This window comes from Sphaerisporangium fuscum (assembly GCF_018531465.1).
Classification (GTDB): Bacteria; Actinomycetota; Actinomycetes; order Streptosporangiales; family Streptosporangiaceae; genus Sphaerisporangium; species Sphaerisporangium fuscum.
In genome coordinates, this window is the sequence record NZ_JAHDTF010000033.1 from 56,137 (window position 1) to 113,286 (window position 57,150).

The window sequence follows — 57,150 nt, forward strand, 5'->3', positions numbered from 1 at the left end:
GCGCAGGTCCGAGCGAAGATCGTGACCGAGCACGGCGACAAGCCCCTCGCCGTCTGGTCCGCGCTCAAGGGCCTGGTCGCCGAGTCCGTGGTACGTCCCAGCCTGGGCGCCGCGCTATACCAGGTGGCCGCCGGGCTGGACGGCATCGTGCTCATCCCGGACGCCTTTGACGTCGCCGGCCGCCCCGGCCTGGCCGTTGCCATGGACGAGGGCGACGGCACCCGGTCCGAGCTCATCTTCGACCGGCGGACCTATCGCTACCTGGGCGAGAGCACGGTGACCACCAGGAACACAAAGGTGAAGCTGACCACCCGCCGCGAGGTCAGCGAAAGGAAGGGCACGGTGACCGGCACCGCCGTGCTGACCGTCGATCTCGTCCCCGGATTGCCCGAGGTGTCGCCGAAGGCATCCCGCATAAAGATCCCCTGCTGAGACTTTCCCGCAATTCGGCCTTTTCGGCCGGAAGTTCTGTTTCGCATGTCCGCATATCAGAAGGAGAACACCTGTGTTCATCGCCAAGGCCGTCGCGGCCGCCCTGCTCGTCGGCTCGTTCAGCGGTCTCGCATCACCCCCGTCGGGAGCCGATGCCGCGTACGAGAAGCAGACCAAGATGGAGGAGAAGCGCGTCGCCTGCATGAAGGAGCAGGGCCTCGCCTATGTGGCCGCGCCGGAGCCCAAGCACACGTGGCAGGCCGGAGAGCGGGAGCGGGTCGCCGGTGACCTCAAGGCGCTGCAGGCGTACCGGGCCAAGTACGGCTTCGGCGTCTGGTCCCGGAACGTCTTCCCGAAGGACGAGGTGGCCAACCCCACCTATCCCGACAACCCGAACAACGCGACGATGATGTCGCTCTCGGCCGACGCGCTGAAGAAGTGGCGCGCCGCCGACGACGCCTGCTTCTCCAAGGCGGTCAAGGAGGTGCTGGGCAAGACCGTCACCTCGCAGGACGACTACTGGAGTCAGCTCCACGCGGCCCTGAGGAAGGAGTTGGGCGCCCTCGACAAGGACGAGCGGCTCGTGCATCTGGGCGATCAGTTCGCCAAGTGCCTGGGGGTCGGCGAGACCAAGCCGACCGCGCTGGCCGGTCTGGGGCGCAGGACGTTCGCGCAGCAGGCCTCGAAGGTCGCCGAGAAGACCTGGAAGGGCGAACTGCCCAAGGCGCCCGAGGGCAAGACCCTCGTCCTGAAGCCGAACCTGAAGCCGGAGGAGGCCAAGCCGTATCTGGACAAGGAGATCAAGGCAGCCCTGAAGGACCTGGAGTGCGGAAAGGCCTTCTACCCGGCCTACTCGCCCAAGGCTCAGGCGATCAACTCGCGGGTCAACCTGGAGTTCGGCAGGGAGGGCGTTGGCAGGGAGGACGTGATCTGAAAGGCGGTCCCGACGGCGCTCCCGATGAAGGCTCGGCCGAGCGGGCAGCGCCCACAGTGAAGACCCAGACATGAAGGGGTGCCGCTCGTCGCGCGCGGGCGGCACCCCCTCTAACGGAGGCAGCGCCGCTCATGGCGTCCCCATCTTCGCCGCCGGGTTCCGCACTCGGCCTCCTCGAAGGCCCACAGGCGCTCCGTGAACTCCTTCGTGACCATTCGGCCGGCTAGAGGCAAGAAAGGCGTGAGGCATGATCAAGGTACTTCTCTCACTGGCACTGTTAGGTGTCACCCCGGTTCCTGGAGCACCTCCCCCGGTTCCCGCGGGATCTCCTTCCCCGGCCGGGGGAACGGTGACGCTGATGACCGGGGACAAGGTCGTGGTGAGCGGCTCCGGTCATCGCGTCGAGCCCGCGCCGGGCAGGCACGTGCGCTTCACGATACGCGAGCGTGACGGTCACCTGATCGTCATCCCGTCCGACGCCGCACCGCTGATCGCCCGCGGCGTCCTCGACGAGCGGCTGTTCGACGTGACCGGGCTGCTCGCCTCCAGATACGGTGACGCCGACCGGCCCGACATCCCGATCATCACCCGGTCGGGACTGCCGGCGGGAGCCAGGCAGGCCCGCGGCTTCGCCGATCTGGGCCTGACCGCGGGCGGCATCCGCAAGGACACCGCCGCGCAGGCGTGGAAGCACCTCATCTCGGCCCGCGCGCTCACTGGCAAGATCTGGCTGGACGCACTGGTTCCGTACACGCTGGACAAGAGCGTCGAGCAGATCGGCGCGCCCCAGGTCTGGCAGAAGGGGCTGACCGGCAAGGGCGTCACCGTGGCCGTACTCGACAGCGGCTACGACGCCACCCACCCCGATCTCAAGGACGTGGTGACCACGTCGAAGAACTTCACCGACGATCCCGACGGCGACGACCTCGGCCACGGCACCCATGTGGCCTCGATCATCGCCGGGGCCGGGCAGCGGTACCGCGGCGTGGCCCCTGACGCCCGCCTCGCCGTCGGGAAGGTCGGCAACCGGTTCGGAGCCTCGTTCTCGGCGATCCTCGCCGGGATGGAGTGGGCCGCGGGGGAGGTCGGGGCCAAGGTGGTCAACATGAGCATCGGTGGTCTGGACACCCCTGGCCTCGACCCCCTCGAACTGGCCGTGAACAGGCTGTCGGCCACCAAGGGCACGCTGTTCGTGGTCGCCGCGGGCAACGACGGCAAGTCCGGCACCGTGAACTCGCCGGGCAGTGCGGACGCGGCACTCACCGTGGGGGCGGTGGACCGCGAGGACCGCCTGGCCGACTTCTCCAGCCGCGGCCCGCGCTCGTTCGACCACGCCGTCAAGCCGGACATCACCGCGCCTGGAACCGACATCGTGGCCGCCGCGCTCGGCGGAGGTTACATCGCACACAGCGGGACCTCGATGGCGGCGCCGCACGTCGCGGGTGCCGCGGCAATCATCGCCCAGCAGCATCCCGACTGGAACGGCGAGCGGATCAAGGCGGCGCTGGTCGAATCGGCCAAACCCACCACGGGCACCGGCATCCTGGACCAGGGCGGCGGGCGCGTCGACCTGGTCACCGCGACCGAGCGTACGCTCGTGGCCGAGCCCGTCAGCGTCTCCTCCGCCTACCTGTGGGGCACGCCCGGTGGCAGGGTGACCACCAAGACGGTCACCTATCACAACGCCGCCGACAGCCCGGTCACGCTGGATCTGAAAGCCGAGGGCGAGGTGCTGAAGCTGCCGGTGAGCAGGCTTGAGGTGCCCGCGCACGGGCAGGCCCAGCTCACACTGACGCTCGACGCCACCGGGAAGGCGCAGGGCGACTACCCGGGCGTCGTCACGGCCACGGCGGGCGGGCAGGCCGTGCGCACGCTCGTGAACGCCTGGGTCGAGCCCGAGTCCTATGACCTCACCGTCAACGCCGTGGGCTCCGACGGAGGACCCAGCACCGGTTTCGGGATGATCTATAACCTGGCGACCGGCGAGGAGCGCTGGCTGGACATCGACGAGAGCGGTGGTCTGACAACGCGCCTGGCCAAGGGCGAGTGGAACGTCTACGCGAACCTGGGCGAGCCTGATCTGTACACCCTCGCGCATCGCCCCGTCAGCGTGGTCGACCATGACGTCAAGCTCACCCTGGACGCCCGCCAAGGCAAGGAAATCCGCTTCACGCTCGACGATCCCGCCGCCGTGCGGGCGAACACCATAGAGCAGCGGCTGTCCAACGGCACCTGGTCGATCGCGTATCTGCCCTTCGAATCGCCCGGCGCGCGCTATCAGGTCCTTCCCATCCGGCAGGCGGGCCTGTCGTACATCAGCAGAAGCGTCTGGTCCAGGCCGGGACACCGCTACGACCTCGTCGACCGCCGCGAAGGCGGCCTGCCCGAGGACCCGGGCTACGCCGGGCGGGTCAAGGAACTGACCCAGACCTCCGCGACCTACAAGGCGACGGGAACGGCGCAGAACGCCGAGGTGCTCGTGGGCCTGCAGGCCTTCGAGGGCGACTCGGCGTGGGCCACCGTACCTGTCGGCGTGCCGCTGCCCGGCACCCTCGTCCACCACCGCACCCCCGGCCTTCGGTGGATGTCCCTCGTCAGGAGCGGAACCTGGCAGATCAGCTCCGAAATCGCGCCCCAGGCTCCCAGAGAGGTGTGGAACGGCGCGGTGGCCGGCCCGTCGTTCGCCACGTCCGGCGGCAACCGTACGGGAGACGAGCTGTACTTCGGTGCGGCGCGGCTCTTCACCGACGGCTGGGCGGGGCACACCGGCATGGACTCGGCCGCCGCCGGCGAACTGGTGCTGGCCCGTGAGGGCACGGTGGTGACGCGGGCTCCGCTCGCCGAGTGCTCCCCCTCTCCGGGCTGTGCGCTCACCGCAACGCTGCCGCCCGAGCCCGCCGCCTACACGCTGACCGCCACCAGCAAGCGGCCCGGCGCGCTGTCCACCGCGGTGGAGTCGGTGTGGTCGTTCCGCTCGCAGCACACCGACCACGAGCAGGGGCTGCCGCTGATGGCGGTCCGCTTCGCGCCCGCCGGGCTCGACGAGGCCAACCGGGCGCGTCCGGGCTCGGTGACCAGGGTGCCGATCCGGGTAGAACGCAATCCGGGCGCAACGGAGTCGGCCATGCGCAAGCTCACGCTGGAGGTCTCCACCGATGACGGCGTGACGTGGCGTGCGGTACCCCTCGTGGGCGCCGGCAAGAGCTGGACCGCGCTGGTGACCAATCCGCATGCCGGCTATGTCTCGCTCCGCGCGACGGCCGACGACCGCTCGGGGGCGGGCGTCGTCCAGACGATCACTCGAGCCTGGGCGGTCGGCTCGTAGAGTGTTCCACCGGGCGTGATCCCTCGGGTCACGCCCGGACCCGATCGGGGCCGACCACCGTCGCGGGGAGGGCGCGGGCGCGGCGGGCGACGACGAACGCCTGGGTGCCGACGGTGACGCCCATGAACACCAGCATGGTCGTGGGCGGCTGCGGGAGGCCGAGCGCCTGGCCGACGGCGTAGATCCCCACGCGGGCGAGCACCGAGGCCAGCCAGCCGAGCATCGTCCAGCCGGTTCCCCTGGACCACAGCACGCCGTCCTCGTCCCGCCACACCCGGACGGTGCGGGCGCGCAGGACGCCGAAGCCGACGGCGACGACCAGTTCCACGGCCAGCAACGCCACACCGAGGAGCAGGTTCTCCTTGACGACCAGCCCGCCCGACGCGAGGCCCGCCACGATCATGGCCAGGGCGAAGTACCGGAGCCCGTAGCCGGTGGCCTGCCTGGTCTTGAACTGCCGGTACACGACGAAGGCGATCACCGCGAGGACGGCCAGCACGGTCTGCGTTCGATCCATGGCCTGAACAGTAAGGACAGGGGGGTCTCGGCCGGATCGGCGTGCGGGTGGAGTTTCCCTTCTCCACCCCAGGGTGGAGCCACCGTTCCTGGGAGGGCTCAGGGAGAGCCGAGGGCCTCCTCCAGCCATTTGCGCAGGACGGGGGCCGGGGCGGCGCCGGCCCGCTGGCTGACGAGCCGGCCCTGGTTCATGATCAGCAGCGTGGGGATGGCCTGGACGCCGAAGCGCGCGGCCGGCTTGGGCGCCCGGTCGACGTTCACCTTCACCAGCTTGAACGTGCCGGCGAGATCTCCCGCGAGCTCTTCGAGGATCGGGCCGACCATCCGGCACGGGCCGCACCACTCCGCCCAGAAGTCCACCAGGACCGGCAGTGCCGCCTGGTCGACGACCTCGCCGAAGTCGTCGTCGCCCGCCTCGGCGATCCACGGCAGCGGCGCGTGGCAGGCCCCGCACCGCGGGACACCGGCGGCGGCCGCCGGCAGGCGGTTCTTGTGCCCGCACCTGCGGCACTTGACGATGGTCGAGGATGTCATGCGCCCCGGCCTCCCTGTCTCACCCTGGTCGAGCGCGGCGGCCGCCTCGACGCGTGCGTCACGCCGCGCTCCGTTCGGCCCCCCTGCCGCCCGGGTTCTCGTACGAGACGGTCAGCTCGCCGTCGGGCAGGTCGACGCGGACGACGGCGCCCTCACGGACGTCCCCGGCGATCAGCGCGCGCCCGACGCGCGTCTCGACCTCGCGGGCGATGAACCGGCGCAGCGGGCGGGCGCCGTAGACCGGGTCGAAGCCCTGCTCGGCGATGAAGCGGATCGCGGCCGGGGTGACGTCCAGGGTCATCCGCCGCTCGGCGAGCCGCTTCCTGATGTCGTTGAACATGAGCGAGACGATCTTCTCGATCTCGGGTTCGGTCAGCGGCTTGAACAGCACGATGTCGTCGACGCGGTTGAGGAACTCCGGGCGGAAGCGCGAGCGCAGGTCCGCCATGACCAGCTCGCGCGCCTGCGGCTCGATCTCACCTTCTGGGGTGACGGCGTCGATCAGGTACTGCGACCCGATGTTCGACGTCATGATGATCACCGTGTTGCGGAAGTCGACCGTGCGGCCCTGGGCGTCGGTCAGGCGGCCGTCGTCGAGCACCTGGAGCAGCATGTTGAAGACGTCCGGGTGCGCCTTCTCGATCTCGTCGAACAGCACCACCGAGTACGGCTTGCGGCGCACCGCCTCGGTGAGCTGGCCGCCCTCCTCGTACCCGACGTATCCGGGGGGCGCGCCGACCAGGCGGCTGACCGTGTGCCGCTCCTGGTACTCGCTCATGTCGACGCGGACCATGTTCTCCTCGGTGTCGAACAGCGCCTCCGCCAAGGCCTTGGCCAGCTCGGTCTTCCCGACACCGGTCGGGCCGAGGAAGATGAACGAGCCGATGGGCCGGCGCGGGTCCTTGATGCCGGAGCGGGCGCGGATGATCGCGTCGGCGACGGTCCGCACCGCCTCGTCCTGGCCGACGACCCGCTCGTGCAGGATCTCGTCCAGCTTGAGCAGCTTCTCCCGTTCGCCCTCCTTCAGGCGGCTGACCGGGATGCCGGTCCAGCGGGCGACGATGCCGGCGATCTCGTCCTCGGTGACGACCTCGCGGAGCAGCCTGTTGCCGCCCTGCTTGGATTCCAGCTGCTCCTCGGCGCCCCTGAGCTTGCGCTCCAGCTCCGGCAGCTTGCCGTGCATCAGCTCGGCGGCGCGGTTCAGGTCGTACACGCGCTCGGCGTGCTCGGCCTCGCGCCGCAGCACCTCGATCTCCTGGCGCAGGTGCTGCACCTTCTTGAGCGCGTGCCGCTCGGCCTCCCACTGGGCGCGCATGGCGTCGGCCTGGGCGCGCAGGTCGGCGAGCTCCTTGCGCAGCGCCTCCAGGCGCTCCTTGCTCGCCGGGTCGCTCTCCTTGGACAGCGCGGCGTCCTCGATCTCCAGCCGCATCACCCGGCGCGTCAGCTCGTCCAGCTCGGCGGGCATGGAGTCGATCTCGGTGCGCAGCATCGCGCAGGCCTCGTCGACCAGGTCGATCGCCTTGTCGGGCAGGAACCGGTCGGAGATGTAGCGGTGGCTCAGCACGACGGCGGCGACGATCGCGCTGTCCTGGATCTTCACGCCGTGGAACACCTCCAGGCGTTCCCGCAGGCCGCGCAGGATGGAGATCGCGTCCTCGACGGACGGCTCGTCCACGAAGACCGGCTGGAACCGGCGCTCCAGGGCGGCGTCCTTCTCGATGTACTTGCGGTACTCGGCGACCGTGGTCGCGCCGATCAGGTGCAGCTCCCCGCGGGCGAGCATGGGTTTGAGCATGTTGCCCGCGTCCATGGCCCCTTCGGTGGCGCCCGCGCCGACGACGTTGTGCACCTCGTCGATGAACAGCAGGATCCGTCCCTCCGATGCCTTCACCTCGGTCAGGACCGCCTTCAGCCGCTCCTCGAACTCGCCCCGGTACTTCGCGCCCGCGATGAGCGAGCCCATGTCCAGGCTGAAGACGGTCTTGTCCTTCAGCCCCTCCGGGACGTCGCCCCGGGCGATGCGCTGGGCGAGGCCCTCCACGATCGCCGTCTTGCCGACGCCGGGATCGCCGATGAGGACCGGGTTGTTCTTGGACTTGCGGGACAGGATCTGCATCACCCGGCGGATCTCGGTGTCGCGCCCGATGACCGGGTCGAGCTTGTCGCTCCGCGCGGCGGCCACCAGGTCGATCCCGTACTTCTCCAGCGCCTCGTAGGCGACCTCCGGGTGGGCGGAGGTGACCCGCTGGTGGCCACGGATCTTGGTGAGCACCTCCAGCAGCCGCTCGCGGTCGAGCCCCTGCCCGCCGAGCAGACGGCCCGCGGCGGTCTCGGCGCCCTCGTCCACGAGCGCGACCAGCAGGTGCTCCACCGAGACGTACTCGTCCTTCAGCCGCCGCGACTCCTGGTCGGCCGCGTCGAGCAGGCGGGACAGACGGCGGGTGACGTAGACGTCGCCGGGCCTGGCTCCCGGGCCGCTCACGCGAGGACGGCGTTCCAGCTCGTCCTGGAGTTCGAGGCGCAGCTTGTCGGGGTCACCGCCGGCGGCGGAGATCAGGCGCGGGACCAGGCCCTCGGACTGCTCCAGCAGCGCCAGCAGCAGGTGCTCGCCGTCGACCTCGGTGTGGCCGTAGCGGATCGCCTTGGTCTGCGCGTCGTGCAACGCCTCCTGGGACTTCTGGGTCAATCGGTTCGGGTCCACGATGACACTCCCGTAGGTGAGATCCGCCGCAGAGCCGCCTCCAGCTCCGCGATGCGGTCGAGCAGGTCGATCACCACGCCCAGCGCGGCGTAGTTGAGGGACAGGCCGGCGTGCAGGCGTTCGATCCGGCCGATCCGGGCCAGCTGCGAGGGGGCGAACCTCATGTCCTCCTGTCCACGCGTCATGGGGTCGATCAGGCCGAGGCAGACCAGCCTCCGCACCTGGTCGGGGTGCAGGCCCGCGGCGCGGGCGAACGACTCCAGGCTGATGCCGGGCACGCGCGCGGACTCCTCCGCCGCCACGTCGAAGTCGGGGAGCCGGACCAGAGCCGTCGTCATGGGGCCGCCCTCCTCGGGTCGGAGCCGAAGGCCGCGATCATGAGCCGCGCCTCCTCGGGTCGAAGCCGGACGTCGATGCGAGCTGTTCGAACAGGCGGCGTTCCTCGTCGCCCAGCCGGGGAGGCACCAGGATCCGCGCCTCGGCGTACAGGTCGCCGGGCGTGCCCTTGGGGTTCGGCAGGCCGCGCCCCCGCAGGCGCAGGCGGCGGCCGCAGGAGGTGCCCGGCGGCACCTTCAGCTTGGCCTCGCCGCCGGGGGTGCCGACCGCGACGGTCGCGCCGAGCGCCGCCTCCCAGGGGGCGAGCGGGAGCTGGATGTGAAGGTCGCGTCCCTCGACGCGATAGTGGGGGTCGGAGATCCGGACGACCAGGTACAGATCGCCGGCCCGGCCGCCGTCCCCGCCGTGACCGCCCTGGCCGGCGAGCCTGATGCGCTGGCCGGCGGTGACACCGGCCGGGATGTTCACCTGGAGGGTGCGCGGGCCCTCCGGACCCTGGACGGTGATCGTCCGCCGCCCGCCGTGGTAGGCGTCGTCGACGGTGAGGACGATCTCGGCCTCCTGGTCGGCTCCGGGGACCGGCCCCCACCGCCGTCCCGGTCCTCTGCGCCCACCCCGGGCGCCCGCGCCGAACATGCCGCCCAGGAGCTCCCCGAGGTCGATGTCCATGCCCTCGCCCCCGGTGAACCGGAATCCGCCCTGGCCGGCGCCGGCGAACGGCCCGCCGCCCCTGGCCCCGGCGTGGGCCCTGGCCCAGACCTCGGGGTCGACGTCCTCGGGCACCGAGCGCCAGTCGGCACCGAACGCGTTGTAGCGCCGCCGCTTGTCCGGGTCGGCCAGCACGTCGTAGGCCTCGGAGACTTCCTTGAACTTCTCCTCCGCGCCCGGGTCCTTGTTGACGTCCGGGTGGTACTTGCGGGCGAGCTTGCGGTAGGCGCGCTGGATCTCCTCCTGGCTCGCCGTCCTCGGCACCCCGAGAGCTTCGTAGTGGTCGCGCGCCGCCATCGTTCAGTCCGGCCTGGTGGAGACGATCACCTGGGCGGGGCGCAGTTGCTGTTCGCCGCGGCCGTAGCCGGGCCGTACGACCGCGACCACCGTCCCTGGCGCGACCTCCGTGTCGGTGACGGTGCCCACGGCCTCGTGGTAGGCGGGATCGAACGGCACCCCCTCCTCGTCGTTGCGCAGGTACCCGAGCCGGGCGAGCGTCGCCACGGCCTGGTCGCGCACGGCCCGCACGCCTTCGATGACGGGGTTGGGGTCCGATTCGGCGTGGCGCAGGGCGAGGTCGAGGTTGTCGACGATCAGCAGCCATTCCCGTGCGACCCGGGCGCGCTCCTCCATCCGGATCCGGTCGGCGTCGCGGGCCATGCGCTTGCGGAGGTTGTCCAGCTCGGCGGCGCTGCGCAGCCAGCGGTCCTCCAGCTCGGCGATCTTGGCGTCCAAGTCCTCCAGCGCGGTGCCGGCGCTCTCCTGGCGCCGCGCCTCGGCGGGCGCCGGGGGCTGCGCCGCCCCCTCCCCGGCCCGCGGGCCCGGGTCGGGGTCCGGGCCGCGGGCGCCGGTGTCCGGGCCCACCCCCGGCGCGCCGGGAGCGGGTCCGGAGGTCGGTGGCCTGGGTTCCTGCGGCGGCCCGATGTCCGGCGGCATGTCTTCGCACCCCCTGCCCTGTCAGTCCGAGGTGGTGAACTCGGCGTCGATGACGTCGTCCTCACCGCCGGTCGTCCGCCCCTGCTGGGCGCCGGCCCCCGCGGGCTCGCCGGCCTGCTCCTGGCGCGGACCGGCGGAGACCGCGCCGAGGCCGTGGAACACCTGCTGCAGCTCCGAGCTCAGGTCGCGCAGCCGCTCGACGGGCGCCTCCTCCTTGACGGCCTGCCGCCCGTCGGCGATCAGCTGCTCGGCGCGTGCCTTCTCGTGCACGGGCACCGCGTCCCCCAGCTCCGACAGGCGGCGTTCCACCTGGTAGGCCACCGAGTCGAGCTCGTTGCGCGCGTCGATCGCCTCGCGGATCCTGGCGTCCTCGCCGCGGTGCCGCTCGGCGTCCTGGACCATCCGATCGATCTCGCTCTTGTCGAGGTTGGAGCTCTCGCTGATGGTGATGCGCTGCTCGGCGCCGGTGTCCTTGTCCTTGGCCCCCACGTGGAGGATGCCGTTGGCGTCGACGTCGAAGGTGACCTCGATCTGGGGCACTCCACGGGGCGCCGGGCGGATGTTCTCGAGCCTGAACCTCCCGAGGGAACGGTTGTCGGCCGCCCGCTCGCGCTCGCCCTGCAGGACGACCACGTCGACGGCGTTCTGGTTGTCCTCGGCGGTGCTGAAGGTCTCGGTGCGCCGGGCCGGGATCGTGGTGTTGCGCTCCAGGACCTTGGTCATCACGCCGCCGAGGGTCTCGATGCCGAGCGACAGCGGGGTGACGTCCAGCAGCAGGACGTCCTGCACCTCTCCCTTCAGGACCCCGGCCTGGATCGCGGCGCCGTCGGCCACGACCTCGTCGGGGTTGACCGTCATGTTGGGTTCCTTGCCGCCGGTGAGACGGCGCACGAGGTTCTGCACGGCAGGGATACGTGTCGATCCGCCGACCAGGATCACCTCGTCGAGGTCGTCGGGCGACAGCTTGGCGTCGTCCATGGCCTGCCTGACGGGACCCATGGTGCGTTCGATCAGGTCGTGGGTGATCTCCTCGAAGGTGGAGCGCATGAGCGTGGTGTTGAGGTGCTTGGGCCCGTTGGCGTCGGCGGTGATGAACGGCAGGCTGACGGTGGTCTGGGTGACCGACGACAGTTCGACCTTGGCCTTCTCGGCGGCCTCGAACAGCCGCTGCAGCGCCTGCGGGTCACGCCGAAGGTCGATGCCCTCGTTGCGCTGGAACTCGTCGGCCAGGTGGTCGACGATCCGGCGGTCGAAGTCGTCGCCGCCGAGGTGGGTGTCGCCGGCGGTCGCGCGGACCTCGATGACGCCCTCGCCGATGTCGAGGACGCTGACGTCGAAGGTGCCGCCGCCGAGGTCGAAGACCAGGACGGTCTCGCTGGCCTTCTTGTCGAGGCCGTACGCCAGGGCGGCCGCGGTCGGCTCGTTGATGATGCGCATGACCTCCAGACCGGCGATCTTGCCGGCGTCCCTGGTGGCGTGGCGCTGCGCGTCGTTGAAGTAGGCGGGCACCGTGATGACCGCCTCGGTGATCTTCTCGCCGAGGAACTTCGACGCGTCCTGCACGAGCTTGCGCAGCACGAGGGCCGAGATCTCCTCGGGGGCGTAGAGCTTGTCCTTGACCTTGAACCGGACGGCGCCGTCCGGGCCGGGTACCACGTCGAACGACACGGCGTTGATCTCGCTCTGCACCTCGTCGTAGCGCCGTCCGATGAAGCGTTTGACCGAGTAGAGGGTGCCCTTGGGGTTGAGGATCGCCTGCCTGCGGGCGAGCTGGCCCACCAGGCGCTCCCCGGTGTCGGTGAAGGCGACCACCGACGGGGTCGTGCGCTGCCCCTCGGCGTTCGGGATGACGACCGGTTGACCGTCCTCGGTCGTCGCGATGACGGAGTTCGTCGTGCCGAGGTCTATGCCGACTGCCTTGGCCATTCCTACCTCCCCTGGCGTGCGCGCTCGGGCGGGGAACCCGCGCCCCGGCCCATGACCCCGGCCGCACACGTGTCTCCCACGTTTCCGACACTCGTCCAGAGGCGGTGACCTCACATCCTCCAACCTGGTAGTCGTTGCGCACGCGGCGCCGTCCGTGGCGCCGGCGGGGTGGAGGGCCCTGGTGCGCGGCGTGCCGCCGGAGGGTGCCGGGGAGGGGCCGCGCCGGCCGGATGGAGGATGCCACCCCGTCCGAAATACGCCTTTTATCCCCTATGTACTGTTGGTGGGAGGCGGGGGGAGACATGCGTGGACGTGAACGCGAGCGGCACACCGTCATCCAGGCGCTGAGGACCGCGGAGGCGGGCCACGGCGCCACGCTGCTGGTCGAAGGCGAACACGGGACGGGCAAGAGCCTGCTCCTCTCCGAGGCCGCGGCCCTCGCGGCGCGGCGGGGATTCCTCACGGCCGCGGGCGCCGCCGAGGAGCTCGGTGAGCTGATCCCGCTGGCTCCTCTCTTCACGGCCCTCGGCCCCTCGTTCACCGGCGCCGGTCTGGCCGAGGAGGCGCTGCGCGACGGGCTGGACGAGCGGATCCGGCTGGTGGAGCGGCTGCGGGCGCGGCTACGCGAGTGCGCCGGCACCCGCCCGGTGCTCGTCATCCTGGACGATCTCCAGTGGGCGGACCACGCCACGCTCGCGGCGCTGCGCACCCTCCACTGGGAGCCCGCCCGCGAGCCGGTCGCATGGCTCCTCGCCCGCCGTACCGCGCGGGTACCGGCCCCGCGCCGGGCGGCCGACGACGAGACCGCCCACCTGTTCGGCCTGCTCGAACGGCACGGGGCGGAGCGCGTCGAACTCGGCCCGCTCCCCGGCGACGCGGTCGCCGAGGTGGCGGCCGACGTCCTCGGCGCCGCGCCCCAGCCGGACGTCCTCGCCCTGGCGGCGGGAGCGGGCGGCAACCCCCTGCTCCTCACCGAACTGCTCACCGGCCTGCGCGAGGAGGGCTCGGTGGAGGCCCGCGAGGGCCGGGCGCACCTGCTGTCCGGCGAGCCGCCACGACGCGTGCATCTGCACGTACGGCACCTGCTCGACCGGCTCGGGCGCGAGACCCGGCAACTGGTGGAGGCCGCGGCCGTGCTCGGCCGGTCCTTCTCCCCCGAGGACGCCGCCGAACTGGTCGGCAAGCCCCCGGCGGCTCTGCTGCCGGCCTTCGACGAGGCCTTCGACTCCGGGATCATCGCCACCGGCGAGCACGCGCTGGAGTTTCGCCACGAGCTGGTCTGGCGGGCCGTCGTGGCGGGCATCCCCCCTCCCGTCCGGCACGCGCTGCACCACCAGATCGGGAAGATCATGCTGGAGCGGGGCGGGTCGGCGGTCCAGGCGGCCGGCCACCTGATCGAGGGCGCCCGGCCGGGCGACACCCGTACGCTGTCCGGGCTCGAGCAGGCCGTCGCCCAGGTCCTCCCCACCTCGCCCCGGGCCGCCGCGGACCTCGCCCTCCAGGTGGTCGAGCTCACCGATCTGACCGACCCCGGCAGGCCCGCGCGCGTGGTCACCGCCGTCACCGCGACCACCGAGGCCGGACGTCTACCTGAGGCGGAGAGCCTCATCCGGTCGACGCTGTCGCGCCCCGTGCCCGCCACCGCCGCCGCGGAGCTGCGCTGCGCGCTGTCGGAGATCCTGTTCATGACCGGCCGGGCCGAACAGGCCGTCCGCGAGGCGGAGGCCGCGCTCACCGCCCCGGACCTGCCGGGACGCCTGCGCGACCGGGCCGTCCTCGCCCTGCTGCACGGGCTGGCCGTCACGCCCGGCAGCGGGCGCGCCGCGCGGGAGGCCGAGGCGGTCCTCGCCGCCCCGGACCGGTACGGGGAGGCCGCAGCCGTGGGCGCCATGACCGTTCTCGCGGCTCTGCGCTGGGAGGCGGGGCGGCTCCACGACGGCCTGCGGCTGGCCCGCGAGGCCGTGCGCCGCGCGCGGGGCGCACCCCCGGCCGTACGCCGCGCCCACCCGCGCCTCACCCTCGCCTCCATGCTCACCGACCTGCGCCGATTGGAGGAGGCCCGCGCCGTCGTCGAGGAGGCCGGCGAGGAGGTGGAGGCGCTCGGCCACGGCGCCTGGCTTCCCGGAGCGGCCGTGCTGCGCTCGCGCGCCGACCTGGTGGCCGGCCGTCTGGACGACGCGGCGGCCAGGGCCGAGGCCGGGCTGCGCCTCGCCGAGGACCTGGGGACGTGCCTGTTCACGCCTCTGGCGGCATCGGTGCTGGCCACCGTCTCCCTGCGCCACGGCGACGTCCGCGCGGCGAGCGAGCACATCGAGCCCGGCCGGGACCGCCGGTTCCCGCACCTCGCCGGTGGCACGCCCGGACGGTACGCGACCGCCGCCGCCCGGGTGCTGGAGGCCCGTGACGGCCCCGCCGACGCGATGAAGCAGGTCGCGCACCTCTACCCTGAGCTGCGGGAACGGCCCGGACCGCTTGTGGAGGACCCCGCCGGGGCGGCCTGGCTGGTCCGCCTCGCCCTCGCCGTGGACGACCGGGCGAGCGCGGAGTCGGTGGTCGCGGCGGCCGAGGGCCTGGCGGACGCCAACCCCGGGTTCGGCACGCTGCGCACCGCCGCCGCCCACGCGCGCGGCCTGCTCGACGGGGACGTCGCCGCCCTCGCGCGGGCGGCCGAGGAGGGAGCGGACGCGTGGGCGCGGGCGTCCGCCGCCGAGGATCTCGGCCTGGCGCTGGCCGCCCGGGGCGAGCCCGACGCGGCCGTCGGGGCGCTGAACCGGGCGCTGGCGGGCTACGAGGAGGCGGGGTCCACCCGGGACGCCGCCCGGCTGCGTCGCAGGCTGCGCAGGATGGGCGTACGGCACCGGCACTGGGCCACCGCCGACCGCCCGGTGTCCGGCTGGGCCAGCCTGACCGACACCGAACGCGCGGTCTCCCTCCTCGTCGCCCAGGGATGGACCAACCGCCAGGTCGCCGACCAGATGTTCATCAGCGTGCACACGGTGGCGTTCCACCTGCGCCAGATCTTCCGCAAGCTGGAGGTGACCTCCCGCGTCGAACTGACGCGCCTGGTCATGGAGCAACGCCACGACCTCGACCGCCGGTGACCTGTCCGGCGGCCGGATTCAGGCGGAGGTGCGCGCCGGGACGAGGCTGTGGGGGGTGGTGAAGGCGGCCCAGACGAGCTTGCCGCGCCCTTCCAGAAGGCGCCAGCCCCAGGAGCAGCTCATGGCCTCGACCAGCCACAGGCCGCGGCCGCTCTCGGCGTAGTGGTCGGCCTCGGTGACGACGGGAGGCTGCTCGGTGGGGTCGAAGACCGCGCAGACGAGGTGGGAGGCGCGGTGGACCAGCCGGACCCGGGTGGGCGCGCCGGCGTGCCGCATGGCGTTGGTGACGAGCTCGGAGATGACCACCCGGGCGTCGGAGCTCAGCTCGCCGAGCCCCCAGTTGTGCAGGGTCGCGACCGTGAAGTCACGGGCGCGCTTGATCGAGACGTTCGACAGGCCCACGCCCGACAGCTCGGCGCCGAGGGGTTCCCACAGGTCGTCCTCCATGGCGGGCAGCAGCCACCAGGGAGCCTCTCCCCGGACCACGGCTTGCCGGCGTGCCAGGTGTGCGGTCATCGAGATCCTCACTAGACGCGGTCGGACATGACGTGGGCCAGTCAATCTTTCTTCAGGTGGGGCACGCATGCAAGAACGGATGCACGTGCAGATGCCGGTTTTTCCTCACGGAATCGTGACATTTGGTCCTCTGACGGCCGCTTCCCCGGATGTCACCTTCAAACAATCCGCGGGCCGGGACCGCTGTGTACGATCTCCAGCGGGGGATGAGAAACTGTCGGCTCATCGCACCAAGGCTCCAGGGAGCTCTCATGTTTTCGGCGCTCGAGCAGGACGAATCCCCCGAAGGGCGCGTTCTCGCGCACTCTCGCGGCGGACCGACGGCCCTGCGCATCCTGCTCGGCACCCAGCTGCGCCGCCTCCGCATCGCCAGGGGCATCAGCCGGGAGGAGGCCGGCGAGGCCATCCGCGCCTCCCACGCCAAGATCAGCCGTCTGGAGCTCGGCCGCGTCGGCTTCAAGAAGCGCGACGTCGCCGACCTGCTCACCCTGTACGGCGTCGGCGAGTCCGACGAGCGCGACACCTTCTTGCAGCTGGCCGAGCAGGCGAACGCGCCCGGCTGGTGGCACAAGTACAGCGACCTGCTCCCCACCTGGTTCGAGCTCTACGTCGGGCTCGAAGAGGCGGCCTCGATCATCCGGACGTACGAGATCCAGTTCGTCCCGAGCCTGGCTCAGACCGAGGACTACGCCCGCTCGGTGATCATGCTCGGGCACTCCGAGGCGTCGGAGGAGGAGATCCGCCGCCGCGTCTCGCTGCGGATGGCCCGCCAGCAGCGGGTCCTCGCGCCCGACGGCGCGCGGCTGTGGGCCCTGATCGACGAGGCCGCGCTGCGGCGACCGCTCGGAGGGCAGGCCGTCATGCGGGCCCAGGTCGATCGGCTCCTGGAGCTGTCGGCGTCGTCCTCCATCACCCTCCAGGTGATCCCGTTCGGGCAGGGCGGCCACTCGGCCGCGGGCGGGCCGTTCACCATCCTGCGGTTCGGCGAGCGTGAGCTGCCCGACGTCGTCTACATGGAGCAGCTCACCAGCGCCCTGTACCTCGACAAGCGCGAGGAGACCGACCCGTACATGAAGGTCATGGACCGCCTGTGCGTCGAGGCCGCCACCGTCACCGAGTCGAGGCGGTTCCTCGACGCCCTCCGCAAGGAGCTGTGAGGGCGACCGCGCATACCCGCGCGGTTGCCGGGCACGGGCTAGCTGGAAAGGAAAAACGCGAGCTCACAGGAGGCATCATGCTTCAGGGCAAGACGATCGCCTTTCTGGTGGCCCCCGAGGGCATCGAGCAGGTCGAGCTGACCGAGCCGTGGAAGGCCGTGGAGCAGGCCGGAGGCACCCCCCGGCTGATCTCCACCCAGCGCGGCAAGGCCCAGGCCTTCCAGCACCTCGACAAGGCGGACACCTTCGACATCGACGCGACCGTGGACGAGGTGAGCGTCGACGACTTCGACGGGCTGGTGCTGCCCGGCGGCGTGGCGAATCCGGACCACCTGCGCATGCACGAGAACGCCGTGCGCTTCGCCCGGGGCTTCTTCGACGCGGGCAAGCCGGTGGCCGCGATCTGCCACGCGCCGTGGACGCTGATCGAGGCCCGCGTCGTCGGCGACCGCGCGATGACGTCATGGCCGAGCCTGAAGACCGACCTGACCAACGCCGGCGCCTCGTGGGTCGACCAGGAAGTGATGATCTGCCGCAACGGCCCCAACACACTGATCACCAGCCGCAAGCCCGACGACCTCAAGGCCTTCTGCCAGGCCGCCGTCGACGCCTTCGGCGGCACGTGAGGCGATGGACCCCGTCCGGCCGGCCCTCCCTCGGGAGCCCGGCCGGACGTCCGGTGCTGCTCACAACCTCACGGGGAGGCGCGCGAGACGCCAGGAGCCGGGCATGAGCTGGCGTTCCAGCTCGGCCGGGGGCACGGCGAGCGAGAGGTCGGGGAAGCGGCGGAACAGCGCCTCGAAGGCGACCTCGCCCTCCTGGCGGGCGAGCGCGGCCCCGAGACAGTAGTGCAGACCGTGCCCGAACCCGACGTGGTTCTCCTTGCGCCGGTCGGGCTCACGGGTGATGTCGAGCCGTTCGGGGTCGTCGAACTCACGGGGGTCGTAGTTCGCGCCGACCAGCACCGCCACCACAGGCTCGCCCTTGCGCACCGGCATGCCCCCGATCTCCAGATCTTCGGTGGCGTATCGCAGGCGGGTCATCTGGACCGGGCCGCACCAGCGCATCAGCTCGTGCACCGCGCGCGGGGTCATGGCGGGGTCGCCCTTCAGCAGCGCGAGCTGGTCGGGGTGCGTGAGAAGGGCCGCCGTGCCGTTCCCGATCAGGTGGGCCGTCGTCTCGTGCCCCGCCAGCACCAGGGTCAGCACGAGGGTGACCATCTCGGTGTCGCTCAGCCGGTCGCCGTCCTCGTCGTGGGTGCGGATCAGGCCGGTGAGCAGGTCGTCGGTGGGGGCGGCGCGGCGGCGTCCGATCAGGTCGTGGATGTGCGCGATCATCTCGCGCAGGGCGTCCGCCATGCCGTCCGACTCCAGCGTCACCAGCGCCTTGCCCCATTCGCGCCACTGCGGGCGGTCGTCCTCGGGGATGCCGACCAGCTCGCAGATGACCGTGATCGGCAGTGGGTAGGCGAAGTGCTCGATCAGGTCGACCACGCCGTTCTCGGCGAGACCGGGCAGCCGGTCGAGCAGGCCCTCGGTGATCTCCTCCACCCGGGGGCGCAGCTCGCCGACCCGGCGCGCGGTGAAGGTCCGCGAGACGAGCTTGCGCAGCCGCAGGTGGTCGGCGCCGTCGGCGTCGAGGATGCTGTCCAGGATGTACTTGCCGTACTCCTCGGGGATGCCGCGCGCCTTCAGCTCCCTGTCCCGGATGTTCTCCACCTCCAGGCCGGGCACGTGCGCCGGGTTGTTCACGAAGCGCGAATCGCTCAGCACCGTCTTGACGTCGTCGTACCGCGTGGCGATCCATATCGGCGTGCCGCGCCCGAAGAACGAGGCCCGCACCAGCGGGGCCTGCTCGCGTAGCCGGGAGTAGGTGCCGAAGGGGTCTTTCATGAACTCGGGGTCCATGAGGTTCACCGGGCCGCTCACGCCGGGGTCGACCGGAGTTTCCATACCTGCCCTCCTCGGGCGTCGGTTGCCGGGAGTCCCCTCCACCACGAGCTCCGGGCACCACCCCGTCCCGCTCCCGGAGCCGGAGGATCAGCTAGATCTATTCACACCCCGCCCGCCCTTCAACCCTCTTTCCCTGAACAGCCCGGGAAAGCACCAAACCGAAATAACCCTTTCATTCGCGACTTATGCCACTATCTCTCGGCGCGTCGCAGGAAAGAGTCTTCCTGCTCGCTCCGGTCGTCTCGGCTCCTCCGGAGACAAATCCGTATCGGTGAGACCGGCCTCTGCCGGGCTCCTCTAGGAGCCCGGCAGGTGGCGGACGCGGTGGTTGCCCGGGTCGTACAGGGGTTCGGGGGTGATCTCGGCGGAGACCCAGCCGCCGTTGACGCCGATCTCCACGCGGCCGGGGTCCTGGTCCGCGGGGAGGTAGGTGTAGGCGATCGAGCGGTCGACGCGGTGCCCGTACCCGCCGCTGGTGACGCGGGAGGCCGGTACGCCGTCCACGCGGACCGGCTCCCCGCCGAGGCAGACCTGGCGGGGGTCGGCGAGCACCAGGCAGCGCAGCGTGCTCCGGGGGGCGGGCAGGGCGTCGCTCCCGACGAAATCCTTGCCGCGGCTGACGGCGAAGCCCAGGCCCGCCTCCAGGGGAGTGGTCTCGGGGGTGATGTCGAGCCCCCAGACGCGGTAGCCCTTCTCCAGGCGCAGGGAGTCGAGGGCGCGGTACCCGGCCGGGCGCATGCCGCGCGGCAGGCCCGCCTCCATCAGCGCGTCCCACAGGGTCAGGCCGTATTCGGAGGGGCAGTAGAGCTCCCAGCCGAACTCCCCGGCGAACGTCACCCGCTGCGCCAGCACCGGGACGTACCCCACGGTGATCTCCCGCGCCCGCATGTAGCCGAAGGTCAGGTCGTCGCCGGTCAGTTCGCCGAGGATGTCCAGGGCCTTGGGACCCCACAGGCAGTAGCAGGCGTACGCCGAGGTGACGTCCCGCACGTCGAGGCCGTGCCGCCGCAGCCACGCCGCGTCGTGGACGCCGAACGCCGTGCCGGTGACCATGCGGAAGCGGTCCTCGCCCAGGCGGGTGACGGTGACGTCGGCCTCGATGCCGCCGCGCGGGTTCAGCATCTGGGTGTAGACCACCGAGCCGACGGGGCGGTCGAGGTCGTTGGCGCAGAGCCGCTGGAGGCCGTCGAGACCGGTGATCTCCAGCTTGGCGAAGGAGGTCTGGTCGAAGAGCCCGGCGGTGTCGCGGGTGGCCAGGCACTCGGCTCGGATCGCGGGCGACCAGAACTTGCCGGCCCACCCCTCGGGGCGGAACTCCTCACCAGAGGTGTCGTCGCCCGGCGAGTACCAGTTGACCCGCTCCCAGCCGGTCTTCTCGCCGAACTCCGCGCCGAGCTCGGCGTGCCGGATCCAGGCGGGCGAGCGGCGCAGCGGGCGGGCGGCGGCGCGTTCCTCGCCCGGGTAGACCACGTCGTAGTACTTGCTGTAGGAGTCGAGGGCCTTGGCCCTGGCCCAGCGGGAGCCGCGGGCGTGGGAGCCGAAGCGGCGGACGTCCATGCCGAAGACGTCGTACTCGGGGGTGCCGTCGACGATCCACTCGGCCATGACCTTGCCGACGCCGCCCGCCGCCGCCAGTCCGTGGACGCAGAACCCGGCCGCGACCCAGAACCCGGCCACGGCGGTCTCCCCCAGCAGGAACTCGCCGTCGGGGGTGAACGCCTCGGGGCCGTGGACGACCTTGGCGAACGCGGCGGGGTCGTCGCCGTCGATGCCCGCGAGGCCGGGCAGTCGCCGCCGCGCGGACTCCCAGGATTCGCGAAATTTCGCCATATCGGGCGCGAAGAGGGTGCGTGGCTCCGCCAACGGCGCCGAGGTGTCCCACACCTCCGGCGTCCGGATGTACCCGCCGACGAGGATCCCGCCGCCCTCCTCGCGGAAGTACACGATGTTGTCCGGGTCGCGCACGGTCGGGCTGCTCGCGGGCACCCCGAACGGGTTCGTCACGACGTACTGGTGCTTGATCGGCACGATCGGCACGTCGACCCCGGCCAGCCGCCCGAGCCTGCCCGCCGCCGCGCCCGCCGCGTTCACGACGGTCTCGGTCCTGATCACCTGCTCGCCTGCCCGGACGCCCCGGACCCGGCCGTCCCGCACGTCCACGCCGGTCACCTCGACCCCGGTGACGATGCGCACGCCGAGCTTCTCGGCCCCGGCGGCGAGGGCGCGGGCGAGGCTCGCGGGGTCGAGCCAGCCGTCACCCGGCAGCCACAGCGCCGCGCGCACGTCGCCGACCTCCAGCAGCGGCAGCATGTCGCGGGCCCGGTCCGGCGACAGGAGCTCCATGTCGAGCCCGTACGTCTCGGCGGCGCCCGCCTGCCGCAGCAACTCCTCGTGCCGCTCGGCGGTGGTCGCCAGGCGCAGGCCGCCCACGCCGTGCCAGCCGGGATCGAGGCCGGTCAGCTCGCTGAGCTCGGGGTACAGCCCCGCCGAGTACATGATCATGCGCGTCTGAGTCACGGTGGACCGGAGCTGGCCGACGAATCCGGCCGAGTGCCACGTGGTGCCTTCCGTCAGCTCGTGCTTTTCGAGCAGGATGACGTCTGACCAGCCCAGTCTGGCCAGGTGGTAGGCCACGCTGCATCCGGCGACGCCACCGCCGACGACCACGGCCTGCGCCTCGGCGGGAAGTTTCACCATCGGTACCCCCGTGTAACGAGCGGCGCGCATAATCGGATCAATGGTCTGAAGGTAGACCAAAGGAGGCCCGCGTGCCAGATGTCCTCGGCTCGGCACTCGAACTCGTCTCGGCCTGGGCCGGCCGGCCGGTCACCTGCACCCGGCTCAAGGGCGGGCTGAGCCACCAGATCCTGCGCGTCGAGACCGGCCAGGGCGACCGCTGGCTGCTACGGGTCCTCGACCCCGAGGTGTCCGCCGCCGGGCTCGGCATCCCCCTCGACCTCGAGATCGTCAACACCGTGCGGGCCGCCGGAACCGGCGTGGGGGCCCAGGTGCTGCTCAGGCTCCCCGGCGCGGTGCTGCTGGAGTACATCGACGGTGTCACCCTCGACGCTTCGGCCGTACGGGACCCGGCGATGGCGCCGCACGTCGCCGAGGCCTGCCGGCGACTGCACTCGGGGCCCCGGTTCGCCACCGACTTCTCGATCTTCCGAAAACTGGAGGAGCTGCTGGGGCTCTGCCGGGCCCACGAGCTCAAGATCCCCGAGGGGTACGAGGACCGGTTGCCCGTCGTCGCCGAGATCGAGGCCGCGATGGACGCCCGTCCCGCCCCCACCGTCCCGTGCCACAACGACCTGCTGCCCGCGAACCTCATCTTCGACGGCCGGCGGGTGCGCATCGTCGACTACCAGCTGTCCGGCAACAACGACCCGGCGTTCGAGCTGGGCGACATCGCCGCCGAGGCCGACTACGACGCGGAGATGGCCGGACGCTTGACGAGCGCCTACTTTGGGGACGAGACTCCGGCGGCAAGAGTCCAGCTCTATCTGATCATGTCCAACCTGACGTGGACGCTGTGGTTCAGCGTCCACCACGGCCTGCTCGCCGAGCACGCCGCGGCGGCCGACTTCGACTACGACGCCGAAGCCGCCGCCAAGTTCGCCAAAGCCACCCGGGACCTCGACGATCCCGGGTTCGGCAGGCTCATCGACGACGTCCGGGGCCGGAGACGGCTCTAGCGCAGCACCACCGCACCACCCCGCGCAACGCAAGGAGGCCCGATGGCCCAGCCAAACCTCGACGACGACGCCGAACGCCTGGCCCAACTCGGATACAAGCAGGAGCTCTCACGAAGCTGGAGCGGCTTCTCCAACTTCGCGATCTCGTTCTCGATCATCTCCATCCTCGCCGGCTGCTTCACGACCTTCGGGCAGGCGTGGAACAACGGCGGACCGCTGGCCATCTCCGTCGGCTGGCCGCTGATCTCGGTGTTCATCCTGATCATCGGTTTCTGCATGTCGGAGCTGGTGTCGGCGTATCCGACGGCGGGTGGCATCTACTGGTGGGCGGCGAAGCTGGGCGGGCCCGTGCACGGGTGGTTCACCGGCTGGCTCAACCTGATCGGCCTCATCGCGGTGACCGCCTCGGTGGACTACGGCTGCGCGACGTTCCTGAACATCGTCATCGGCCGGTTCAGCGACGGCTGGGCGGGCGGCGACGCGCTGAAGCAGACGTTCGCGCTGTTCGCCGTGATCCTCGTGCTCCACGCCCTGATCAACATCTTCAGCCACCGGTTGATCTCGTTCCTGCAGAACGTCTCGGTGTGGTGGCACGTGTTCGGCGCCGCGCTGGTCGTGCTCATCCTGATCTTCGGGCCGTCCAAGCACCAGAACGTGGGCTTCCTGTTCGAGCAGTTCAACCACTCGGGCTTCGGCTCCGGCTCCTCCGGGCCGACGTTCTGGCTGTACGTCCTGCCGCTCGGCTTCCTGCTCACCCAGTACACGATCACCGGGTTCGACGCCTGCGCGCACGTGTCGGAGGAGACCCACGGCGCCGCGGTGACCGCCGCCAAGGGGCTCTGGAAGTCGATCTTCTACTCGGCGATCGGCGGCTGGGTGCTGCTGCTGTCGTTCCTGTTCGCGGCCACCGACATCGACGCGATCAACAAGGAGGGCGGCTTCGTCGGCGCGATCTTCACCTCGTCGCTGACCCCGAGTCTGGCCACCGTGGTCTTCGGCATCTCGACGATCGGGCAGTTCTTCTGCGGGATGAGCTGCGTGACCTCGATGTCGCGCATGACCTACGCCTTCTCGCGGGACGGCGCGGTGCCGGGCTGGCGGCTGTGGTCGCAGGTCGACAAGAACAAGACCCCGGTCAACGCGATCATCGCGGGCTGCGCCGTGGCGCTGCTGCTCACGCTCCCCGCCCTGTACGCGCCCGAGGGCACCACCACGCCGGTGGCCTTCCTCGCCGTGGTGTCGATCGCGGTGATCGGGCTGTACCTGGCGTTCCTCATCCCGATCTGGCTGCGCCTGCGCATGGGCGACGCCTTCCGGCCCGGGCCGTGGACGCTCGGCCGCAGGTACAAGCTCTTCGGCTGGATCGCGGTGATCGAGATCGCCGTCATCTCGATCTACTTCGTCCTGCCGATCAGCCCGGCCGGGGTGCCGGGGAACAAGGACTTCACCCTGACCTCGGTCAACTACGCGCCGATCGCGGTCGGGGCGGTGCTCATCGGCATCGCCCTGTGGTGGACCCTGTCGGCGCGGCACTGGTTCACCGGCCCCCGCCGCACCATCGAGGAGGTGCCGGCCGGGAACGCGGAGACCATCGGCTGACCCGCCCCCGGGCCGTACGGCTCGCGCCTCGCGGGGCGCGGGCCGTACCGTTCCCGGCGGGTCAGGAGGCGGCCGGCGCCGGGACCCGTTTCCCGCACATCGCCCTGAGTTGATCACCGATAGCAGCGGACGACGTACACCGCCTTACCAGGGCTATTCGGGCTCGTGCGGAGAACAGGCCTCGAAGCCCTCGGCGACCACCCGGCGGACCTGCTCCATCGACGGCGGATCGGCGAGCTCGCGGGCGAGCGAGGTCATGTCGACCTCGGGCATGCCGCACGGCACCGCGTAGTTCCACGGCGTGAGGTCGCCGTCGACGTTCAGCGCGAAACCGTGGCTGGTGACGCCGCGGCCGGCCCGCATGCCGATCGACACGATCTTGCGGCCGGTGTCGCGCGTCCAGACACCCGTGAGCAGCTCCGAGCCCGGCGGGGTCTCGCGGCGCTCCGCCGGGACGCCGAGCTTCTCCAGCGCCTCGACGAGCCGCAGCTCCACCTCGCGGACGTAGTCGACGACCCCCTCGTCCGGGCGGAGCTGGACGATGAGGTAGCCGACCAGCTGGCCGGGCCCGTGGTAGGTGAGCTGACCTCCCCGCCCCGTGGGGACGACGGGGATGCCATGCGAGGGATCGGGCAGGTGCTCGGCGGCGGTGCGCTTGCCGATCGTGAACACCTGCGGGTGGCTGAGCAGCCACAACGTGTCCGGCCGGTCACCACGCTGTCGCGCGGCGACCAGCTCGGTCATGCGCTCCATGGCCTCTTCGTACTCGACCAGGTCGTCCTGGATCAGGGCCAGGGGGCGCGGACGTACGGTTCGTTCGCTCACGCGTCCGAGCTTACGTCCTATGAATGGACGATTCGGGCGGCGCCCCTCACCACTGCCCGTAGCCCGCGCGCGCCGGAGCCTTCGGGATGAAGGCCCACATGATCAGGTAGATGATGAACTGCGGTCCAGGAAGGATGCAGGAAAGCAGGAACAGCAGGCGCACCATGGTGGGACGCCAGCCCCATTTCTCGGCGATGCCACCGCAGACGCCTGCAATGATCTTGTGTTCTCTCGACCGGAACATTCTGGCTCCTCCCCCGTTTTCGATTCACTCTGCCAACGAACGAATCCTCTTCCCGGTTCCGGGAAAGTCATTCACCGGCTTTAGAACCGTCACACGCGTGCGATGATCCGGAGCCGGAAGCCTTAAGGTGGCAACCCCTCGGACCGTGGAGAGAAAAGTGGACCTCCGGACCCTGCAGGCCCAGCACCGCCTGCTCGTTCGCCAGAAGATCACCATGATGGTGAACCGTTACGTCGTGCACCTGGAGCAGCCCGACGGGTCCGAAGGCCCGATGGTCGCCTTCGCCGAGCAGAAGCGCCTGGCCTTCAAGGAGCAGGTCACCCTCTACACCGACGAGTCGCGGCAGTTCGTCCTCGCCGGCTTCAAGGCGCGCAAGGTCATCGACCTGGCCAGCGGGTACGACGTGGTCGACCACACCGGGCAGCCGATCGGCTTCTTCAAGAAGGACTTCGCGGCGTCGCTGCTCCGCTCGACCTGGCACTTCCAGCAGCCGGGCATGCCCACCTTCACCGGGCAGGAGCGCAGCCTGCTGGTCAGCATCCTGCGGCGCTTCGTCGACTCGCTGTCCTGGCTGCCGTACCACTTCGACTTCGGCGCCGGCGCGCAGATCGCGTTCTCGGTCGACCGCAAGTGGGGCCTGCGCGACCGGTACGCCGTCGAGATCAACGACCCCCGCCTCGACCGGCGGGTGATCATCGCGATGGCCGTCGCCCTTGACGCCCTCCAGTCACGATGACCCGTTGATCGGGCACCCGATACCGGGTGCCCGATCTGCGCTTATTCGCCTCGCTACGCTCGGCGGCTCGGGGCGGTCGCGCGTCAGACGCCCAGCGGGTGCCAGACGGTCTTGGTCTCCAGGAAGGCCGTCATGCGGTCGGTCCCGGGGTCGGCGAGCCAGTCGGTCGTGCCGCGCGGGCGCAGCACCCGCTTGAGGTTCTCGGCGGCGTCGCGCTCGCACGCCACCGCCAGCTCCTCGGGGCAGCCGGTCAGGTCGATCGCGTTGACGTCCATGTGCGAGGCCAGCCACGGCGCGAGCTCGGCCACCCGGCCGGTGAGCAGGTTCACCACGCCGCCGGGCAGGTCGGAGGTGGCGAGCACCTCGCCCAGCGTGATCGCCGGCAGCGGCGCCCGCTCGGACGCCACCACCACGCAGGTGTTGCCCGTGACGATCACCGGGGCGATCACCGAGATCAGGCCGAGCAGCGGCCCCTCCTGCGGCGCCACGACGGCGACCACGCCGGTGGGCTCGGGGGTGGACAGGTTGAAGTACGGCCCGGCGACCGGGTTGGCCGCGCCCCGCACCGCACCGATCTTGTCGGACCAGCCCGCGTACCAGACCAGCCGGTCGACGGCGGCGTCCACCAGCTCGCCCGCCCGCCGCGCCGGCACCCCGTCGGCGTCGGCGATCTCGGCCGCGAACTGGGCCCGGCGGCCCTCCAGCATCTCGGCGATCCGATAGAGGATCTGCCCGCGGTTGTACGCCGTGGCGCCCGACCAGCCGGGGAACGCCTTACGGGCGGCCGTCACCGCGTCGCGGGCGTCCTTGCGGGAGGCCCGGGAGGCGTTGGCGAGGAACTCGCCCTTTGAGGAGGTCACGACATAGGACCTTCCGCTCTCCGACCGCGGGAACGCCCCGCCGATGTACAGCTTGTACGTCTTGCGTACGGCGAGCCTGCCCGGCTCAGTCATCGCCCCTCCAGGTCATCTCTTCCGGCGAGAGCCGCACCGGGGTGAAGACGTGACGGCAGCGGCTCACCCCGCAACGGTGGGCGAACCAGCCCTGACGGGCGGACGTGGCCGTACGGCCCGCCCGGGCGTGGGCGTGCCCGCGGGTGGTCTGGGAACGCCGGATCCGGCGCGGCCGGCGGCGGTGCTCGCAGTGGTCAGACATCGAGATACGCCTCCAGTCCATGCCGTCCGCCTTCGCGTCCGTAACCGGACTCCTTGTAGCCCCCGAAGGGCGAGGTGGGGTCGAAGCGGTTGAAGGTGTTGGCCCACACCACTCCGGCGCGGAGCTTGTCGGCCATCCACAGGATGCGCGACCCCTTCTCGGTCCACACGCCCGCCGACAGCCCGTACGGGGTGTTGTTGGCCTTCTCGACGGCCTCGGCCGGGGTGCGGAAGGTCAGCACCGACAGCACCGGCCCGAAGATCTCCTCACGGGCGATGCGGTGCGACTGGGCCACGCCGGTGAACACCGTCGGCGGGAACCAGTAGCCCCTGTCGGGGATCGGGCAGGACGGCGACCAGCGCTCGGCGCCCTCCTGCTCGCCCGCCTCGCTCAGCTCCCTGATCTTGGCGAGCTGAGCGGCGGAGTTGATCGCGCCGATGTCGGTGTTCTTGTCGAGCGGGTCGCCCAGCCGCAGGGTGGACAGCCGCCGCTTCAGCGCCGCGAGCAGCTCGTCGGCGATCGACTCCTGCACCAGTAGCCGCGAGCCGGCGCAGCACACGTGGCCCTGGTTGAAGAAAATGCCGTTCACGATGCCCTCGACGGCCTGGTCGAGCGCGGCGTCGTCGAAGACGATGTTGGCGGCCTTGCCGCCGAGCTCCAGCGTGAGCTTCTTGCCGGTGCCGGCGACCGAACGGGCGATCAGGCGGCCGACCTCGGTGGAACCGGTGAAGGCCACCTTGTTCACGTCGGGGTGGTTCACCAGCGCCTGGCCGGTGGCCCCGGCCCCGGTCACGATGTTCACCACGCCGGGAGGCAGGTCGGCCTGCCGGCAGATCTCGGCGAACGCCAGCGCGGTCAGCGGCGTGGTCTCGGCGGGCTTGAGCACGACGGTGTTGCCGCAGGCCAGCGCAGGGGCGATCTTCCACGCCAGCATGAGCAGCGGGAAGTTCCACGGGATGACCTGGGCGGCCACGCCGAGCGGCTTCGGAGCGGGACCGAACCCGGCGTAGCCGAGCTTGTCGGCCCAACCGGCGTAGTAGAAGAAGTGCGCCGCCACCAGAGGCAGGTCGACGTCACGTGATTCCCGGATCGGCTTGCCGTTGTCGAGCGACTCCAGCACGGCCAGCTCGCGGGCACGCTCCTGGATGATGCGGGCGATCCGGAAAAGGTACTTGGCGCGCTCGCGGCCGGGCAGCTGGGCCCAGACCGACTCGTACGCCTTGCGCGCCGCCGAGACCGCGCGGTCGACGTCGGCGTCGGAGGCGACGGCGAACTCGGCGAGGACCTCTTCGGTGGCCGGGTTGACGGTCTTGTCCCGCTCGTCGCCCAGCGGGTCGACCCACTCGCCGTTGACGAACAGGCCGTAGGAGGGGCGTATGTCGACGATGTCGCGCGACTCGGGCGCGGGTGCGTATTCGAACATGGCGGCCGCCTCAGTCGAGGGTGAAGTAGTCGGGACCGGCGTAACGTCCGGTGGCGAGCTTCTGGCGCTGCATCAGCAGGTCGTTGAGCAGGCTGGAGGCGCCCAGGCGGAACCAGTCGGGGTCGAGCCAGTCGGCCCCCGCGGTCTCGTTCACCAGCACCAGGTACTTGATGGCGTCCTTGGTCGTGCGGATGCCGCCCGCGGGCTTCACGCCCACCATGCGGCCGGTCTGGGCGCGGAAGTCGCGCACGGCCTCCAGCATCACCAGCGTGACGGGCAGGGTGGCGGCCGGGGAGACCTTGCCGGTCGAGGTCTTGATGAAGTCGGCCCCGGCCAGCATCGCCAGCCAGGAGGCCCGCCGCACGTTGTCGTACGTCGTCAGCTCGCCGGTCTCCAGGATCACCTTCAGGTGGGCGTCGTGCGCGTCGCCGTCACGGGCGCAGGCGGCCTTGATCGCGGCGATCTCCTCGAACACCTTCAGGTAGTCGCCCGACAGGAACGCGCCGCGGTCGATCACCATGTCGATCTCGTCGGCGCCCGCCGACACCGCCAGCGCGGTGTCCTGCGCCTTCACCTCGACGGAGGACCTGCCGCTGGGGAAGGCGGTCGCGACGGAGGCGACCTTCACTCCCGAGCCGCCCAGCGCCTCGACCGCGACCGCGACCAGGTCGGGGTACACGCAGACGGCGGCGACCTTGGGGACGGAGGGGTCGGCGGGGTCCGGGTGGGCGGCCTTGGCGCACATGGCGCGCACCTTGCCGGCGGTGTCGGCGCCCTCCAGGGTCGTCAGGTCGACCATGGAGATCGCCAGGTCGATCGCCCGGGCCTTGGCGGTCGTCTTGATCGATCGGGTGCCCAGCATCGCGGCGCGCTGGTCGGCACCAACGCGGTCGACCCCGGGCAGGCCGTGGAGAAATGCCCGAAGGGTCGCGTTCGATGACGCGATCCCCGCAGGCGAAGTCGTCAGTGTTGACACCACCCCAGCATCGCCGACCGGCCTGATTGTTCCAAACCGAGGCATCAGCCGAGGTGGCGCCTGATATTTCAGCAAATGTCGCCGTGAGCCACCCACCTTGCCCTTTACGGCGGGCCGGTGGCTCACGGCGACCTCTCCCGGCGGCTTACGCCGCCAGAGAAACCCGGCGGATCACCACGCCACCGGGAGCGACTCCACGCCGTACACCACGGAGTACGCCCGGAACGGGACCTCCTCCAGCGGGACGGCCAGACGCAGCCCCGGGAAGCGGCGCAGCAGGGCGGGGAAGGCGGTGCGCATCTCCATGCGGGCCAGCGGCGCGCCGAGACAGTGGTGGATGCCGTGCCCGAACGCGATGTGCGGACCGGCGTCCCGGCCGAGGTCGAAGCGGTCGAGATCGTCGCCCAGGGCCGGATCGCGGTTGGCGGAGGGCAGCGAGCAGAGGATCACCTCGCCTGCCTTGATGAGCTGGCCGGACAGGACGACGTCCTCCTTGGCGACCCGGGGGAGGACCGTGTGGACGATCGACAGGTAACGCAGCAGCTCCTCCACGGCCTCCTCGACCTGGTCGCCGTCGCGCACCATGGCCAGCTCACGGGGGTTCTGCAGCAGCAGGAGCGTGCCGAGGCCGAGCATGTTCGAGGTGGTCTCGTGCCCGGCGAGCAGCAGCAGGTCGGCGATGCCGGTGAGTTCGTCGTCCGCCAGCTCGTCGCCGTGCTCGCGCACCAGCATGCCGATCATGTCGTCGCCGGGCTTCTTACGCTGCTCGGCGACCAGCCCGGCCATGTAGGCCAGGGACTCCTCGCCCGCCTGCAGGCGGGTCTCGATGGGAAGAAGGACGTTCAGCCGGTCGTTGCTGCGCCGCTGGAACTCGTCCCGGTCGGCGTAGGGGACGCCGAGCAGCTCGCAGATGACCAGCGAGGGGATGGGCAGGGCGAACGACTTCACCAGGTCGGCGGGCGGCCCGGCGTCCTCCATCGCCTGAAGGTGTTCGGCGACGATGGCCTCGATGCGGGGCTGGAGCCGGCGCATGCGCCGCATCGTGAACTCGCCGGTGAGCATGCGGCGCAGCCGGGTGTGGTCGGGCGGGTCGTAACCGAGCAGCATCCCGGCGCCGGGACGGCCCGGCTGCGGGCGGCCCTCCGCGGGACCGCTCTCCGTTTCTAATCCCGACCGGACGCCCGCCGGGGCGAACGGGGGACGCACCCGGTTGCTGAACCGTGCGGTGTCGCCCAGCACCTCACGGACGTCGGAGTACCTCGTCACCAGCCAGGCGTCCGTGCCGAACGCGGTCCTGGTGCGGGTGACCGGCTCCTCGGCGCGTAGGCGGGCCAGCTCGGGCACGGGATCGAACCGATTTCTCATGATGTGGGGCGGGGCGAACGGAGTCTCGGTCATCGTTCGTTGTTCCTTCCGTGGGGACGGCTGCGCCCTGAGGGGGCTCCAGCGCTGAAGGCCACTAAAGTGATAGTACGCTATCACCTGTTACCATGGCTCAGATGAGCAGCACCCCTCGACGCCCCCTCCGGGCCGACGCGGCGAGAAACGCCGAACGGCTCGTGCGCGCGGCGCGGGCGGCGTTCGCCGAGGCCGGTGTCAGTGTCTCGCTGGAGGAGGTCGCCCGGCGGGCAGGGGTGGGGGTGGCCACCCTCTACCGGCGCTTCCCGACCAAGGAGGACCTCGTCCAGGCCGTGCTGCTGTCGTCCTACGACGAACGGGTCGAGCCCGCGATCGCCCAGGCCCTCACCGACGACGACCCCTGGCGGGGCATGGTGCGCGTGCTGGAGGCCGTCCTCGCCATGGCGGCGGAGGAGCACCACGTCATCAAGGCGACCCATGACCCTTCGGTGCTCAAGGGCCTCCAGGCGCGGTTCTTCGTCGCGCTCGCCACCGTTGTCGAGCGCGCGCAGCGGGCGGGGCGCGTCCGTGCCGACCTGTGCACGGACGACCTCCCTCGGCTGTTCCTCATGCTGGTGAGCACGATGTGGTTCGGGGAACGCGCCGCCGACGTGTGGCGGCGCTACCTGGCGCTCCTACTGGACGCCCTGCGGCCCGAGGCGGCCCATCCGCTGCCGGCCCCTTCCTTCCCGGTGGGTTCGCTCACCCACCGCGATCCCTGCCACGCGCGACCGGAAACCCTCTCCGACCAGCGATGACGTCCCGCCGCCCGGCCCGCCTCAGACGGGCTCGAGCGGCGTCTAAGGCGTCCTGAGCGGGGCCTAGGCGGTCCTAAGACGAAGGTGGCCCGTGAGATAAGGCATCCGCCCGATGTGAGGAGGGGGGCCTTAGGGCGAGTCTTGAGGTGTCAGAAAAAGACGACCTTCAAGGAGATGCCGAAATGGCTCCCGAGCTTCACTACCAGCTCATCGTCAACCGGGTATCCGAGCTCCACCACGAGGCGGAGGCCCACCGCCGGGCCAACGAGGCGGCGGCGAGCCGCAAGGCCGCCAAGAACGGCGGCCCGCAGCGGCGGGTGCGCGCGGTCTTCGGCAAGCTGCGCACCTCGTGACCCCGCAGGTCACCGCTCAGCGGGCCGCCCGCCTCGGCGGCGGACGCGCTCACACGGAGCGGACGCCCGTTCGTGTCGCCGCCCAGGATCACGCCGGGCGCGAGAAACCCTGGACGACGAAGCCCGGCCGGAGCCTCCCTCCCGGCCGGGCAACCGAACCCCCTTAATCCATTTCACCTAGGGATAAACAGGGCCGTACCACGTCATAGGTCGTGACATGCTTGCAGACATGGTGGGTCGGATGGTGAGTCCCGTATTCGTGGGACGCGAAGCCGAACTGGGAACACTGTCCGAGGCATTCGAAGAGGCACGCAAGCAGGCCGCGTCGGCGGTCCTCATCGGCGGCGAGGCGGGCGGCGGCAAGACGCGCCTGGTGACCCGCTTCGCCGAACAGGCCGCGTCGGCCGGCGCGCACGTGCTCATGGGCGGATGCGTCGAGCTGTCCACCGAAGGCCTCGCCTACGCCCCGTTCACCGCGGCCCTGCGCCAGCTCGTCAAGGAGATGGGCGCCCCCGACGTGGCCGCCCTGCTGCCCGAGGGCGGCGACCGCGACCTCGCCAGGCTGCTGCCCGAGTTCGGCGAGCCGAGCGGCGACAAGGAGACCGAGACCGGCCGGGCCCGCCTGTTCGAGCAGTTCCTCACGCTGCTGGAGCGCCTCGCCGAGCGGCGCCCGGTGATCCTCGTGATCGAGGACATCCATTGGGCCGACCGCTCCAGCCGCGACCTGATCGCCTTCCTCAGCCGTAACCTCAAGGACGCCCCCGTCCTGCTGGTCATGACGTACCGCTCCGACGAACTGCACCGCCAGCACCCGCTCCGGCCGGTGCTCGCCGAGCTCGGCCGGGTCGAGGGCGTCGCACGGATCGACCTGCCCCGCCTCACCGAGGAGGAGGTGGCGGCGCAGATGGCCGGGATACGTGGGGACGTCCCCGAATGGTCGCTGGTGAAGAGCGTCTACCGGCGCAGCGAAGGCATCCCCCTTTTCGTCGAGGCCCTGATGGAGTGCGGGGACGCCTGCAGCCTCCCCGAGTCGCTCCAGGACCTGATCATCGCCTCGGTCGAGCGGCTCCCCGAGGAGACCCAGCGCGTCCTGCGCATCGCGGCGGCCGGCGGCAACCGCGTCGGGCACGAACTCCTCGCCGCGGTCACCGACCTGTCCGACCTGGACCTGGAGGCCGCCCTGCGGCCCGCCATCGCCGGCAACGTCATCCAGGTCGCCGACGGACGGGCGTACGCCTTCCGGCACTCCCTGATCCGCGAGGCCGTGCACGACGAGATGCTGCCCGGCGAGCACAACCGCATCCACGCCCGGTTCGCCGAGGAGATCGACCGCGACCGCAGGCTCGTGCCGCCCGGGCGGGCGGCCATCGAGATCGCGCACCACTGGTACTCCGCGCGGGACAACCTCTGGGCGCTCGTCTCCGCCTGGGAGGCGGCGGGCAAGGCGCACGCCGCCTTCGCCTACACCGAGCAGATCCAGCTGCTCGAACGGGTGCTCTCCCTCTGGGACCGGGTCCCGGACGCCGCCGAACGCATCGGCGTGTCCCACACCACCCTCCTGGAACTCGCCTCCGAGGCCGCCGCGATCACCGGTGAGCCCGACCGCGGCCTGAAGTACGTCAAGGGCGCCCTGGCCGAACTGGACGAGGCCGCCGAGCCGGAGCGCGTCGCCAACCTGCTCGTCCGCCGGAGCCAATTCAAGATCGACAAGGGGCGGTCGGACGCCGCCGACCACCTGAGGTACGCCGAGCGGCTGGTCCGGACACCGAGCGCCGCCCGCGTCCGGGTCCTGTCCAGGCTCGGCTCGTACCTCATGTTCACCCACGAGACGCAGGAAGGCGCCGCGCTCACCCGGGAGGCGCTCGGCATCGCCCGCGACCTCGGCGACGAGTGCCTGGAAGCCGAGTTGCTGACCAACCTCGCGCTCGGGCAGTCGCTGGACGGCGACCTGGAGGCGGCGCTCCTCACCAACCAGCGCGCCATCGAGATCGGCGAGCGCCTCGAATCACCCCGCATCGTGCTCCGCGCCCTGGCCAACAACGTCGACGCCCTGAACAACCTCGGCCGCTCCGAAGAGGCCGTCGAACTCGCCCTGCGCGGCGAGGCCAAGGCGCGCAAGTACGGCCGGTACCGCGTCTCGGGCGCGTTCATCGCCAACAACCGGGCCGAGGCCCTGGAGGCCCTCGGCCGCTGGGACGAGGCCGTCGAGATCATCGAGCGCGCCCTCACCATGGATCCGCTCCCGCGCACCCGCGGCTACCTGCTGCGTGTACGTGCGGACATCGCCGCCGGGCGCGGCGAGATCGACCTCCTGGCGGCCGTCCTCGCCGACATCGGCGGCATGCACGGCCAGCCGGACGAGTTCGCGCAGCGGTGGATGACCAACCTTCGCCTGAACGTCGAGCTGCACCTGCTGCGCGGGAATCCCGTCGAGGCGCTCCGCGCGGCCGAGCAACTGCTGTCGTCGCGCACCCCGCACTCCAGCAAGCCGATGCTGGGCTGGCGCAGCATGGCACTGATCCGCCTGGTGCACCAGGCGGCCGAATCCATCGCACCCGAGCTCTCCCGGCAGACGTGGGCCAAGGTGCAGGAGATGGTGGAGAGCCTGCCCGCCAAGGGGGCCGTCGCCGAGGCGTACCGGCTGATGTGCCGCGGCCGGTTCGACGAGGCGGCCGCCGCCTGGGAACGGCTCGGACGGCCGCACACCCGCGCCGTCTCCCTCACCGAAGCCGCCGCCGAGGCCGCGCAGTCGGGCGACCGGGACGGGGCGGCGTCCCGGCTGCGGGAGGCCTACCCCCTCGCCGCGGGGCTCGGCGCCAGGCCGCTGCTCACCACGATCGAGTCACTGGCCCGCCGCGTCGGAGCCGTCCTCACCGAGAGCCCCAAGGAGCCCGCGGGCGCTCTGAACGGCCACGTCACCGCGGCCGAGCTCACGCCGCGCGAGCTGGAAGTGCTCCGCCTGGTCGCCCTCGGCCGTTCGAACCGGGACATCGCCACCGAACTGTTCATCTCGGCCAAGACGGTGAGCGTGCACGTCTCCAACATCCTCGCCAAACTCCGCGTCTCCACCCGCGGCGAAGCCGCCGCCACCGCCCACCGCCTCTCCCTCCTCACCTGACCCAGGCCCCCCTTCAGGGTCAGAGGGTGAGGCCGACCAGGACCGGCTCGTTGACGAGGGTCACGCCGAACTTGGCCTCCACGCCCTCCTTGACCTCTCTGGCCAGGGCCATCAGCTCGGACGCCGTGGCCGCGCCGTCGGGCGGCGACGCCCAGCCCTGCTCGGCGGACCCGAAGCCCGGAGCCTCGGGGTCGGTCGGGAAGCCGGTGACGTGGAGCCCGCCCGGGTTGGTCAGGGCGAGGGTGTGCTTGGTGGAGATGCGCGCCGGGCCGCGGCGGTATCCCTTGGGGAAGCCCGCGTGCTCGATGAGCCACGCCGCCGGCACCTTCACCGCGCCGCCCGGCATGTCCCACCGGGGGAACCCGGGAGCCCGGAGCTCCAGCTCGGCGGCCTGCTCCTCGCCCAGGACGGGATTGGTGAAGAACGACCCCGCGCTGCACGTGTCGGGGTCGGACGCGTCGAGCACCATGCCCTTGCCCCGGCGCAGGTCGAGCACGGCCCTGCGCGCCTCGTGCAGGCCGACCCGCTCGCCGATCTCCACACCGAGCTTCGCCGCCAGCTCCTTGTAGGCGACGGGCCCGGACCGATCGGACTTCTCCAGGGCGTACGTCACCGACAGCACCACGTAACGCGCGAGATCGGCCTTGAAGGCGCTGTGCCGGTAGGCGAAACCGCACTGCTCGGCGGAAAGGTCGAGCACCTCCCCCGCCCGCCGGTCGTACACCCGGACCCCGGTGACGGTCTGCGAGACGTCCTGCCCGTACGCCCCGACGTTCTGGATGGGCGTGGACCCCACGGAACCGGGAATGCCGGACAGGCACTCGATGCCTGACCAGCCCTCGGCCACCGCCCGGGCCACCAGGGCGTCCCAGTCCTCCCCCGCCCGAGCGGTCACCACGGCGCGGTTCCCGTCGTCGCGCACGTCGACCCCGCGCGAGGAGACCCGGATCACCAGGCCGTCGAAGCCGTCGTCGGAGATCACGAGGTTGCTCCCGCCGCCGAGCAGCAGCACCGGCTCGCCGGCCCGGTCGGCCTCGGTCACCAGGTCGACGATCTCCTCGTCCGTCCCGGCCTCGACGAAGGCACGGGCGGCCCCGCCCACCCTCAACGTGGTGTACGGCGCGAGCCGTACCCCTGCCACACGCTCAGCCATGCACCTTCCCCAGCCACGTACCGACGGGCGCCCGCGGCCGGGCACACCGCCCAACAGCCTAAACCGCTCCGCGAAGCCGCGGATCAGCGGTGGGCGCCGGAGCGGAGCAGGCCGAGGACGCGCTCGTACGTGCGGCGGGACTCCCTGTCGCGGTAGCCGGGGTCGACGTCGTGGTAGCCGCGGTGCCGTTCCTGGTGGACGGGAAGCCCGACGTCGGGCACGACGACCTTGCCGGGCAGCGTGAGCGAGAACTCCAGGTCGGCGTTGCGGTAGTACCGCGCCTTCTCCGGGAACCCGCCCACGCGCAGCGCCGCCTCGCGGCGGACGGCGAGGAGGTACCCCAGCAGGCCCCGCACCTCGCCAGGCCCGGCCTCGTGCCAGTCGCGGCCGTCCTCGTCCGGCTCGACGCCCTTCCATCCGGCGGCCACCACGTCGCCGGTGAGAGCGGCGGCCAGCGGCGTGATCGCGTCGCCGTCGAGGACGGTCGAGGTCTCCATGACGACGTGCACGTCAGCGGAGTCCAGTTCGAGTAGTTTGTTGCGGCTCGCGCCCCACCCGGCCGTGCCGCCCCGCCAGTGCGGCGTCTCGGCGACGTGCCAGGCCTCGACGCGCTCGGGGTGCCGCTGCGCCAGCTCGTGCAGGACCACACCCGCGCCGTCGACATCGCCCAGGTCGAGCGCCATGATCTTGGCGTCGGTGTGCGTGATCAACGCGTCGAGGCACTTGCGCAGGTCGGCCGGGTGGCCGTCGACGAGCAGGGCGACCGTCACGACCGTCGAGGCGACCTCGTCGTGGCTCTGGGCGGTCGCGGCGGCGCTGATCGCCTCGTCCAGTCGGGACGCCGACAGAGTGGAGTCCCACAGCACCTGTGCGGCGACGATGTTCTCGGTGCCCGTCTCGGCCTCGGTGTCCTCGCCGAGCCCCGGAGTCTTCGCCGCGCCCCCGGCCGCCAGCCTCCGGCCTCCGGGGTGCCGCGCCTGGACCGCCTCGGCGGCGGCCTCAGGTTTTCCGCGGTCGTCCGTGGAGGCCCCGCCCGACGCCGGGATGGCGGCGACCGTGGGCCAGACCTTGAACGGCGGCTTCGGAACCAGCTGGAACCCCTCGACTGCGTCGTGGACCAGCCAGCCCGCGCCCTCTATCTCCTGCCTGAGCACGTCGGCCGTGTCGAAGTCGTGTTCGGCCCTGGCCTTGGCCCGTTGCTCGGCGAGTCCGTATACGTGGTTCGGTGGCTCGTTCACGCTCGCCCATTACCCAGCTCGGGCCGAAGCATTCGCGCCCGCCGGTCAAGGACGGCCGTATGCGAACCCTCAGGCCAGGCGCACGGTGGCGCGGGCCCGGGAGAGCACCCGGGCGTCCCCCGACCTGGCCGTGAGCGAGAGGACCACCCGGTTGTCGTCGAGCTTCTCCTGCACGACGCCGCTCACGGTGATCACCGCGCCCTCGTCGTTGTCGGGGACGACCACCATGGAGGAGAACCGGACGCCGAAGTCGACGACCGCGCCCGGGTCGCCCGCCCAGTCGGTCACGAAGCGGCCGGCCTCGGCCATGGTGTACATGCCGTGCGCGATGACGTCGGGCAGGCCGACGGCCTTGGCGTACCGCTCGTTCCAGTGGATGGGGTTGAAGTCGCCCGAGGCGCCGGCGTACATCACGAGGTCGACGCGGTGGACGGGGTAGTCGACGGCCGGGATCTCCTGCCCGACCTCGACCTCGTCGTACTTCACGGTCGCGGTCATCGGTTACGCCGCCCCTCCGCGCTCGATGATGATGTTGTAGGTCCTGCAGACCGGCTCGCCCGCGAGGGTCGTCACCTCGCTGGTGACCGTGAGCAGCTCGTTGCGGCCGACGCTGCGGATCTCGCTGATCGTCGAGGTGCACAGCAGCTCGTCGCCGGCGTAGATCGGGCGGGTGTACTCGAAACGCTGCTCGCCGTGGACCACCATCGAGAAGTCGAGGTTGAGCTCGGGGTCGGCGAGCGCCTCGCCGGCGCCGGAGAGGCTGAACACGATGGGGAAGGTCGGCGGGGCGACGACGTCGGGGTGCCCGGCGGCCCTGGCGGCCTCCCGGTCGCGGTAGATCGGGTTGTGGTCACCGATCGCGGCCGCGAACTCCTTGATCTTGACGCGGCTCACCTCGTACGGGGTGGACGACGGATACGTCCGCCCCACGAAATCACGGTTCAAAGCCATCGTGCCGGTGCCCTTTCGCGACGCGGGAGCTGATGAGCCGACGGTAACAGAACAACATTCGGCAGTGCTGCGGGGCCCGCCGACGCAGGGCCCCGGACGCGACAAACCGGCGCTCTCTCCAGGAGAACGCCGGTGGTGTCGATGCCAGGTTTGCGGTACCGCGAGGCGATGGCGGATGCGCGCCCGAGGACGTACCCCCCGCACGCCGGGCGCCTGCCCTCAGCACGTCGCGGCGGCCCGGCCCCGATCACTCGGCGGCGGTCGGCCGGCGCGAGCGGTGCCTGCTCAGCGTCAGCGCGTCTCGCGGTGGGGACGGTGGCACTTGCAGTTGGGGCAGTACTTCTTCAGCTCAAGCCGGTCCGGGTCGTTGCGCCGGTTCTTCCGCGTGATGTAGTTGCGGTGCTTGCACTCCTGGCAGGCCAGCGTGATCTTCGGCCTAACGTCGGTGGCAGCCACGTGGGAGTGCCTTTCTACGTTTGGGACACATGGACAACCCGAACCCGGCCCTCCTTGTGGGGAGGACCCGGCAGGGTAGTAGCGGAGGCCGGACTTGAACCGGCGACACAGCGATTATGAGCCGCTTGCTCTGCCTGACTGAGCTACTCCGCCTCGGGGGCCGGCGAACTCGACCGGCCTCGAAAGGATACCCGACCTGTCGGACGATCGCGCATGCCCGTTCGCATGCCCGATCGGGACCAGGTGCTCCAAGTATGCCTGACCGCTGGGCCCTCGCACTTCCCCTATTTCAGGCGGACCATTGAGCATCGGATATCCACCCAAGCGAAAAGCCCCACCTCGGAATCCCGAGAGAGGGCGTTCACGCTTTCGAGCCCCTTTACGGAATCGAACCGTAGACCTTCTCCTTACCATGGAGACGCTCTGCCGACTGAGCTAAAGGGGCCTGCCCTGGCAGTGGCTCCCGGTCTCCCGGTCGCCCCCTGCGGACAGGTGTAACCATACACGGACCACGCGACCGATGCGAATCAGAACTCCCGGGCAGGTCCCACCCTGGCGGGGGCCTCCGGCGGCCCTCTAACGCACCGCCTCCTGACGCCGGCGCGCCATGCCGAAGGGAAGCGTCACCACCTCGCACAGGTCCGCGAGGTCCACGAAGCGGCGCAGCTCCTCGACGCTGAAGCAGTCGGCGACGACCTCGCCGTACCGCCGGAGACGGAGCACCTGCCGCCCGCCGTTCGTCGCGGCCGTGATCTCGTAACCGTCCGGCCCCACCCACCGCGTCTCCATAGCCGCCCAGAGTATTCCTAATCACCACCTGTTTCAGAAGGGACTCCGATCCCATATCCATCAGGTATCCCGGCACGTCACCGGCCTCCCGCAGGCCTCGGCGGACCCTAAGTCGCCCGCAAGAAAGCGACAAGTACCCCCTCGGATGCTGGCAGCGACACGTCTCGGACCCACCGCAAGGAGCACACGATGACCAGCACTCCGGACACCCTGGGGTTCCGTATCGCTCACCGGGCCATGCGAGGGGACACCCGGCGCCTCGCGGCCGTGACGGCGGAGATCGCCGCCGGACGGCAGACCTGCGACCGGACGAGGGCCGCGGCCATCTCCGACTTCGTGGCCAAGCTCTGCGCGAGCGTCCACCACCACCACACCGTGGAGGACGAGGTGCTCTGGCCGCTCCTGGAGCGCTCGGCGGGTGCGGCGGTCGACCTCTCCGACCTGTCCGACGACCACTCCGAGCTCGTCCCCCTGCTGGAGGAGGCCCGCCGGGCCGCCCACGCCTTCGCCACCGGCCCCTCGCCGGCCGGACGGCTCGCCACCGTGCTCGCTACCCTCGCCGACCTCCTCGACGAGCACATCCAGGAGGAGGAACGGACGATCTTCCCGATCATCCGGACGTACGTCTCCGCCGCCGACTGGCGGATGGTCGAGAACGAGGCCCGCAAGGGCGGGAACATCGCCTTCGAGCTGCCGCGCATCGGCGAGTACGCCCGGCCCGAGGAGATGGCTCAGCTGCGCGAACTCGCCGGCCCGGTGCTCTCCCTCATGCTGGCGCTCACGCGGGGCCCCCACCGGCGCCGCCGTCGCCTCATCTTCGGGCCGCTCGCGGAGGTCTGAGCCGCCCGAGGGCCTGCCGTGCCCGCTCGGCCCAGTGCGGGGAACCCACCTGCTCGGCCACCTGGACGGCCTGCTCGAAGTGACCGGCCGCGACGTCGGCACGGCCGAGGAGCAGCGCGATGTCGCCGAGGATGTGCGCGACCGGTCCGACCGTGACCGAACCGCAGTGCAGCCCGCCCAGCTCGCCCCGCCATGGCAGGAGCTCCTCGTAGCACCGCTCCGCGATCCGGTGGTCGCCCAGCGCCACCGCGGTCTCGCCGCGCAGCGACATCATGCCGAGCCAGGTGTAGTCGCGCGGCACCTCCGACTCCGGATGCCAGACGGCGCGGGCCTCCTCCAGCCGCCCGGCCGCCACCAGGGCTCTGGCGAAGAACTCGGTGAAGATGTCCCCCAGCCGCGCGTGCAGTTCCCGCATCTCGGAGAGCATCTCCCCGCCGTCGCCCCGGGCGAGGCCGATGATGAACCGGCCGACGATCCTCTGGAGGTGCGCGTTCAACCCGCCGGCCGCCTCCATCCGGCTCACGACCTCGGCGTGCCTGCGCCACGACTCCTCGAAGTCGCCACGGATCATGAAGGCGAGCGCGTCGAAGATGGCCAGGATGCTCAGGGCCAGGCCGAACTGGCCGCTGGTGGAGTACTCCACCGCGCGGTCCGCATGGTGCCTGGCGGTCTCCAGGTCGTTGTGCCCGAGGGCCACCATGAAGAGCGAGTGGTGCGCCTGCGTCTGGTAGGCCAGCAGCCCGTGCCGGGCTCCGACGTCGAGCAGTTCCCGGCCGTTCTCCTCCAACTCCTCCCGGTGCGCGGGGTGGAGCAGGCTGAAGGAGCGGGCGTTGAGCGCCCGGCACAGCAGTTCCGGGTCGTCGAGGCGGCGGGCGATCTCCAGCGCCTCGACGCCGGCCGCCTCCGCCCGCCGGAGGTCGTGCCCCTCCACCTCGAAGGTCAGGGTCACGAGCAGCCGGCACCGCATCGAGCCCTCGGCGCCGGCGAGCGCCTCCTCGATGGCAGCGACCAGGCCGGCGTTCATGATGCGGTTCGGCTGGATCGTCCAGGTGACCGGCGCGTCGTACGCGGTGAGGGCCCGGGCGACGGCCTCGCGGTCCCCCGTGCGCCGGGCCTCGGCCAGCGCCTCGGCCCTGGCGTCCAGCGCGCCGAGCACGTCGCCGGCGTGGGCACGGGCCGAGACGAGCCTGCACAGCAGGTCCAGGCGCCGCGGGTCACGCTCGTCCGCCAGCAGGTCGAGGGCCCCCTGGAGCAGGCGCGCGGCCTCCGCGTGCGCGTGCAGGCCCGCGGCGCGCCTGGCCGCCGCGGCCGCGTACTCCACCGCGCGCCCCACCGTACGGGTCGTGGCGGCCGCGAGGGCGTGGTGCCCGAGGGCGGCCACGTCGGCCGGGCAGACGCGCTCCAGCGCCGTGAGGACGCGCCCGTGCAGGCGGGCCCGGCGGATCTTCGGGGTGTCCTCGTACAACGTCTCCTGGACCAGCACGTGGGCGAAGCGGACGTGGCCGGGGCGAGGCTCGGCGAGCAGCCCGGTCAGCACCCCGGCCTCCAGCCCGGCGAGGACGGTCTCCTCGTCGGCGGCGTCGTGCATCGCGAGGAGCACTTCCACGTCGACGTCCCTGCCGACGATGGCGGCGTCGCGCAGGACGGTCTGGGCCGTACCGGGCAGCCTGGCCACCCTGCGGCGGATCAGGTCCCGCACTCCGGGAGGCAGGGCGTGGACGGCCGCGGAGCCGTCGGTGGCCAGCAGCCGCGCGGTCTCGCAGACGAACAGAGGATTGCCGCCCGTGCGCTCGGTCACGACGCGCGCCGTCGCGGCGTCGACCCGTAGGCCGGAACGGTCCAGGAGGAGGCGCGCCACCTCGGCCTCGTCCAGGCCCGGCAGGTCGAGGTGGGCGGCGGTGCGGGCCGCCAGGGCCGCCCGGGTCGCCGTCAGATCGGCCTCGGCCTCGGCGGGACGGTAGGACGCCACGACGAGCACCGGCGTGGCGGGGACGGCGAGGTACCTCAGTAGGTGCAGCGTCTCACCGTCGGCCCGGTGCACGTCCTCCAGGACGACCAGCAGCGGAGCCGACGCGGCCACGCCGGTGAGGTACTCGGCCAGGGCGCGGGCGAGCAGGAACTGCGCGGACGTCGCGCCGTCGTCGGTCAGCAGCGGCGCGAGCCGTGCCGCCAGGTCGTGCGAGGGCGGGCGGTGCGCGACGAGGCCGCGGAGGACCTCACTCCAGGCCCAGCCGGGAGGAGCACCGCCGCCGGTCTCAGGGCAGCGGCCGTAGGCGACCAGCAGGCCCTCCCGCTCGGCCAGCGCGGCGAGGGCGTCGAGCAGGGTGCTCTTGCCGGACCCGGCGTCGCCCGCCACCCAGACCATCCGGAAGCCGTCCGCGGGCCGCCGGACGACCTCCTCCAGCCGCCCGAGCTCCGCCGCGCGGCCGACCATCTCGGGCTCCCGCCGCACGTCGGGGACGGCCGGTCGCGGCTCCGGAGGGGGAGGCCAGGGGTCCGGTGCGGCCGACCTGCGATCCAGGGAGGCCGCCTGGACGAGGATGTCGGCCTCCAGCTCCCGCAGGGCGGGACCGGGGTCCAGCCCGAGCTCCTCCGCCAGATGCCGCCGGGCCTTGCGCAGCACGGTGAGGGCGTCACCCTGCCTGCCCGAGCGGTACAGGGCGAGGGCGAGCAACCGGACGGCGTTCTCCCTCAGCGGGTGCGCCCGTACGTGGTTCTCCAGGTCGGGTACGGCCTCCACGTGGCGTCCCAGCCCGAGGTGCGCCTCGGCCCGGTACTCCAGGGCGGCCAGGCGCAGCTCCTCCAGCCTGGCCACCTCGGGCGCCGCCCACTCCTCCTCGGCGAACTCGCCGTAGGGCCGGTCCCCGAAGAGGGCGAGGGCCTGGTCGATCAGCGCGGCGGCCTCGGCGTACGCGCCGGAGACGAGGCCGGCGGCGCCGGCCTCGAGCATCCGGGGGAACCGCCAGACGTCGACGTCGTCGGGGCCCAGTTGAAGCCTGTATCCGGGAGGGGCGCTGACCAGCACCGACGCCGGTGTTCTCGGACGCCTGTCCGGTTCGAGGGCACGGCGGAGGTTGGAGACGTACACCTGGAGCGCGGCGAGCGCCTTGGGCGGCGGCTGGCCCTGCCAGAGGTCGTCGATGAACCGGTCGGTGGAGACGACGCGGCCGCCCTCGGCGACCAGGCGCGCCAGTACGGCGCGCTGCCGGGCGGTCCCGAGATCGACGTCCGTGCCGCCGACACTCGCGCGCAGGGTACCGAGAACCGATATCCGGACCATGCCGCAAGCATTATGTCGCCGGAATCCGGTTCCACCTATTACTGGCTGATATCGGGCTCATAACCGGTCTCAGGAAGTCGTCCACCGAGACTCTTGTCCTCTTGTTCAACAATATTTACCGTTGAGGGGACTCACCCTGGAGGTCCCTGATGTCCTTACGTACCACGCTGGTGTCGGCCGCGACGGTGGCGGCCCTGATCGCTGCTGTCGTCACCACGATCGGGCTGTTCCACGGCTTCGACAGCACCAACGGCGGAGAGGTCGCCGTCATCCGCGACGGCGGCCCGCTCGACGACAACCGCGTCCGCGACGTCATCGACCCGGGCTCCGGGCTCACGTGGACCGGCTGGTGGTCGCAGGTCCACAAGTACCCCGCCCAGCAGCGCTTCTACACGATCACCGCCGACGCCAAGCGCAGCACCCTGCTCGGCGTCGACGTGGTGACGGTGCCGAGCAGCGACGGCGTCAACATGGGCATCGAGGGGACCCTGTACTTCTCGATGAACCTCGACCACCAGACGCTGAAACTGTTCGACGACAAGTTCGGCACCCGCCGGTTCCGCGGCCAGGACAACGAGATGCGTTACGCCTGGGACGGCGAGGAAGGGTGGTCCGGCTTCTTCGGGCAGGCCATCCGCCCCGTCATCGACAACGCCCTGCGCAGCCAGGTCGGCGCGTTCCGGTGCGCCGAACTGGTCTCCTCCTGCGCTTTCGTGGAGAGCGGCGCCCAGCAGAAGGCCATCCGGCTCGCCCCCCAGGACAACAACGCCACCCTCACCAAGGTGCAGAACGCCATCAACAGCACGCTCGAACGCGACGTGCAGCAGATGCTGGGGGCGAGGTTCCTGGTCGACCTGAAGTTCAACCTGGTCAGGGTCACCCTGCCGGCCCAGGTGCAGGCGGCGGTCGACCGCTCGCAGGCGGCCTTCGCCGCCGTGGCCGAGGCCCAGGCCACCGTCGCCTCGGCCCGCGCGCAGGCCGAGGCGAACAAGGTGCGCCAGGACGGCTACAACAAGTGCGGCACCTGCGCCGAGATCGAGAAACTGAAGGCGCTGCCGCAGGGCATCACGGTGTACGCCCCGGGCAACGCCGGCGGCGTCGCCCTGCCCACCAAGTAGGGCCCGGTCAGGACTGGTACGACTCGGCGAGGGCGTTGAAACGGGCGAGCATCGTCGCCAGCAGCCGTACGTCCTCCTGCGGCCAGGTGCTGAGCAGCGCGTAGAACCGCTGCTGGCGCGCCAGCCTGGCGCCCTCCAGCCGTGTGCGGCCCTCCTCGGTGAGGGCCAGCAGGTGGGCACGGCCGTCGAGCGGGTCGGGCTGGCGGCCGATCAGGCCGAGCTCCTCCAGCACCTTCAACTGGCGGCTGATCGTGGCCTTGCCGACCCCGAAGTACGCCGCCAGGTCACTCGGACGGGCCGGGGCCGCCTCGTCGATGCGGACGAGGATGCCGTACGCGCCCGGCTCCAGCTCCGGGTGCACCTGGCGTCCCATCTCCGCCGACATCGACCGTGAACGCCGGAACAGCACGCCGAGCTGGCGCTCCAGGGCGCAGTACGCCTCGTACTCGTCCACCGGCACCGCCGACTGGGTCTCGGTCATCACGTCGCCTCCCCTCCCTTCATTCCCCCTGCACCGCCTGGATGTCCAGCTCCACCTTCAGCGTCGCGCCGATCAGCGAGATCCCCGCCGCCACCACCTGGTTGTAGTTCATGGCGAAGTCCTCACGGGTGAGCTCGGTGACCGCCTGGAACGCCGCGCGGAGCCCACCCCAGGGATCGGGACTCGTACCGAGGTAGGTCAGGTCGAGATCGACCGGGCGGGTGATGCCGCCCAGCGTCAGCTCGCCCTCCACCGTCCATCGGTCGGGACCGGCGGCGCGCAGGGCGGTGCTCCGGTAATAGATCACCGGATGCGCCGCCACGTCAAGGAAGTCCGCCGAACGCAGGTGGTCGTCGCGCGTCCGGTTGCCGGTGTCGATCGACTCCGCCTCGATCCGCGCCACCACGCCCGACGCCTCGGCGGTGGCGCCGATCTCGATGCGCCCGGCGAACTCCGAGAACCTTCCCTGCACGCTGGACAGCCCGAGGTGCTGCGCGGTCGCCGCCACCTTGGAGTGCGCCGGATCGATGATCCACACCCCGGGCGGCGGCAGCTCCACGCCGCCCTGCCGGGCCAGCACCAGAACGCCCAGCTCGGCGCTGCCGGACCCCGTCGCGATCGCCGTTGATGCGACCGGCGCGTACCCGAGGGCCGTGACCACGACCGTGTACGGGCCGGGGGCGAGCGGGGCGGTCGCGACGTTGCCGTCGGTGTCCGCCTCGGCCCGCGCGACCTGCCTGCCGGACATGTCCGTCACGGTGACGACCGCGTGCGGCACCGCCCAGCCGTCCTTCGTCCGCACGACGGCCCGAAGTCCGCGCCGCCCGGTGGTCACGCCCTGAGCGGCGTGATGGCTCGTGTACATCGTGCTCTCACTTTCCGCCGCGGTCATTCGGCGTGGCCGAGCCACAGGTCGTGGGCGTCGTCACCCCGCCCGTTGATCGTCAGGGTGCTGGCCACGGGCGGGTAGCCGGTCGCGATGACGGTGTACTGGCCGCCGGTGAGGTCGGCGAAGGCGTACTCGCCGTCCTCGCCGGTCGTCGAGGTGCCGACGACGTTGCCCGCGGCGTCGAGCAGCGTGACCCGGGCGTCGGCCAGCGGGCGGCCGTCCTTCACCCGGACCGTGCCGTGCACGTGCGCGCCGAGCAGCAGTTCGACGTCCTGCCGGGTCTGGCCGGCGCCGACCTCGACGGGCACGGCGGCCGGACGGTGGCCCTCGGCGCTGACCGCGAGCGTGTAGGTGCCCGCCACGACGCCGGCGAAGCCGAAGGCGCCGTCCGCGCCGGTCGTGCCGGTGGTGACGACCTCGCCGCGCACGTCCGTCACGACGACCATCGCGCCCTCGACCGGCGCGCCCAGCGGGTCCCGCACGACGCCGATCAGCTTGCCCGAGCCCGTCAGCACCAGGTCGAAGTCGAGGGGCCGGTCACCGACGACGAGCGTGGCGACCTGCGGGTCGTGGTCGGCCGCCGAGGCGATGAGCACGTAGGTGCCGCTGCCGGGCGTCCACAGGCTGTACCCGCCCTCGGCCTGTGTGACCGCGCGGCCGAGCTGGTGGCCGCGTACGTCGATCAGGGTCAGGGTCGCGTGGCCCACAGGGGAGCCGTCGGCGCCCCGGATGAACCCGCGGATGCCGCTCCCGTTCTCGGCGCCCGCGGGCGGCGCTCCGACGGCCGGCACGTCCCTGGTGTCGGAAAGGGGGCTGTCGCTCAGGGCGAGCTCCTGGTCCTCCCAGCCCGCGGGCTCCTCGGCCTCGCGCTGGGCGTGGCGGCCGGGCACGACACCGTTGCCGCGGGCCGGGGCGTGCTCGTCGGCGCCGGCGCGGATCTGCTCGGCGCTGGCGGTGCGCAGCGGGATCTCCTTGATGAACAGGATGGCCAGCAGGGCCAGCAGGGCGCACGGCGCCGCGTACAGGAACACGTCGCCGACGCCGTGGCCGTAGGCGTCCTCCACCACGCCGCGGACCGGGGCGGGCAGCTCGGACAGCCGGGGCACGCCGCCACCCGCCGGGGCGCTGTGGATGCCCAGCTTGGCCAGGCCCTCCCGCAGGTAGTCGGTCACCCGGTGACCGAGCACCGCGCCGAGCGCCGACACGCCGATCGCTCCGCCGAGGGTACGGAAGAACGCCACGACCGAGCTGGCCGCGCCGAGCTCCTGCGGGCGGACCTGGTTCTGGACGGACAGGACGAGGTTCTGCATGGTCATGCCGACACCGGCGCCCATGCAGAACATGTAGATCGCCAGCACCCAGTACTCGGTGTCGTACCGCAGCGTCCCCATCAGGCCGAACCCGGCCGTGAGGAACAGGCCGCCGATGATGAGGAAGATCTTCCAGCGGCCGGTACGCGTGATGATCTGCCCCGCGACCGTCGACGAGATCGCCAGCCCGAGGATCATCGGCAGGGTCATGACACCGGCCATCGTCGGCGTCTCACCGCGCGCGAGCTGGAAGTACTGGCTCAGAAAGGTGGTGGCGCCGAACATCGCGACGCCGACGAGGAGGCTGGCCAGCACGGCCAGGCTGATCGCGCTCTTGCGGAACAGGCGCAGCGGGACGATCGGCTCCTCGGCCTTGGACTCGACGAGCAGGAAGAGCAGTGCCAGCACGACGGCGCCGCCGACCATGGCCGCGGTCTGCCAGGACATCCAGTCGTACTTGTTCCCGGCGAACGACACCCACACCAGCAGCAGCGACACGGCCGCGGTGATCAGCGTGGCGCCGGCCCAGTCGATGCGCACCTCGCGCCGGTAGACGGGGACGTGCAGCGTCTTCTGCAGGACGATCAGCGCGACCAGGGCGAACGGGACGCCGACGTAGAAGCACCAGCGCCAGCCGAGCCACGAGGTGTCGACGATGACGCCGCCGATCAGCGGGCCGCCGATGGTGGCGAGGGCGAACACCGCGCCAAGGTAGCCGGAGTAGCGGCCGCGCTCACGGGGCGAGATGATCGCCGCCATGATCACCTGGGCCAGCGCCGTGAGGCCGCCGGCCCCGAGCCCCTGGACCACCCGGGCCGCGATCAGCATCCCGGGATTCTGCGCCAGACCCGCGAACGCCGAACCGGCGACGAAGACCACCAGGCCGAGCTGAACCAGCACCTTCTTGCTCGTCAGGTCGGCGAGCTTGCCCCAGATCGGGGTGGAGACAGTGGTGGCGAGCAGCGACGCGGTGATGACCCAGGTGTAGGTGGTCTCGTCCGCTTTCAGGTCGGCGATGATCGTGGGCAGCGCGTTCGACACGACCGTCGACGACAGGATCGCCACGAACATGCCGAGCAGCAGGCCCGATAGCGCTTCCAGGATCTGCCGATGAGACATCGGGGCGGCGTCGGGGGCCGCCTCCCGAGCTCCGGTCGATACTGCGGTTGCCATCAATTTCCTTTCGCGGTCTGTGCCGTACGAGCCGTCCGGGGTGTGGCGGCCGTCTTCGGCTTGGGGGAACGCGGCGCCTCGTGGGGCCGTGCCGCGCGGGAGAAGTGTGAGGGGCAGCCACGGCGGGCGTCGAAGCTGGCGCGGAGCCGGGCGAGCAGACCGGCGAGCTCGGCGATCTCCTCGTCGTCCCAGTCCTGCAACATGCCGGCGAACATCTGGCGGACATGAGCGGTGGCCTCCTCGACGATGCGCCCGCCGTCCGGGGCCAGCCGCACGTACCAGGAGCGCCCGTCGCGCGGGTTGGGGATACGCTCGATCCAGCCGTGCTCCTGCAGGTCCGCCACGTGCCTGCTCACGACGGACTGATCGACGTCGAACAGGTCGGCCAGCTCGCCCAGGCGCAGCTCACCGCACCGGGCCAGCGCCATCAGCATGGCGAGACCGGATCGCGGCCCGGCGAAGGGCATCTCGCGCTTGACCGCCCTGATCACCGTGTTCACATCGCTCAATCGGACGAGCAACTCGCCGCAGCTCTCCTCGGACGCCATGACCCGCCTCCATCTGGTTGCCTAGGGCAAGTATATATTATTGCCTTAAGCAACTTTCAAGTTGATATGCGGAGATCTGTCCGATTTTCGCTGTCCGCCAGGCCACCCGACGCCACGCCCCGGCAGCTCCACCCCACCGACCAACGCCCCACCTACCAGCACCCCGGCGGACGCCCCCACCTCTCCCCGCACTCCCCCTCCCCGCGCTCTCCCCGCACTCCCCCTCCCCGCGCTCTCCCCGCACTCCCCTCCCCGCGCTCCACCCCCGCTCGCGGCTGCGCGTGCCTCACCACTGGGGCGCCGCGTCGGTGAGAAGCCGTACGGCGAACCCGGCGCCGCCCTACGGCGAGCACCCGGTGAACCGGTTCTAGGAGTCCGGACAAGACATCAAGAGGTGCGGCGCGGCCAGGGTTCGTGGCGAAGCCGAGGTATCAAGGGGAGAAAACTGTGGAAAGCGCGCCCATCGGGGAGTCACTCCCCCAGCCGGACGGCACCCCGCGGCCGTTCGCGCCGCTCCGCATACTCGCGGCACCGCCCGGCCTGCCGCTCCTCGGCGCCACCGCCGCCGACGCGTTGCTGTTGTTGTACGACGCCAGCGCGCCCGGCGGGTACTTCAACGTGTTCCTTCTGACATTCTTCGGGACCCCGGCGATCATCGCCATCTGGATCCTCCGCCTGGCGATCGCGGTCGCGAGGCGGGACGGCCGCCGGGGCCTCCAGCGTCACTGGGCACGGTGGGCGGCGCTGCCGATCGCCGGCGCACTGGCGATCGGCGCCGTTCACCTGGACATACCCCTACGAACCCGCTAGGCGGCCTCCGAAGCCGCCTTCGAACAACTAGGCCAGGACGTACGAACAGGCCGGGTCCCCGAGGGCCGGAACCTGGGATCTGACCCATTCCAGCCCCCACCGGCCCTCGAAGTGGTCAGGGTCAGATCGCGGGCACTTCCCGGGCCCGCTCGATGTCCGGGCCGCGGTAGAGCTCCTCGGGAATTCGTGCCAGCGTCGACGGGTGCACCTGCGGGCCGAGCCCGTAGAGCTTCTGGAAGCTCATGATCATTGGGCGCCACGCATCCGGGTCGATGCGGTCGTTCGTCCCCTTCATCCGGATCTCCTCGTGCACATGGACGCGCTGCACGCGCACCTCGAAGACCAGGATCCCGCCGCGCTGCCCCTCGTCGTCCTCGGCGAGCGGGTGCACCGCCTCGACGACCGCCTCCATGTTCACCGGGCACTCGGCCACCCGCGGCGGCGTCACGGTCTCGGCGGCGATCGCCGTCAGCCCGGCCCGCCGGAACTTGTCGCGCACATGGCGGTAGCCCCGCTCGTACTTGCGCTCGGGAACCGGGTCCGCCCCGGTCGTCAGCGCCAGCCGGTCGACGGCCGAGGCGAGCGCGTCGGAGGGCAGGTTCATCACGCACTCACGGGTACGCAGCATGTTCTGTGCGGTCTGTGAACGAGAGCCGAGGCCCAGCATGGCCCGCCACCCGAGCCAGAAGGCCGACGACATGGGCGCGAGGTTCGGCGAGCCGTCCTCGTTCGAGGTCGAGAGCAGCACCACAGGCGTACCGAAGTAGAGAATGCCCGGTTCGATCCTGCTGTGCGTCGAGGTGGTCGCAGTCACGCGCCCCAGTCTCACCCAGGCGGTTCACGGGAAGCTGGCGGAGATCGGACCTGGCGTTCGAAGCGGTTCCACCGGCGGGCGCGGCCCTCGCACCGTGATCGTACGCCGGCCGGCCGGCCACCGGACTCCCGGTCACCGGCCGCGCGCCGCCACGTACGCCCGCGCCGTCTCCAGGAAGCGGGTGAGGAGCGGGGTGGAGTCCTCACGGCGGTGGCACAGCGTGACCGTCGTACGTGGAGAACCTCCCGCGAGCCGCCGGTAGGCGACCCCGGTGATCCGGATGCGCCGGACGCCCGCGGGTGCGAGGCTAACCCCCAGCCCGGCCGCGACCAGCGCGCACACCGTCTGCCACTCCACCGCCCGCTGCGCGACGCGTGGTGTGAAACCGGCCCGGCGGCAGAGCTCGACCAGCCGGTCGTGGAACTCGGGACCGTGCTCACGCGGGAAGAGCACCAACGGCTCCCCGGCCAGCGCCTCCAGCGGCACGCGGCGCTCGCCGGCCAGCGGATGGGTCGCGGGGAGCACGGCCACGACCTCCTCCGACAGCAGCGGCTCGGCGGTCAGCCCTTCCCGGTCGACGGCCTCGCGCACCAGTCCGACGTCGATGCGCTCGGCGTGCAGGGCCCGCACCTGTTCGGTCGTCGTCATCTCGTGAACCTCCAGGCGGACCCCTTCGTGCGCCTGCCGGAAGGCCGCGATCACCCCGGGAAGGACGGTCAGCGCGAGAGAGGCCGCGAAGCCGAGCCGCAACGTCCCGAGCTCACCCCTGCCCGTCCGCCTGGCGGCTTCCAGCCCGCTGTTCACCTGCTCCAGGGCCTGGCGCGCGGCGGGAAGCAACTGCCGTCCGGCCGGCGTGAGCCTGACCCCGCGCGAGGTGCGCTCGAACAGCGGGTAGCCCACCCGCTCCTCCAGCCTGCGGATCTGCTGGCTGAACGGCGGCTGCGCGATCCCGAGCCGTTCGGCCGCGCGCCCGAAGTGCAGCTCACCGGCCAGCACCACGAACGCGTGAAGCTGCCGCGACTCCAGCTCGGGGCGGGGTTCATCCATATCACCAGAGATATCACCGGTGTGCTGTAGGCGTGTTGGACATATCGATCGAGGCCCTGTGAGGATGCTCGCCATGACGGCAGCACGCAGGTTGATCTCCAGCGGATCCGGCTTCGAGAAGGCCATCGGGTACTCCCGGGCGGTCGTCGTGGACGGATGGGTGCACGTGTCCGGCACGACGGGCTTCGACTACCGGACGATGACGATCTCCGACGATGTGGTGGAGCAGGCGGAACAGTGCCTGCGCAACATCGAGGCCGCCTTGCGGGAGGCCGGGGCCGCCCTCGCGGACGTGGTCCGGGTCACCTACATGCTCCCGGACCCCGGCGACTTCGAACCCTGCTGGCCGACCCTCCGCCGCCACTTCGAGGACATCCGCCCGGCCGCCACCATGATCGCCTGCGGCCTGTCGGACCCGAGAATGCGCATAGAGATCGAGGTGACCGCGTACATCGGCAGCGGGCGCTCACCATCCTGAAGCGATCATCGGCGCCGGCTCAGCACGGCATCACCGCTTGAGTACAGCGTCCGGACGTGACGGCCAAGAATGTCGGTCCGTGCCCGTACTGTTGGTCCCGCGGCGGCGCCACGCCTGCCGCTCCCTGCCGTCCGGCGCCGCCGCCCGCGCCGGACGCGGGTCGGTGTGTCCACCGCCACGCCGAACGACCACGAAGAGTCTCCACGAATCGAGGCACTCTTGAGCACCGTCACCTCTCAGGACGGCACGATCATCGACTACGACCGTCACGGCGACGGGCCGGCCGTCATCTTCGTCGGCGGCGCCACCCAGTACCGCGCCATCGACCAGAACACCTCGCAGTTCGCGCAGCGGCTCGCGGCCGAGGGCTTCACGGCGATCGACTACGACCGGCGCGGGCGAGGACGATCCGGCGACACCGCCCCGTGGGCCCTGGAGCGAGAGGTCGAGGACGTCGCCGCGCTGATCAAGGCGGCCGGTGGCACCGCGACTCTGTACAGCAGCTCGTCGGGAGCGACCGTGGCTCTGGCGGCCGCGGACGCCGGCGTCGGTGTCACCGCGCTGGCGCTCTACGAGCCGCCGCTGTTCGCCGGCGTCGACCATGCCGAGCACATCGCCACGCTGCGCTCGCTGCTGGACGCCGGCAAGAACGACGAGGCGATGCGCTACAACATGACCGCGGTGATCGGGGTGCCGCCCCAGGTCGTCGACGGCATGGCGCAGTCGCCCGGATGGGCGGACATGGTGGCCGTCGCCCCCACGCTCGTCTACGACCTCACGGCGTGCCAGGAGATCAACACCGATCCCGACTGGCCCGGCCGCTGGGCCGCGATCACGGTGCCGGCGATCGTGTACTCGGGTGACCAGACCTTCCCCGGCATGCCCGAGGCCGCCGACGCGGTGGCGGCGGCTCTGCCCGACGCGACGCGACGCGTCCTCCCGGGCCAAGGCCACGGCCCCACTCCCGACGCCATCGTGCCAGCGCTCCTGGAGTTCCTCCGCTGAGCCGGCCGGCCCGCTGACGGACGATCGCGGAGGTCTTCACGAAGTCATCGCTTCGCGAGGACCCCGCGGTCACCGCCTCCGGCGAAGGGAAGGTTGCCGCGTACGCACGGCGGCCTTCCCTCCTGGCCTGGTCGTCACGCCACCTTGGACGACGGCGCGCTCCAGGTGTTGCAGGAGCCCGGGTCGGCGGACTTGAAGCCCTGGTTGATCCAATAGGTGAGCGACTTCCTGGTGCCGTCGTGCTTGCTCTCCCAGCCGCGCACGAAGTAGAGCAGATCGTCCCACTCGTCCTTGCTGCGGTGGAGTGACTTCCAAACGCTGCCGATGAAGGCTCCGGAAAAACAGACGTTCTGCAGGCTGTACCGCCGGTCCTGTTCGGCAAGCTCGGACTTATTGCGGTACGTCATGTCCTGCCAGGCAGAAAACACGCCCGCCATGTTCTGCACGTGCTCACCGTAATAGGTCGCCAGCAGATTGAACAGGAACAGGTCCTCCGGCTCCTCCAGAAGCCTCTTGCTCAGCAGGATCTGAATGGTCCGCGAGGCGTCGCAGTAGTAGGCGTCCCAGTCCTTGTCCCACTTCACCTGACAGAACTTCGCAGGCGCCTTGGTCACGTATGTCACCCTAGGTTTCGACCACTTCACGCCCGCCTTCTCCAGATGCGCGGACCAGGTGTCGTCAAGGCAGGTCAGGACACTGTTCAGGTAGCTTTTCGCCGAACCCGCGTTCAGCTTCTTCACCGGCTTTTCCGGGCACTTGCCGACCGGCAGCGGTCCGGCCGAGTACAACGGATTGTCGGTGAGAGCGGCGCTCTTCACCGGATAGGCGGCGGCCGAAGTGGCGGCGGCGGACGCGGGAACGGCCGGGAGGATCCCCACGGCCACCGAACCGGCAAGAACCGTCAAGATACGTTTCACGAGTGACGAGGTTAGAGGAAGGTTAAAGACCAGGTAAAGCGGTTCGGTTGCGATTGCGTTTCGACTCGCCATACGACAGAAGTGACGTCCGCGACGGCGCGCCCGGCTGAAATGCATCGCCCATTCCGCCGTGGGGCCGCATCGCCGGCAGGAGACCGTGCCGCGTCGATTCGTCGGCGACGGGAGGCGTGAGGGAGGCGCAGGAGGGCAGCAGTGACAGCCGCGGAACTCAGCGGACGGTCGGCGGGCCAGGCGACTTGCTGAAGTAGCCGGAGGAGGACGTATGCCGCGAATCGACAGGATCGGCGATCCCTGGGGCACGCGCACCCCGTACGGGCCGGGAGAGCCCTGGCCGACCCGCGTGGACACGTATCTACGTCCAGGAGTCACCCCCGATGAGGTGGACCGCTGGGTGCAGAGCGCGACGATGTTGCACAGCAACGGCGACGGCCTGGACATCGCGGTCAAGGACGGACAGATCGTCGGGGTACGGGGACGCGCCGAGGATCGCGTCAACCACGGCCGCCTCGGGCCGACCGACCTGTACGGCTGGCAGGCGAACGCCTCACCGGACCGGCTGGTCCGGCCGCTCGTCCGGGAGGGCGGCCGACTGGTCGAGACCGACTGGGACACCGCCATGGACCGCGTGACCGGGCGCCTGCGGGAGCTGCTCGACGAGCGCGGCCCCAGCTCGGTCGGCTTCTACACCACCGGTCAGCTGTTCCTGGAGGAGTACTACACCCTCGCCCTCGTCGCGCACGGCGGCATCGGCACCAATCACGTCGACGGCAACACCCGCCTGTGCACGGCGACCGCGGCGGCCGCCCTCAAGGAGTCCTTCGGCTGCGACGGCCAGCCGGCGAGCTACACCGACATCGACCATGCCGACGTCATCGTCCTTTACGGCCACAACATGGCCGAGACGCAGACCGTCCTGTGGACGCGCGTCCTCGACCGGCTCGCCGGCCCGAACCCGCCCGCGCTCGTCTGCGTCGACCCGCGGAGGACCCCCGTCGCCCGCGCCGCCACCGTCCACCTGGCGAACCGTCCCGGTACGAACGTCGCCCTGATGAACGGCTTGCTGCACGAGATCCTCGCCCACGGCTGGATCGACGAGGACTACCTGCGCCGCAACGTGGTCGGCTTCGAGGAACTGCGCAAGACGGTGGACCAGTACCCCGTCGAGGAGGTCGCGCGTATCTGCGACGTCCCCGAGAGCGACCTGCGCGAGGCCGCGCGGCTGATCGGCACGGCCGAACGTCTGCTCTCCACCGTCCTGCAGGGCTTCTACCAGTCCCACCAGGCGACGGCCGCCGCGGTGCAGGTGAACAACGTGCACCTGGTCCGCGGCATGCTGGGAAGCCCCGGCTGCGGCGTCCTGCAGATGAACGGGCAGCCCAGCGCCCAGAACACGCGCGAGTGCGGCGCGGACGGCGACCTGCCGGGCTTCCGCAACTGGTCGAACGACGCGCACGTCCGCGACCTCGCCCGCGTCTGGAACGTCGACCCCATGGCGATCCCGCACTACTCGCCGCCCACCCACGCCATGCAGATGTTCCGGTACATGGAGGAGGGATCCATCCGCTTCCTCCACGTCATCGGGTCCAACCCCGCCGTGTCGCTGCCGGAGCTGCGCCGCATCCGGTCGATCCTGTCCCAGGAACGGCTCTTCCTGGTCGTGCAGGACATCTTCCTGTCCGAGACCGCGCAGCTCGCCGACGTGGTGCTGCCGGCGGCGGCCTGGGGGGAGAAGACCGGGACGTTCACCAACGCCGACCGCACCGTGCACCTGTCGGAGAAGGCGGTGGAACCACCGGGCGAGGCCCGATCGGACCTGGACATCTTCCTCGACCTGGCCCGGCGGCTCGACCTGCGGGACAAGGACGGCGGCCCGCTGGTCAAGTGGACCGACGCCGAGGGGGCGTTCGAAGGCTGGAAGGAATGCTCGCGCGGCCGTCCGTGCGACTACAGCGGCCTGTCGTACGCCAGGCTGCGCGGCTCCGGCGGCATCCAGTGGCCGTGCGACGATGAGCACCCGGACGGCACCGAGCGTCTGTACGCCGACGGCCGGTTCCGCAGTACCCCGGAGGACTGCGAGAGTTACGGACGCGATCTGATCACCGGCGCGCCCCTGTCCGACACCGAGTACAAGGCGCTCAACCCCTGGGGAAAGGCCGTCATCAAGGCGGCCGAGTACTTCCCGCCGCACGAGACGACCCGCGACGAGTACCCCTTCTGGCTGACCACCGGCCGCACCCTCTACCACTTCCACACGCGGACCAAGACCGCCAGGGCACCCCAGCTCCAGCGGGCGGCCCCGGAGGTGTGGGTGGAGATGTCCGTCGCCGACGCCCAACGGCTGGGGTTCTCCGAGGGCGACCTGCTCGAGGTCGCGACGGCGCGGGGGGAGGTCCGCGCGCGGCTGCGGGTGAGCGGGATCCGCGACGGCGTCCTGTTCCTGCCGTTCCACTACGGCTACTGGGACCGTCCCGGCGGCGA

At 71.2% G+C, this 57,150-nt stretch carries 49 protein-coding genes and 2 tRNA genes (2 of these 51 cut by a window edge); 18 read left to right on the forward strand and 33 right to left on the reverse strand.

The features are described from left to right. The 3 genes from KIK05_RS35880 to KIK05_RS35890 all read left to right on the forward strand — a co-directional run. Positions 1-432, forward strand: partial view of a CU044_5270 family protein gene (locus tag KIK05_RS35880; RefSeq protein ID WP_214415299.1) — the end only. Its footprint begins 636 nt before the window's first position; the window shows 432 of its 1,068 coding nt (coding positions 637-1,068); the start codon falls outside the window, past its left edge; it ends in the stop codon at positions 430-432. 73 nt (positions 433-505) lie between these two features. Beyond that, positions 506-1,366, forward strand: coding sequence for a hypothetical protein (locus KIK05_RS35885; RefSeq protein ID WP_214415300.1), 861 nt, complete (start codon positions 506-508; stop codon positions 1,364-1,366). Positions 1,367-1,724: 358 nt separating this feature from the next. Then, a complete protein-coding gene (locus KIK05_RS35890) occupies positions 1,725-4,691 on the forward strand; it encodes a S8 family serine peptidase (RefSeq protein WP_214415301.1) in 2,967 nt (988 codons plus the stop codon). A 28-nt stretch (positions 4,692-4,719) separates the two neighbouring features. Here the strand turns inward: KIK05_RS35890 and KIK05_RS35895 are convergent, their stop codons facing one another. The 7 genes from KIK05_RS35895 to dnaK all read right to left on the reverse strand — a co-directional run bounded on the left by KIK05_RS35895 (position 4,720) and on the right by dnaK (position 12,348). Next, positions 4,720-5,208, reverse strand: a complete 489-nt coding sequence (locus tag KIK05_RS35895; protein WP_214415302.1) for a hypothetical protein — start codon at positions 5,206-5,208, stop codon at positions 4,720-4,722. 98 nt (positions 5,209-5,306) lie between these two features. Continuing rightward, a complete protein-coding gene (gene trxA, locus KIK05_RS35900; protein WP_214415303.1) occupies positions 5,307-5,741 on the reverse strand; it encodes a thioredoxin in 435 nt (144 codons plus the stop codon). Between the two features lie 58 nt (positions 5,742-5,799). Next, on the reverse strand, positions 5,800-8,442 hold the full coding sequence (gene clpB, locus KIK05_RS35905) for an ATP-dependent chaperone ClpB (RefSeq protein WP_214415304.1): 2,643 nt from the start codon (positions 8,440-8,442) through the stop codon (positions 5,800-5,802). Further along, positions 8,424-8,780: a chaperone modulator CbpM gene (locus KIK05_RS35910; protein WP_214415305.1), complete on the reverse strand. Its 357-nt coding sequence runs from the start codon at positions 8,778-8,780 to the stop codon at positions 8,424-8,426. The genes clpB and KIK05_RS35910 overlap by 19 nt, the downstream gene beginning before the upstream one ends. Before the next feature lie 37 nt (positions 8,781-8,817). Then, the gene (locus KIK05_RS35915; protein WP_214415306.1) at positions 8,818-9,783 is read right to left on the reverse strand and encodes a DnaJ C-terminal domain-containing protein; all 966 of its coding nucleotides are present in this window, start codon (positions 9,781-9,783) and stop codon (positions 8,818-8,820) included. 3 nt (positions 9,784-9,786) lie between these two features. Then, positions 9,787-10,422, reverse strand: a complete 636-nt coding sequence (locus KIK05_RS35920) for a nucleotide exchange factor GrpE (protein WP_214415307.1) — start codon at positions 10,420-10,422, stop codon at positions 9,787-9,789. A 21-nt stretch (positions 10,423-10,443) separates the two neighbouring features. Then, on the reverse strand, positions 10,444-12,348 hold the full coding sequence (gene dnaK, locus KIK05_RS35925; protein ID WP_214415308.1) for a molecular chaperone DnaK: 1,905 nt from the start codon (positions 12,346-12,348) through the stop codon (positions 10,444-10,446). A gap of 302 nt (positions 12,349-12,650) precedes the next feature. Between dnaK and KIK05_RS35930 the strand changes: the two genes are divergently transcribed. Further along, entirely contained in the window at positions 12,651-15,449 is a 2,799-nt protein-coding gene (locus KIK05_RS35930) for an AAA family ATPase (RefSeq protein WP_214415309.1), read from the forward strand. A gap of 18 nt (positions 15,450-15,467) precedes the next feature. Here the strand turns inward: KIK05_RS35930 and KIK05_RS35935 are convergent, their stop codons facing one another. Next, positions 15,468-15,965: an ATP-binding protein gene (locus KIK05_RS35935; RefSeq protein WP_250564016.1), complete on the reverse strand. Its 498-nt coding sequence runs from the start codon at positions 15,963-15,965 to the stop codon at positions 15,468-15,470. A gap of 251 nt (positions 15,966-16,216) precedes the next feature. On the opposite strand from KIK05_RS35935, the gene KIK05_RS35940 reads away from it, so the two are divergent. Both KIK05_RS35940 and KIK05_RS35945 read left to right on the forward strand, forming a co-directional pair. Next, positions 16,217-17,122, forward strand: a complete 906-nt coding sequence (locus KIK05_RS35940; RefSeq protein ID WP_214415310.1) for a Sco1979 family transcriptional regulator — start codon at positions 16,217-16,219, stop codon at positions 17,120-17,122. Positions 17,123-17,199: 77 nt separating this feature from the next. Further along, complete coding sequence (locus tag KIK05_RS35945) at positions 17,200-17,748, forward strand: type 1 glutamine amidotransferase domain-containing protein (RefSeq protein WP_214415311.1); 549 nt, start codon at positions 17,200-17,202, stop codon at positions 17,746-17,748. A gap of 60 nt (positions 17,749-17,808) precedes the next feature. Here the strand turns inward: KIK05_RS35945 and KIK05_RS35950 are convergent, their stop codons facing one another. Together KIK05_RS35950 and KIK05_RS35955 are read right to left on the reverse strand one after the other, a co-directional pair. Then, entirely contained in the window at positions 17,809-19,074 is a 1,266-nt protein-coding gene (locus KIK05_RS35950) for a cytochrome P450 family protein (RefSeq protein WP_214415312.1), read from the reverse strand. 297 nt (positions 19,075-19,371) lie between these two features. Beyond that, the gene (locus KIK05_RS35955) at positions 19,372-21,771 is read right to left on the reverse strand and encodes a GcvT family protein (RefSeq protein ID WP_214415313.1); all 2,400 of its coding nucleotides are present in this window, start codon (positions 21,769-21,771) and stop codon (positions 19,372-19,374) included. Positions 21,772-21,842: 71 nt separating this feature from the next. Here KIK05_RS35955 and KIK05_RS35960 point away from each other — a divergent pair, with 71 nt between their 5' ends. Continuing rightward, a complete protein-coding gene (locus tag KIK05_RS35960) occupies positions 21,843-22,769 on the forward strand; it encodes a choline/ethanolamine kinase family protein (protein WP_214415314.1) in 927 nt (308 codons plus the stop codon). Positions 22,770-22,811: 42 nt separating this feature from the next. Further along, on the forward strand, positions 22,812-24,368 hold the full coding sequence (locus KIK05_RS35965; protein WP_214415315.1) for an amino acid permease: 1,557 nt from the start codon (positions 22,812-22,814) through the stop codon (positions 24,366-24,368). A 153-nt stretch (positions 24,369-24,521) separates the two neighbouring features. On the opposite strand, the gene lipB is transcribed toward KIK05_RS35965, so the two are convergent. Together lipB and KIK05_RS35975 are read right to left on the reverse strand one after the other, a co-directional pair. After that, positions 24,522-25,193, reverse strand: a complete 672-nt coding sequence (gene lipB, locus KIK05_RS35970; RefSeq protein ID WP_214415316.1) for a lipoyl(octanoyl) transferase LipB — start codon at positions 25,191-25,193, stop codon at positions 24,522-24,524. Between the two features lie 46 nt (positions 25,194-25,239). Further along, a complete protein-coding gene (locus KIK05_RS35975) occupies positions 25,240-25,437 on the reverse strand; it encodes a PspC domain-containing protein (protein WP_214415317.1) in 198 nt (65 codons plus the stop codon). A 157-nt stretch (positions 25,438-25,594) separates the two neighbouring features. Here KIK05_RS35975 and KIK05_RS35980 point away from each other — a divergent pair, with 157 nt between their 5' ends. Further along, on the forward strand, positions 25,595-26,173 hold the full coding sequence (locus KIK05_RS35980; protein ID WP_214415318.1) for an LURP-one-related family protein: 579 nt from the start codon (positions 25,595-25,597) through the stop codon (positions 26,171-26,173). Positions 26,174-26,256: 83 nt separating this feature from the next. On the opposite strand, the gene KIK05_RS35985 is transcribed toward KIK05_RS35980, so the two are convergent. The 5 genes from KIK05_RS35985 to KIK05_RS36005 form a co-directional block, all read right to left on the reverse strand. After that, positions 26,257-27,126, reverse strand: coding sequence for an aldehyde dehydrogenase family protein (locus KIK05_RS35985; RefSeq protein WP_214415319.1), 870 nt, complete (start codon positions 27,124-27,126; stop codon positions 26,257-26,259). Then, entirely contained in the window at positions 27,119-27,328 is a 210-nt protein-coding gene (locus KIK05_RS35990) for a hypothetical protein (protein WP_214415320.1), read from the reverse strand. Before KIK05_RS35990 ends, KIK05_RS35985 begins: the two co-directional genes overlap by 8 nt. Continuing rightward, positions 27,321-28,751, reverse strand: a complete 1,431-nt coding sequence (locus KIK05_RS35995) for an aldehyde dehydrogenase family protein (RefSeq protein WP_214415321.1) — start codon at positions 28,749-28,751, stop codon at positions 27,321-27,323. The genes KIK05_RS35990 and KIK05_RS35995 overlap by 8 nt, the downstream gene beginning before the upstream one ends. Before the next feature lie 10 nt (positions 28,752-28,761). Next, a complete protein-coding gene (gene deoC / locus KIK05_RS36000) occupies positions 28,762-29,718 on the reverse strand; it encodes a deoxyribose-phosphate aldolase (protein WP_372455639.1) in 957 nt (318 codons plus the stop codon). A 180-nt stretch (positions 29,719-29,898) separates the two neighbouring features. Continuing rightward, the gene (locus KIK05_RS36005) at positions 29,899-31,125 is read right to left on the reverse strand and encodes a cytochrome P450 (RefSeq protein ID WP_214415323.1); all 1,227 of its coding nucleotides are present in this window, start codon (positions 31,123-31,125) and stop codon (positions 29,899-29,901) included. 101 nt (positions 31,126-31,226) lie between these two features. Here KIK05_RS36005 and KIK05_RS36010 point away from each other — a divergent pair, with 101 nt between their 5' ends. The 3 genes from KIK05_RS36010 (at position 31,227) to KIK05_RS48425 (ending at position 35,354) form a co-directional block, all read left to right on the forward strand. After that, a complete protein-coding gene (locus KIK05_RS36010) occupies positions 31,227-31,883 on the forward strand; it encodes a TetR/AcrR family transcriptional regulator (protein ID WP_214415324.1) in 657 nt (218 codons plus the stop codon). Positions 31,884-32,065: 182 nt separating this feature from the next. Then, positions 32,066-32,236 (forward strand): hypothetical protein, encoded by a 171-nt coding sequence (locus KIK05_RS36015; RefSeq protein WP_214415325.1) that lies wholly within the window; start codon positions 32,066-32,068, stop codon positions 32,234-32,236. Between the two features lie 241 nt (positions 32,237-32,477). Continuing rightward, positions 32,478-35,354 (forward strand): ATP-binding protein, encoded by a 2,877-nt coding sequence (locus KIK05_RS48425; RefSeq protein WP_284681531.1) that lies wholly within the window; start codon positions 32,478-32,480, stop codon positions 35,352-35,354. A 19-nt stretch (positions 35,355-35,373) separates the two neighbouring features. On the opposite strand, the gene KIK05_RS36025 is transcribed toward KIK05_RS48425, so the two are convergent. The 8 genes from KIK05_RS36025 to KIK05_RS36060 form a co-directional block, all read right to left on the reverse strand. Then, positions 35,374-36,507 carry a UDP-N-acetylmuramate dehydrogenase gene (locus KIK05_RS36025; RefSeq protein WP_214415327.1) on the reverse strand — a complete coding sequence of 378 codons (1,134 nt, stop codon included), beginning with the start codon at positions 36,505-36,507 and terminating at the stop codon, positions 35,374-35,376. An 83-nt stretch (positions 36,508-36,590) separates the two neighbouring features. Beyond that, entirely contained in the window at positions 36,591-37,745 is a 1,155-nt protein-coding gene (locus KIK05_RS36030) for a glycosyltransferase family A protein (protein WP_214415328.1), read from the reverse strand. A 69-nt stretch (positions 37,746-37,814) separates the two neighbouring features. Continuing rightward, positions 37,815-38,243, reverse strand: a complete 429-nt coding sequence (locus KIK05_RS36035; RefSeq protein WP_214415329.1) for a MaoC family dehydratase — start codon at positions 38,241-38,243, stop codon at positions 37,815-37,817. A gap of 3 nt (positions 38,244-38,246) precedes the next feature. Continuing rightward, positions 38,247-38,696, reverse strand: coding sequence for a MaoC family dehydratase N-terminal domain-containing protein (locus tag KIK05_RS36040; protein WP_214415330.1), 450 nt, complete (start codon positions 38,694-38,696; stop codon positions 38,247-38,249). Positions 38,697-38,987: 291 nt separating this feature from the next. Next, the gene (gene rpmG / locus KIK05_RS36045) at positions 38,988-39,152 is read right to left on the reverse strand and encodes a 50S ribosomal protein L33 (RefSeq protein ID WP_114028158.1); all 165 of its coding nucleotides are present in this window, start codon (positions 39,150-39,152) and stop codon (positions 38,988-38,990) included. A gap of 79 nt (positions 39,153-39,231) precedes the next feature. After that, positions 39,232-39,305, reverse strand: a tRNA-Met gene (locus KIK05_RS36050). Between the two features lie 219 nt (positions 39,306-39,524). Further along, positions 39,525-39,597, reverse strand: a tRNA-Thr gene (locus KIK05_RS36055). Between the two features lie 131 nt (positions 39,598-39,728). Further along, complete coding sequence (locus KIK05_RS36060) at positions 39,729-39,941, reverse strand: transposase (protein WP_214415331.1); 213 nt, start codon at positions 39,939-39,941, stop codon at positions 39,729-39,731. A 189-nt stretch (positions 39,942-40,130) separates the two neighbouring features. Here KIK05_RS36060 and KIK05_RS36065 point away from each other — a divergent pair, with 189 nt between their 5' ends. Next, positions 40,131-40,781, forward strand: a complete 651-nt coding sequence (locus KIK05_RS36065; protein ID WP_214415332.1) for a hemerythrin domain-containing protein — start codon at positions 40,131-40,133, stop codon at positions 40,779-40,781. Here KIK05_RS36065 and KIK05_RS36070 read toward each other — a convergent pair. Then, positions 40,753-44,061, reverse strand: a complete 3,309-nt coding sequence (locus tag KIK05_RS36070; RefSeq protein ID WP_214415333.1) for an ATP-binding protein — start codon at positions 44,059-44,061, stop codon at positions 40,753-40,755. The two genes, KIK05_RS36065 and KIK05_RS36070, sit on opposite strands and share 29 nt — an antisense overlap. 149 nt (positions 44,062-44,210) lie before the next feature. Here KIK05_RS36070 and KIK05_RS36075 point away from each other — a divergent pair, with 149 nt between their 5' ends. Then, positions 44,211-45,179, forward strand: a complete 969-nt coding sequence (locus KIK05_RS36075) for an SPFH domain-containing protein (RefSeq protein WP_214415334.1) — start codon at positions 44,211-44,213, stop codon at positions 45,177-45,179. A 7-nt stretch (positions 45,180-45,186) separates the two neighbouring features. Here KIK05_RS36075 and KIK05_RS36080 read toward each other — a convergent pair whose 3' ends face one another. The 4 genes from KIK05_RS36080 to KIK05_RS36095 are packed head-to-tail and all read right to left on the reverse strand — an operon-like array spanning position 45,187 to position 49,580. Continuing rightward, positions 45,187-45,660, reverse strand: coding sequence for a MarR family winged helix-turn-helix transcriptional regulator (locus KIK05_RS36080; RefSeq protein WP_214415335.1), 474 nt, complete (start codon positions 45,658-45,660; stop codon positions 45,187-45,189). Positions 45,661-45,679: 19 nt separating this feature from the next. After that, positions 45,680-46,525, reverse strand: coding sequence for a YceI family protein (locus KIK05_RS36085; RefSeq protein ID WP_250564017.1), 846 nt, complete (start codon positions 46,523-46,525; stop codon positions 45,680-45,682). A 23-nt stretch (positions 46,526-46,548) separates the two neighbouring features. Further along, a complete protein-coding gene (locus tag KIK05_RS36090; protein WP_214415336.1) occupies positions 46,549-49,032 on the reverse strand; it encodes an MFS transporter in 2,484 nt (827 codons plus the stop codon). After that, positions 49,032-49,580: a MarR family winged helix-turn-helix transcriptional regulator gene (locus KIK05_RS36095; RefSeq protein ID WP_214415337.1), complete on the reverse strand. Its 549-nt coding sequence runs from the start codon at positions 49,578-49,580 to the stop codon at positions 49,032-49,034. The genes KIK05_RS36090 and KIK05_RS36095 overlap by 1 nt, the downstream gene beginning before the upstream one ends. A gap of 447 nt (positions 49,581-50,027) precedes the next feature. Between KIK05_RS36095 and KIK05_RS36100 the strand changes: the two genes are divergently transcribed. After that, the gene (locus KIK05_RS36100) at positions 50,028-50,390 is read left to right on the forward strand and encodes a hypothetical protein (protein WP_214415338.1); all 363 of its coding nucleotides are present in this window, start codon (positions 50,028-50,030) and stop codon (positions 50,388-50,390) included. Positions 50,391-50,511: 121 nt separating this feature from the next. On the opposite strand, the gene KIK05_RS36105 is transcribed toward KIK05_RS36100, so the two are convergent. Both KIK05_RS36105 and KIK05_RS36110 read right to left on the reverse strand, forming a co-directional pair. Next, complete coding sequence (locus KIK05_RS36105) at positions 50,512-51,204, reverse strand: flavin reductase family protein (protein WP_308250249.1); 693 nt, start codon at positions 51,202-51,204, stop codon at positions 50,512-50,514. Between the two features lie 132 nt (positions 51,205-51,336). Continuing rightward, complete coding sequence (locus KIK05_RS36110; RefSeq protein WP_214415340.1) at positions 51,337-52,251, reverse strand: LysR family transcriptional regulator; 915 nt, start codon at positions 52,249-52,251, stop codon at positions 51,337-51,339. Positions 52,252-52,324: 73 nt separating this feature from the next. On the opposite strand from KIK05_RS36110, the gene KIK05_RS36115 reads away from it, so the two are divergent. Continuing rightward, complete coding sequence (locus tag KIK05_RS36115; protein WP_214415341.1) at positions 52,325-52,729, forward strand: RidA family protein; 405 nt, start codon at positions 52,325-52,327, stop codon at positions 52,727-52,729. Between the two features lie 219 nt (positions 52,730-52,948). Next, positions 52,949-53,734: an alpha/beta fold hydrolase gene (locus KIK05_RS36120; protein WP_214415342.1), complete on the forward strand. Its 786-nt coding sequence runs from the start codon at positions 52,949-52,951 to the stop codon at positions 53,732-53,734. 134 nt (positions 53,735-53,868) lie between these two features. Here KIK05_RS36120 and KIK05_RS36125 read toward each other — a convergent pair whose 3' ends face one another. Next, positions 53,869-54,651 (reverse strand): hypothetical protein, encoded by a 783-nt coding sequence (locus KIK05_RS36125; protein WP_214415343.1) that lies wholly within the window; start codon positions 54,649-54,651, stop codon positions 53,869-53,871. Between the two features lie 283 nt (positions 54,652-54,934). Here KIK05_RS36125 and KIK05_RS36130 point away from each other — a divergent pair, with 283 nt between their 5' ends. Then, on the forward strand, positions 54,935-57,150 hold the 5' portion of the coding sequence (locus KIK05_RS36130) for a molybdopterin oxidoreductase family protein (RefSeq protein ID WP_214415344.1). It continues 247 nt past the right edge of the window; 2,216 of the gene's 2,463 nt are visible here — the first part of the coding sequence; it begins with the start codon at positions 54,935-54,937; the stop codon falls past the right edge of the window.

Excerpts from the sequence above, each read along its gene's own strand:
- KIK05_RS35975 (WP_214415317.1), bottom strand. The coding sequence starts at position 25,437 with ATGTTCCGGTCGAGAGAACACAAGATCATTGCAGGCGTCTGCGGTGGC.
- KIK05_RS35955 (WP_214415313.1), bottom strand. The coding sequence starts at position 21,771 with ATGGTGAAACTTCCCGCCGAGGCGCAGGCCGTGGTCGTCGGCGGTGGC.
- KIK05_RS35890 (WP_214415301.1), top strand. The coding sequence starts at position 1,725 with ATGACCGGGGACAAGGTCGTGGTGAGCGGCTCCGGTCATCGCGTCGAG.
- KIK05_RS36115 (WP_214415341.1), top strand. The coding sequence starts at position 52,325 with ATGACGGCAGCACGCAGGTTGATCTCCAGCGGATCCGGCTTCGAGAAG.
- trxA (WP_214415303.1), bottom strand. The coding sequence starts at position 5,741 with ATGACATCCTCGACCATCGTCAAGTGCCGCAGGTGCGGGCACAAGAAC.
- KIK05_RS36090 (WP_214415336.1), bottom strand. The coding sequence starts at position 49,032 with ATGGCAACCGCAGTATCGACCGGAGCTCGGGAGGCGGCCCCCGACGCC.
- KIK05_RS35935 (WP_250564016.1), bottom strand. The coding sequence starts at position 15,965 with ATGACCGCACACCTGGCACGCCGGCAAGCCGTGGTCCGGGGAGAGGCT.
- KIK05_RS36070 (WP_214415333.1), bottom strand. The coding sequence starts at position 44,061 with ATGGTCCGGATATCGGTTCTCGGTACCCTGCGCGCGAGTGTCGGCGGC.
- KIK05_RS35895 (WP_214415302.1), bottom strand. The coding sequence starts at position 5,208 with ATGGATCGAACGCAGACCGTGCTGGCCGTCCTCGCGGTGATCGCCTTC.
- KIK05_RS35995 (WP_214415321.1), bottom strand. The coding sequence starts at position 28,751 with ATGTTCGAATACGCACCCGCGCCCGAGTCGCGCGACATCGTCGACATA.
- KIK05_RS36035 (WP_214415329.1), bottom strand. The coding sequence starts at position 38,243 with ATGACCGCGACCGTGAAGTACGACGAGGTCGAGGTCGGGCAGGAGATC.
- KIK05_RS48425 (WP_284681531.1), top strand. The coding sequence starts at position 32,478 with ATGGTGAGTCCCGTATTCGTGGGACGCGAAGCCGAACTGGGAACACTG.
- dnaK (WP_214415308.1), bottom strand. The coding sequence starts at position 12,348 with ATGGCCAAGGCAGTCGGCATAGACCTCGGCACGACGAACTCCGTCATC.
- KIK05_RS36085 (WP_250564017.1), bottom strand. The coding sequence starts at position 46,525 with ATGTACACGAGCCATCACGCCGCTCAGGGCGTGACCACCGGGCGGCGC.
- KIK05_RS35985 (WP_214415319.1), bottom strand. The coding sequence starts at position 27,126 with ATGACTGAGCCGGGCAGGCTCGCCGTACGCAAGACGTACAAGCTGTAC.
- KIK05_RS35930 (WP_214415309.1), top strand. The coding sequence starts at position 12,651 with ATGCGTGGACGTGAACGCGAGCGGCACACCGTCATCCAGGCGCTGAGG.
- KIK05_RS36080 (WP_214415335.1), bottom strand. The coding sequence starts at position 45,660 with ATGACCGAGACCCAGTCGGCGGTGCCGGTGGACGAGTACGAGGCGTAC.
- KIK05_RS35920 (WP_214415307.1), bottom strand. The coding sequence starts at position 10,422 with ATGCCGCCGGACATCGGGCCGCCGCAGGAACCCAGGCCACCGACCTCC.
- KIK05_RS36010 (WP_214415324.1), top strand. The coding sequence starts at position 31,227 with ATGAGCAGCACCCCTCGACGCCCCCTCCGGGCCGACGCGGCGAGAAAC.
- KIK05_RS36040 (WP_214415330.1), bottom strand. The coding sequence starts at position 38,696 with ATGGCTTTGAACCGTGATTTCGTGGGGCGGACGTATCCGTCGTCCACC.
- KIK05_RS36060 (WP_214415331.1), bottom strand. The coding sequence starts at position 39,941 with ATGGAGACGCGGTGGGTGGGGCCGGACGGTTACGAGATCACGGCCGCG.
- KIK05_RS36095 (WP_214415337.1), bottom strand. The coding sequence starts at position 49,580 with ATGGCGTCCGAGGAGAGCTGCGGCGAGTTGCTCGTCCGATTGAGCGAT.
- KIK05_RS35965 (WP_214415315.1), top strand. The coding sequence starts at position 22,812 with ATGGCCCAGCCAAACCTCGACGACGACGCCGAACGCCTGGCCCAACTC.
- KIK05_RS36110 (WP_214415340.1), bottom strand. The coding sequence starts at position 52,251 with ATGGATGAACCCCGCCCCGAGCTGGAGTCGCGGCAGCTTCACGCGTTC.
- KIK05_RS36015 (WP_214415325.1), top strand. The coding sequence starts at position 32,066 with ATGGCTCCCGAGCTTCACTACCAGCTCATCGTCAACCGGGTATCCGAG.
- KIK05_RS35945 (WP_214415311.1), top strand. The coding sequence starts at position 17,200 with ATGCTTCAGGGCAAGACGATCGCCTTTCTGGTGGCCCCCGAGGGCATC.
- KIK05_RS36065 (WP_214415332.1), top strand. The coding sequence starts at position 40,131 with ATGACCAGCACTCCGGACACCCTGGGGTTCCGTATCGCTCACCGGGCC.
- KIK05_RS35910 (WP_214415305.1), bottom strand. The coding sequence starts at position 8,780 with ATGACGACGGCTCTGGTCCGGCTCCCCGACTTCGACGTGGCGGCGGAG.
- KIK05_RS36005 (WP_214415323.1), bottom strand. The coding sequence starts at position 31,125 with ATGACCGAGACTCCGTTCGCCCCGCCCCACATCATGAGAAATCGGTTC.
- KIK05_RS36025 (WP_214415327.1), bottom strand. The coding sequence starts at position 36,507 with ATGGCTGAGCGTGTGGCAGGGGTACGGCTCGCGCCGTACACCACGTTG.
- KIK05_RS35990 (WP_214415320.1), bottom strand. The coding sequence starts at position 27,328 with ATGTCTGACCACTGCGAGCACCGCCGCCGGCCGCGCCGGATCCGGCGT.
- KIK05_RS35940 (WP_214415310.1), top strand. The coding sequence starts at position 16,217 with ATGTTTTCGGCGCTCGAGCAGGACGAATCCCCCGAAGGGCGCGTTCTC.
- KIK05_RS35950 (WP_214415312.1), bottom strand. The coding sequence starts at position 19,074 with ATGGAAACTCCGGTCGACCCCGGCGTGAGCGGCCCGGTGAACCTCATG.
- KIK05_RS36075 (WP_214415334.1), top strand. The coding sequence starts at position 44,211 with ATGTCCTTACGTACCACGCTGGTGTCGGCCGCGACGGTGGCGGCCCTG.
- KIK05_RS35915 (WP_214415306.1), bottom strand. The coding sequence starts at position 9,783 with ATGGCGGCGCGCGACCACTACGAAGCTCTCGGGGTGCCGAGGACGGCG.